Raw genomic sequence first — 57671 nt, 5'->3', positions numbered from 1 at the left:
GGCTTACGCTTGGCTTGCTTTGCTCTGCATCCTTAAAGGAAGGGCTGAGTTCCTCTAATATCTCTTCAATTTCTTTCTGGGTTAATATCTGATAGTTAAACCCAATAGGTATTCCACAGTCACGATCAGTGGTCATTTGGGTAACAAAATTCTCGTAAGCTTCCATCACACTCTGGGTAGAATGAACATTTTGTTTCTCTTTTGAGGAAGTTAATCCGCGATAAGTACTCATCACTGCAACCTGCGCATTTTCCATTTTCATCCGACGCTGTAAGACAGCTATGGCTTTTTCTTTTTCCTTACCAGTAGCCATTATTTCTGCCTCTTCTTCATCTTTTTTGCTCAGTTCAAATTTCGAAGGATTGAGATCCACATGTTTCATAATCTCACGTTCTACAATCTCACCTACAAAAATAGGCATAGCACCTTGCGAAATAATTTCGATAGATACCTTTGTGCCTACTATGCTTCTTAATATATCATTTTCTGCTTGGATTCCATATTGGATGGCATTGGAACTGCCTAGCGATACTCCCCAATCTACGAAATTTCCTCCACCTTTTGCTGCAGTATTGATGCTATGCTCATGGATATTTTCACCCAATTTTCTATTCATTTTTGATTCATTTGAGAAAGTCACAAGAGCGGTGAATGAGCCACCTAATACCGCTTCTGTTAATAAATAAATTTCCTTTGTACCATCCGTTCTCTGTGAAATTCCATATTTCTTAAGCTCATCATTATTGTTTTTATTCATAGCATTCAGAAGAGCTTGCAACTTTCTTTTACTATACTGGAGATCAGTAAAACAGCGGACATGGCGACTGGTAGCCACAGCGTTGATCACTAATACCCCTTCAGCTATACCTTCCTTTTTGATTTGAGCCAAGCGTTCTGAAGTTGCACTAGCCCCAGAAAGGGAAGCGCTACCACCCAACATCAACCATCCTCCATTTGCTGAGATGCTGCTAGCAATAGAGCTATGAGCAATTCTATCATGAATCTCAGAAAGTTCTTGCTCCATATTAATATATTGAGAACTATAGTGAAGGCTGTCAAAGCCTCGCGGTAGAACTTCCATTTGAGATCTAGCCATATCAATAGGTGATAAATCAAGTGTTTGATAAAAATTCTCAAAAGCAGGTATCTCGCCATCTTTTCTCTCTGCCAGCTTTTTACTTAGTGTATCTATAAGATTTTCTGCCGCCGTTATTTGTTCTTCCCAACAGTTATTAAGAGCTTTTGTAACTTCACCTCGGCCTTTTACCTCCTTTCTAGCTTTGATTTTAGCATCTAACATGTCAATTCTTTGTTCAGCAGACTTGATTTGTTCTATAATACTTTCCTCGTTTGCCATTTTTTGCGCATACTCTTCCATTTTTATCAAAGTCTCACCCCTAACGACGCAGCCTAAAGCAAGGCCCGGTTGGAAGGGGATCTTTCCGTTCCCTCCTCCCTTGCCACTAATATGGACTGATACATGCGTATATTTTCCTTCCACACCTTTTTCTGCAATTAAGTGTGTATTTTCAAAAAAGCGCTTAATTTGGCTAACATCCTTCTGAATAATTAATTCTGATGGCATACCTTTTAAAGGAAGCGACAAACTTTTACTTACTACATTGCCTGGAGAATCTAAAAAATGAATAATAGCAGACAGGCCAGTCTGCTTATTGTATAATACCTCAATTTTCTTATCATTAAGCAAAGACTCATACGTGTTAACACATACGCCGTTAGAATCAACTAAAGAAGCCGAGCCAATATTGGTAATGATATTAGCGGTGGAAGGGGTGATATTGTTAGGTCCGTAAAAAATGGGCAGGACAGCCTTGTCAGGTAATGCATTAAAATTAATGATTTGCATACTTAATCCTCCTTAAACTTTTGCATTTTATTTATTGAGCAAGTTTTAGATCTTCGCAGCATTGTTTTTCTAATTCTTTAATATTTTCATCATAAATTTTTATAAACTTTTGACATGCCTCTGCCACTTCGTTTCTCTGGTTGCTTCTCTCTTTTCCAGTAGGCTGGCCGACACCGAGTCCTGAAAAATCTCTTAAAAGTTTAGCGATCTCTTTGTGAGTTTGAATGATGATAGCAAGGTTTCTTTTTCTTTTTTCGGTCTCTTGAAGTTTCTTTTCTTCTTCTTCTTTCTTCCTTTTGATAGCCTCCTTTTTATCTTTTATCTCTTTTAAATTTATTAAATTTTTTAAATTTTGGATCGCATCTTGTAGCTCCTTTTTTCCCTCACAATTTGAATCTTTATTTTCTAAGTCAGATAAATTTTCAGATAAATCTTTTAACTTTTTCATATCCAGGGGCGTATTTATTAGCTCCTTTTTTTCCTGGCAACTTGGAATCTTTTCTATATCCGATGAAACATTGGAAGAGTATCTGCTAATATACTTATCTAGGAGTTGCTCTGGAGAGAGAGCTTGCCATTTAACGAGATAATTTATCATTTGCTTGAGCGCAAACCATGGAACTGTTGTGGTTAGCTGATGTTCTATTTTCCCTTCAAGCTCTTCTAAGCATTTCTCTTTTTCTCTAATTTCATTTTTTGAAGATTGGATGGATTCAGGAAGTATTTGCAAGTAGGGCTTAAAGATGCGGTTAGCCCAAGTATCGATAGACACTTTAATACATTTGCCAAATTTTATCTGCATGTCTCTCCTTTGCATGGCGGGCACATATTGATCTTTAGCAATACATGGAGAGGTTTGCTCATATTTTTCCAAAATTTTTTTTGTCTCATACGCATCATTTATATCGATAAAGTCCACTTGGCTGTTCTCTTGCATGTGATTGATCACTTCCCAGATATTACCTCTCATAGGGGTTTCCTTAAGGAGTTCTTTAATTCGAGTGCCATCTTTAAGTTTATCCACTATTTCTGGAACCACTTGCTCTTGTTTAGTAATCAATAAATAGACGCTAGGATTATCTTGAAGCTTATCTGGGTTAAAAAGACCAGGAAACCTTTCTTTGACTGTATCAATAAGGTCAATAATTGCATTAGCTCGATCTGCTAAAAAAGCATGGATGGACACTACTAACACAATGGCTTTAACCTGCTTGGCTTCTTGCACTGCCAGATCAATGCTTAGATTAGCGAGAATCTCATGGTCTTCTCCTCGCGTATTATTGAATCTGGGACAATCAGCAAGTACAAGGGAAAAAGAATCAGGAACTGCATAAACTTGATTATAAAGAGCTTTAGGCTCACCTAAAGCATGCCCAAGGGTAGGATATTTTTCTTCAGCTTCTTCGTTCTCTTCCTCACGCAACACCTTATCATCAGCATCGTTAGAAAAGGATTTGCTCGCGACACTCAAAAAATAGCTAATCGCCGTACTTTTGCCCGAGCCTGTGTTACCTACGAAGAAGATGACCTCTTTATCTTTTATCTTATCAATGGGCTGATATGCTTCCCGTAATAATTCCAGGGCTTTAGAGACGTTTAAACTTTCCTTTTTGCCTATAAAAGATGCATAATGGGCTTCTTTTACTAATTCCTTCAAAATATCTTCTTTCGGATAGGCTATTTTTAAATGTTGAGAATATTTTTCAGATATATTCGTTAAATGCTCAGCTAAATCTTGTTTTTGGGAAGCCAGCAGCTCCCAATCAACTTCAGTAAGTTGATGTGAGATTAAATTGTCGATCAGTAGCTCTAAAAGATCAGGTTGCTGCACCAGCTTTGTTTGAAGGTCATCGGTTTGTTTTTTTAATTGATTAAGATGAAATAATCTAAGCTTATTTTCATCTTTTTCATCTTTAATACGAACCTGCTTATCAGCGTTCGTTAAATTAATGCCTGAGATAGTTTTTTGTACCCTTCTTCTCACAGCATACATTCCATTTAACTCTGACGGTGTACATGTATAGGTATTCGACTGGATATATTTTTTCTTCCGTCGCTTCAACTCCTGGATTTCAATTTTAGAGACACTATCTTTTTCATAATAAGCACTAAGAACATATTTCTTTTCCTTTGTTTTTCCATCGCTTAGCTCCATCCTGCTAGAGCTACCTGAAGATGAAGCACTGCCATTACTATACTTGGGAAAGCTTATGGAATAAACCCCTGGCTGGAGGTTAATTTTTTCTTGTTGTTCCTGTGTAAGCTCGACTTCAAAAGTTTCTTGGCTTGTTAAAAGGTTATTGTGTATAGCTGACCACAATTTATGATAGTGATTTTCTATTATTGTTACTGCATGAGTATTGGATGCAATGTGAATTTCAGACTGATCGTGCAAATAAAAAATAAGGCTATTGTCACTTTCTTTCCGCAAGCATTTTACAATGCTTCCGGTATAAAGCTCTCCTGTTTCCGGATTAGCCAAATTAAGAGTTTTATTAACAAAGAAGTCAGACCTTTGATCCCAATTGGCTACAATCCCCTCTGGTGGAGGTTTTTTCTCGATTATTTGGCTTAAAAGCATTTTAATGTTCGTGTATATAGTCTCTTTTCCTAATTTATCGTTAATAAAGCTTTCTGTTACACGATTACTCTTCAACATGCTAAGGACACAATTTCGTAACCTTTCCACATTTCTCTGGTTAATACACTTGATAATATTCTTAACGTTATCATTTGGCAGTTTTCTAATTTCGGGAAGTTTAAATAAAACATCTAAAGGCTCCCAAAGAGTATATTCACTCTCTCTTTTTTGATTAGCTAATTGGCTTAGATCATTTCTGACATGTTGAACGATTACCTCAATCTCCTTCTCATCTAGTTTTGAGGCGGACCAATTTATTATTTCTTCATTATATTTTTTCCAGCAAGCCAGCGTATCAGGAGGTAAACACAGTTCGGAAAAATGATTTTCTATGCCTTCATTGGAATCTATGACATCTTGGGAAATTTGCGTCAATTTGTCTATTATATCTTTTAAGAGAAGAGGATTGGCTAAATCTAAAAGGTGCTCGGTGAATTCCCTTAAAGCTTTTTGATAAGAATTTGGAGAGCTTGTCTCTTCAGAATCAACTAACATACCTCCTAATAGTTTACCGCTAACATAAAGCTTATATTCACCTTTGTTTAGCGCAACAATTCTTACGCTTACATTTTTAAAAAAGCTAAAAAATGTTTCGACACTCTGGATAATTATTAGGTCTTTAGGTAAGTTTTTAGGATGAATATAAATAGGCTCACCCCTAACAGGTAAAATGCAAGCCATAACGGTGTTCTTCTTATCACCATAAGTAAATTCAACTATCTGACCATTAGTTGCCGGCAATCTTTGAATATAATTTCCCCCCTTTATCTTATTTTTCCTACCTGCAGTTGGAGTATCTAAACTGCTTTTTGCTAGCTTGCCCACTAAAGCCACTTTTTCGAATTCAAGTGCTGCTTTGCTCCTAGAAGTAGTTTCCTTAGCTAGCATTTTACCTACAGAGGTGGGGTAAAAGCTATTTTGGCTTATTAAATAATTTTGATTAATTGTCATATGCTACCCCTTTTTGTAACTTTTTTTCTCCTAGGCAGTATTATAGTGTCTATTTTTAAACACACATACGCCTTGTATAATTTTTTTATTTTTTGGAGGCCGCAAGATGATAAGGTAAAAGCATGTAGACAAATAAGTACTTTGCCTAATTAACCTTACAGCTCTTCTTTTTAACAACTTTAGCTTAGACATAAACTTTAGAAAAGCATGAAATATGCTCCTAGTTAGGATAAAAACTGTCTGAGCAAATAGAGAAGTTTTAAGAGGAAAATAATAATTTATTACTTTCCAAATAAAATAAAATTTAGAAAAGCAAAAACAATAAGGAAAATGGTAGAAAGCTTTATTTTCGTTCTGGCTATAAGAAAAGCAAGATACTTTGCTATTTTTTTTCTTATCTATAAAAAGAGAGAAATGGTTTATAAGAAATAGTGTAAACAATGCTTTCTTTCTTTTCGCTAGGAAGAAAGCAAGCTTATCAAGTAAATTTTTAGCAAGTGACTCTATAGAATAGCTCACATGATTAAAGTCACTTGCTAGGATAGCCTGAAGTATTTTCATGATCTATCTCTTTGATTTCATAAATTAATATTCAGCTTCCTCCCAACAAATTGTCAACAAAAAATTCGTGTTGATATGGGGATAAAAAAAATTTTCAACTTACTTTTAATCAACTTCTTACGCAATTGATGTAGAAGACAGTTTGTAAGTTATCTATTCTCTTTTCGTTTAACCAAATATTTTTTAATGAGTTACAGCCTGCTTTTCTAACTCAGTGTAACGCTGGTAGGAACGATTAGATTAAAAGTGACTAAGCAAATAAGACCATAAGTTTTTTGAGTGATTAAGCTTAAAGGTTATGGGAAAATAGCGAGAAAGGGTGAATATTAGGTACATTGTTATTCTACTAAGCTTAATGCAACCTTCTACTACCTTTAGATCTTTAGCTTAGAAGATTGATTCTTTAATGCATGGGTGACTTTCGACTTTTTTTAAGTTTTTTTTGTTCCTTAGGATTGGCTTTATAACGCTGAAGGCGACAGGTCAAGGGCGTACAGCTAAAGCGACGTAAAATTCCCCATACACCAGGCAAAGTTAAGTTTTTACCAAACTCTTTTTTTAGGATGAATTGAAGGTCGCTTAAGTGAAATATCTTGAGCAGCTCGCCAGTCCCAGGCCCTTTTTCTACCCGGTCTAAAAAGGCTTTCTCTTGCTCAGGTGTTAACGCTCTTTTTCTTCCAGTTATTATAGGCCTTCTATCTATTAATCCTTCTAAGCTGTGATGATTGTATCTTCTTATCCATTTCTGAATAGCACTTGTACAATAACCTAGAGTTTCTCCTATCTGAGAAGCACTCTCGCCTTCCATCGCCATGGCTACTGCTCTTAATTTAAAGCTATAACTAGCATAGGCTTTCTTTTTTGACAGAGCATTTAATTCCTTAATTGTATGATAAGAAGCTACAAACATGGTTTCCTCCTTTCCAAACCTTTTCTTGTCTTCAATTATTCTTCTTATTTGAATTTAATAAAAGGCTCTTTATATCTTTAACCACTATTACGTACGAAATTTCTTTAAAAATGAAAACAATATAAGCAAAAAAAAGCTTATTATAAGGCATATCTTTATAAACTTATGTAAAGCAATTAAAGGAATAGGTTGCTTGGTACAAGCGGCATGGATAGCATCTGCTAGGAAATCTAGAATAGATTTTCCTTGTCAATAAAGGGCTTAGATACAGCTATGCAGCACCTCCCTCCATCTTTTGCCCTAGATAGACTGGCTGCCTAGGCATAACTTACGAGAAATGACTAGATTTCTTAAAGATTCTTCGGCAGCATTATTGATCATAAAAATAGCAGGATCTCAAGTAAGCACGGAAATGTTTGATCTGCTTTAAAAGCTTGTGGCAAAACTTCCGCAGCTTTTTAGTACTACTCCAGCACTGCAATGCTTGTAATTCTTCTTGTATATAACGCCAATTAAGATAGCCATTCTGCTGCCAAGTAGATTGGCTAATTGTCCTTTTTCTAAACGATGTCTATCTTTAAAAAAGCTCTTGCAAAGCATCATATAGGTTTCCTAAACGCTGCACATCATCTAAAGATATGTTGAATTGTTCTGCTTGCCCTTATATGTTACAGAGCAGATGAGCTAAGCAATATTGTTTGATCTTTACCTTAATTTGATGAATAGCTTTAGCCTTGATCACTCACTAAGCATGAATTCCCTGGCCGACTAATATTTTTAGAGTAGCGCCATTTTGATAAGGTCTTAATGCATAAGCAATCACATTTCCTATACGTAGTAGTAGCAAATGTTTATGAGTGGCGGTGTGACGCCAGCTCGTTGCCTTTAGATGCAAAGGCTACTTTGTAGTAATAGCTGCTTTAACGAGTGTTTCATAAAACGAAAAAAGTAAGGCAGTGGTGCGAGCTTTAACTTTAGAAATAAGGCCTTAGCTTAAAGCTATGTTAGGCAACAAGGCACTAATCATGGTGCGTGCCGCATGATGACCTTGGGCGTTGGCCCATCAGCAGATTAATAAAGGCTTCCAGCCTAGGGCCGAGCAAGAATTGCTCATTTTCTTTAAGTTCAGGCCATGTTTCTAGATGGCAGCAAAGGCATCTGCTCGTTACTAAATCTATTTGATGCACCAAAGGTTTAATTTCAGGAAGTTCGATCTGCTGCCATGAAAAAACCTTATCAATTGCATACCTAGCAAAGCGGCAACATCGACAAAGTTTACACTACGAACTTCATGCGATGTAATCGCATTAGTAGGTAGCAGTTGACGTCTAGCGCCCGCCAGGACGATAAGATCGATTTTATGCTGTAGGTAATGATGAACGATTAGCTTTTTAAGGCGTCGATGGTGGCTTGGAACTATTTTTAGAACTTTGATTAACCTGTTCTTCCAACTGAGCAACGCGCGCTTCAAGCTTGGTGATTACCTTTTCTAATCTATTCATCATGGTTTTTAGCTGAGTATTTTCAGCTCGAAGCTGCGCATTCTCTGTAAATAGCTACTCGTATGATGGCTGCATACTATTCAATATATGATTAAGTAAACATAAACTCTAGAAATTGTTCTACTTATCAGAAAATAATTGATATCCCCCCCCCTTGACTGCTTACAAATTGCTAAAGTAAGCCTTCATCTTAACAATAATTTAGTAATCTTGTGGGATGGCAACTCATGGAGCCAATATCTCCATTAGCCTTCAGTAAGATTTACAAAAAAAAGAAGCTTATAAATGTGGAAGACTTGCAAAACTTTCCTCCTTTTGTATTAAAAGCTAAAATTTGGGTTTATTACTTCCATGCTTCGTTGCTCCCAATCTCCAGATAGCTTTCACGCATTCTAACTCTCTTTTTAAAATTTCTAAAAATTCTTGACACTTCAATTTGATACAAACTTCTTTTACCCAACTAAAATATTACATTGACAATTTCTTTCTTAAAATTTAGGTTGGCAAAAAAAAGCCAAGGATAAGAAAAATGCAGCTTCAAGAATTACCATCTCAACAAAAACTTAGCAGCCCGGAAATAGCGGATTACGTCACACGTTGGGGAGGCTCCCCTTCTATCGCTTTACTTGATCCGCGCTGCCAAATCTTTACCTCTCGCTATGCTGAAGGACTTATTGGTTATCGCCTTGCCGCAGGTGCCGCTTTTGTGTTCGGTGAGCCTGTATGCGATCCTGCTTTAAAAATTTCATTAGCTCTAGAATTTGAAGAGCATTGCAAAAACCATAAAAAAAATATCGTTTATACTCAAGTTTCCCAAGAATTTGGAGATTGGGGGGTACGGCATTATAATGGCGCACTGATTGAAGTGGGACATGACTTTTTTGTAGATCCTCATCTTGATCCTACAGCAGGACGAGATGCAAGGATGTTACGCAAAAAAGTTAAGCATGCCTTAACTGAAGGAACGTCTATTCATGAATACACCTCACCACAAGCAGAACTAGAACAAGCCATGGAACAAGCTAAGCAAACTTGGCTAAAGGGCAGGAAAGGGCCTCAAATCTATCTTTCAAATATTCATCTATTTAATAATCGCTCAGGAAAAAGATGGTTTTATGCTATTAAAGGAAACCGTTTAGTGGGGCAATGCATGTTAAATCAATTAGAAGCAAGAGGTGGCTGGGTCATCAATCTCTTAATGGCCACGCCAGAGGCTTCAGGAGGAACCACTGAGCTCCTTGTCATCTCCATACTAGAACAGTTACGTAAGGAAAATTGTCACTATCTTACCTTTGGTATGGTTCCCTTAGATAAAATTGATCGAATAACCGGCTTAAGTGCTTTTTCTAATTGGTTTACCAAAACGGCTTTTAAAGGTGCTAATTGGATGTTCAAGCTCGATGGCAAAAGAAAATATTGGCAAAAATATAAGCCCTATTACGAAAGCAGCCATCTTCTTTTTACCAATAAAAAATTTATGGCGCGCGATATGTTTGGGCTCATGCGCGCCATGAATGCCAGATTTTAATTAAAGAAAAAGAATTTTTTTAAGAATTGATTCATTAAAAGAGGAGTAGCTAAAGAATTTTCTTTAGCTACTTATAAAAAAGTGCAGATAGCCTATTTTACTTTAGGAATGTTAGGTATAAAGGCAGGCAAGCCAGCTTGCGGGAACAGCTCCCTTAGCTCATCTTCATTAAGAGACAACCATATTTGATTTCTACCAAAACATAGCAATTTTCCCCGCACCACTAGCTTATCGTTTTGACGCCATAGTTCAGCTCCATACACTCTGCCCTTTTCAGGATCTAAAATTTTTCCATTGGTATATCTGTTACCTTTTTGTTGCAGATTCCAAATGATATCTAAGCCTGCATAATAAGGATTACCCAAGACCCCTGGGGCTCTGTCATGAGGATGATCTATAGTATCGGCGATTTCACCTTGCTCATCAAAGGTGGCCACAATACGTCCATAATATTTCCCTTGATATTCATAGATAGCTATGGTGCTTTCTGCCCGGCCGGTTTTCTCATTGATGGTTTTCCAAAAACCTGTAATTTCCTCGCTCGCGAACCCTTGGCAAAGTATCAGTAAAAAAAGCGAGGTAAACAAAAGAAAATTTTTCATATATTCAACTCCAATAGTTTTTTATAATAATTTCAGCAAGCATCTAAAAATATTTGTATGGTTGAGAGCCTAGACTAAGCGCAGGCTAGGAAACAGCATGGATTTGACCATTAACTTTCAACCCGCCTAAATGTTATGGAGGATTCCATCTCAGCAATTACTCGTCTAAGCTAATCCTAATCTATAGGCTATCAAAAGGCTTAATTTGTCATTTTTGATGGGATTTAACATGAAAACTTAATTTAGATAAAAAAATTTTATGTTTTTGGGTAAGGAGAATAGAGCTTCCTCTAGTACCCGCACCTCTTTTTATTTTATAGATAAAACAAAAAGAGAAGAAAAGCAACTTTTTCTACTTTTACTTGGATATTCTAAAAAAATATGGTATGCCTAGATTAGCAAAGCCTCTTTTTTAGAAAGCGAGGAGAAAGAAATTTAGCGTGAAAAGAAGAACGGCTTTAAGGAGCTATAGAAAGGAAAATTTTACAACGAGCAAAAAGAATAGAAATCTTGCCAATCAATTAAAATTAAAGATGGCTTTTGATTTTTACTTGCTTAAGGACCTTAAATGATCGGTTTTATACTTTTTGGAATGGCACTAGTCTTTACCCTTATCCATAAGAGATTAATTAAACAAGCTGAGCTTCGGGAGATTTTACTTTCTTATCTCCTCTTTTTTAATATTGGAATAATGGAACTTATTGCTTTTAGTGGGCATATTTTCAAGTCTGACCAGATTGCAGCTTTAATTGGATGGCCGCCTGGCAGTCCTTTTCAATTGGAAGTAGGTGTAGCTGATCTAGCTTTTGGGTTCTTAGGGATCCTATCCCTCTATTTTCGTGGTTTATTTTGGGTGGCCACAGTGTTAAGCTCTACTATTTTTTTGATGGGTAATTTTTGCATACACATGGCTTCCTATCTCGATCATAATAAAGCTCCTTATAACAGTGGTATTTTAGTATGGTTCGGTAACTTGGTGATACCCATCTGTCTATTAATTCTGCTGAGAAGCTATCTCAAAAACTTTTCTTCCTTGCCTAAATTTTAAAGATCTAAACAGTTAGATAGATGCGTAGGTGCTTAGTCATTATTATCCCTCACACCTTCATGTTTGGAAAAAAGAGTCATAGAGTTTAAGTAAAAAATCTAACTTTCAAGAGAAAAAGAATAAGTTTTCTTTTGGCTGCTGCTTTCTAGAACGGTAGGCAGCTTTGCTTTTATCGGAAAATCATTATAACTATAAAGCTTACCTAAGCTTTCTTTTTTGCCCTCATCCTTGCTTAAAATTGATATAGGACCTTTTTAAAGAGTAAAAAATTGAGTAAGTGGAGCAAAGTCATTAAATGAAAAAGAAACAGTATAAAAAAACTTCTATTCCAGCCTCGATTTAACTAAAATCCACTATTTTTTATCGTTTAAAAGGCTTAGCAAAGACGATATTTTGCTCTTAAAAAGATCCCTATTCTCTATTTGAAAAAGTTATGAGGGTAACCACGCCCCCCAATCGATTATTAGAAAGAAAAGTTAAAATTCATCTCTCTGGTTAAGATCTCCATTATTTTGGCAATATTTCTTTTCCCCTCATCGCCCCACCGATGTAAAATTACTACATCAGAAGAAAATTTTTGATCCGCTGTCCAATTATAGATAGCAGGAAGCGTGGTAAAGGAACCCTGGTGCGAATTTAAAATATGGGCCATTAATTGCTGATCTGAACAAAACAAATGGTTTTGCTTTACGGCAAGGGTTGCCCAATCTTTAATTATCTTAGAATGCCTAGCAAATGCTAGAACTCCCGCGTTGTACATGATTTGACCAGGCGTAATTATTTTTCTATGTAGATTTAATTCTTGAGAAAGTGCATGTTCAGCCACTGCAGCAAAGCCAGCTTCATTTTCACACCCTTCAAATAGAGGCTGCAAAGATCCCCGCACCTGGCAATCTAGATCTAGCCATAGGCTTCTTTTAAAAGGTGACAATAACAAAGCAAAAGGTTTTTTATACCAGGTAAAACGCAAGTCCCATACTTGAGGCTGCATTTTTTCCCATAGGCAAGCTTGTATAGGGTCTATCTGATCCTTTTTGGCCATAAATGTATCGGTTAACTCTAGCTTTATCAACTCCCCACGCTGTTGGCACCAGTTTTTTGCTTGTAAAGACATATCCCCGTAATCTACGAATAATACTGGATGCTCATTATGCTGACGAAAATGTGCCCACCACCAGGGCAGCATCCACTCTAAACGATGGGAAGTACCCACAATCACACCATCTCCTGGCTTCGTAATAAGCATATTTGACCCTCAAAAAATTTTGATATAGCTTTTATAGCTCATAAACTAGAGCCTATTTAAAGAAAACATCAAATAACCTTATCAAGATACAAGCCTACATCCCTCTTTCATAGAGGGAAAGAAGCTATAACTTGGTAGGAGGTAAGCCTTACTCTCTCTAAAGTCAATATTTGCGCAACTAACAAGGATTTTTTCAAAGCTTTCTTAACCCATGGACAAAAATGGATCTACCTACTAAGAAAATTTTTAAGGATGATAGAAGGATAAGGTTAAGAGCAAAATTAATAAATTATCTTAAAATGCATGATGGCAGGACAAAAGCTTAAGCTACCTTAAAAAAACATGCTTCCAATGCTCTTCCTGAAAGCCTACTAAGCCTATGCCATCCCCTAATAAGAAAGGCCGCTTAACAAGCATTCCTTGTGCATGCAATAAGGATAAAGCTTCATTTTGAGGCATATAAGGTAATTTTTGACTCAATTGGAGTTCTTTATAAAGCCTACCAGAAGAATTAAAAAGCTTCTTTGTATCTCCCTTATAATAAGCGAGCATTTTATTTAATTCCTCTAGAGAAGGAGGAGATTGCACGATATCCACTGTTGTATAAGAAAGATCGGCTTTATCTAAAAAGTGTAAAGCTTTCTGGCAGGTAGAACATTTTGTATGCAGATAAACAAGAACAGACATTTTAGGACCCCCTTAAAAAAATCAAAAATTTTATGGTACATTATTTTTATGATCTTTTAAAGTTAGAATTACGTTTTACGCATAAAAAAATCACCTTTGGAGCTAATGAATAAATTAACAAAAATTCCCGCGGAAGAATGGGTAAATGAGTATTTGTCTCATCAAGAATATAAAACCTCGACGACCTTATGTGCCATCATGACTTCATATGGCAGTGATAAAGGGGATAAAAGGCACAACTACACCACTCTGTATGCTAAATTATTCGGCCCTTGGAGGCATAATAACATTAATCTTTTTGAGCTAGGAATTGGGACTAACTATGCAGATATTCCCTACAATATGGGAAAAGAAGGCATCCCGGGAGCTTCGCTCCATGGATGGGCTCTTTTTTTTCCCCAAGCACACATTTTCGGTGCCGATATAGATCAAAGAATTCTATTTCAGACTCCAACAATTAAAACCTATTATTGTGACCAACGTCAGAAAAGCTCTATTCACAATTTGTTTAGCAATGAGGATTTACATGGCCTTCAATTTGATATTATGATCGAGGATGGTTTGCATGAATTTGACGCTAATCTCAATTTTTTGCAACACAGTATTCATAAACTTAAAAAAGGAGGAATATATATTATTGAAGATCTTACCGCTCATTCAAGAGTAGCTTTTATAAAGCTTATCCCTTACCTGAGAAAAGAGTATCAATTAAAATATATAGAAGTAATCCTCATTCCTTCAAAATTAAATCATTTCGATAATGCTTTATTGGTTATCCAAAAATAAGTTTTTTCCCCATCTCCTTATTTCCCCACTTTTACTTTCCTACCCCACCTGAAGTTTATCCGGATAAAAGCTTACTCAGTAAGCGGTCACGGGATATAAAAGGTTTTTTAGATAATAGAAGGTATGGGTTGCTTGGTACGAGCTGCATGGATAGCGTCTGCTAGAAAATCTAGAATAGACTTTCCTTGTCGATAAAGAGTTTCGATACAGCTATGCAGCACTTCCCTCCACCTTTTGCCATAGATAGACTGGCTACCTAGACATAACTTACGTACAATGACTAGATTTCTTAAAGATTCTTCGGCAGCATTATTGGTCATAGGAATAGTAGGATCTGTTAAGTAAGCACGGAAATATTTGATCTGCTTTAAAAGCTTGTGGCAAAACTTCCGCAATTTCTTGGTGCTACTCCAGCACTGCAATTCTTGCAATTCTTCTTGTATATAACGCCAGTTAAGATATCCATACTGCTGCCAGGTAGACTGGCTAATTTGTCCTTTTTCTAGGCGATGCTTATCTTTAAAAAGCTCTTGCAGGGCATCATATAGGTTTCCTAAACATTGTGTGTCCTCTAAAGATATGTTGGGCTGTTCTGCTTGCCCTTGTATATTACGGAGTAGATGAGCTAAACAATACTGTTTGATCTTTACCTTAATTTGATGGATAGCTAAACCTCGATCACTTACTAAGCAATGAATCTGCTGGCCGACTAGCGCCTTTAGAGTAGCGCCATTTTGATAGGGTCTTAATGCATAAGCAATCACATTTCCTACACGTAGTACTAGCAAATGTTCGTTAGTAGCGGCATGACGCCAGCTCGTTGCATCTAAATGCAAAGGCTGCTGTGTAGTAATAGCTGCTTTAACGAGTGTTTCATAAGACGAAACAAGTAAGGCAGCGGTGCGAGCTTTAACTTTAGAAATAAGACCTTGGCTTAAAGCCACGTTAGGCAATAAAGCACTAATCATGGTGCGCACGGCCCGGTGCCCTTGACGATATTGTCCCATCAGCAGATTAATGAAGCCTTCAAGCCTAGGACCAAGCAAGAATTGCTCATTCTCTTCAAGTCCAGGCCGTGTTTCTAGATGGCAGCAAGGGCATCTGCTCGTCACTAAATCGATTTGATGCACCAATGGTTTAATTTCAGGAAGCTCGATCTGCTGCCATGAAAAAACCTTATCAGTCGCCTGCATAGCTGAGCGACAATGTGGGCAAACTTTTATACTACGAACTTCATGCGAGGTAACTGCACTAGCAGGTAGCAGTTGACGACTAGCACCAGGATGATAAGGTCGATTTCCTGCTTTTGGTGTAATTGAACGATTAGCTTTCTGATCAGTCGATGGTGGCTTAGAACTGTTCTTAGAATTCTGATTAAGCTGTGCTTCCAGCTGGGCAATGCGTGCTTCAAGTTTGGTGATTATCTTTTCTAGTCTATTCACTAAAGCTTTTAGCTGCGCATTTTCAGCTCTTAGCTGAATAATCTCAGCCCTTAGCTCTGCATTCTCTTTAAATAGTTGCTCGTATGAGGGTTGCATACTACTCAATATATGATTAAGTAAATATAAACTCTAGAAATTATTTTATTTATCAGAAAATTATTGGCAACCCCCGTGACCGCTTACCTTACTCATTACTTTTTGATATCCTGTACAAACCTATAAATTCAAAAAGGCTTCGCTACCTCCTACTTTTCTTAACTTCATGCCCTTAACCCTATTTCAAATCCAGCTAAAGCACAAATGTATTTATATAAAATAAAGGGAGAAATGGCTACCTCCTAGCTATTGTACGAAGAACCTGCTCAAAAAAGTAAAACATTATTCATGATATAAGGCCGCCTTCTTTAAAGATGTAAATGATTTTTTTATTTTTTTCTTATTCTCCCCATCTTTTATCACTAGCTAGGCCTTATACGTAAGATAAAATAAGCATGAGTAAAAAGCAGGGGCTCTAACACTTATGAATTTCTTTTATCCCATCACTTAAGAAAAACTTTAAATTAAAATTTAATTTTGTCATATTCAACTTAACTTTACAATCTAGGCTGCACCCAGGATTTTCATCATGAGCATCCCTTCCGATCCCTTTATCACCTATTCTAGTGCTGAACCACCTTTAAAAATAATCGAAAAGCTTATCAGCCTTTTTAAGGTTAAAAATGTTGCGTTATTTGCAACTATCGATCATGCAGGAGAAGCTTTAAAAAAAGGATTAAAGTTACCCTATGAACAGCTGCTCATTTTTGGAGACCCTAAAACAGGCACTTTACTCATGCAAGAAAATCCTGCGATTGGGATAGAACTGCCTCTAAAAATTCTTGTATGGCAAGACGATAACGGCCTTACTCAAATTGGTTATAAAGATCCTACTTATTTAGCAGCCAACTATGGGATAAAAGAAAACCTTCAAATTCTACAAAAAATGAACGAAGCCCTTAACAGCTGGGTAAAAATAGCAATTCAACAAGATAAGGAAATTGTATGACCACAAATAAAATTAATAAGCCTGAAATAGACAAGGCATTGAAAGGAAATTGGAAAGTGATAGGCTGCCAGCTTAATGGTCTTTGGTTACCCTCCGCTATATTTGAGAACTTTATCTATAGCTTCCCTGATGTGGAACATTTTAAATTAGCCTGGGGTGACTTAACTTTTCCCAACTATGTAGGAGGCTTTCCTAAAAGTGATAAGGGAAAAATATCCATTAATGTTAATTTTCAACCCTACCAGATAGATTTAATTCCTCATTCGGGGCCTTTTGCCGAAAAAGCTTTTAAAGGTATATTCGAACTCGACCATGATATCCTAAAGGCAAATTTTGCTTTTCCAGAGATAGACAGACCTCACTTTTTCTCTGCTAAGCAAGGACATGTTTATGAAATCTGGCAAAGAATGTAAATAGAAGGGCTCTTTTTGCCTCAATAAAAACGTTTTCAAAAGTTAAAAAATGTTTTTTTACCCCTAGTAAATTAAAAATTAGGACTACTTTTTGTCGAGAAAATTACAGTAAAAAGATGGATCAAAAAATATGCGTTTATTTACGGAGAGAAAGGAGTAATTTTCCAGCAACGATGAATTTTAGGATCATGAAAATCTAAAGGCAAAGTTTTAGCAGAGATGTCGATAATCGAACAAGTGCTAAAAAGGCTTTTATCAAAAACAAAGTTGCGCGAATTAGTGCTGAAAAATATTACTCCTTTTTTGCAAAGAAGTTTAATAGCTTTAGACAATAGGTCCACATAATCGATTTGGATATCAAACATTTCCAGCATTTTTTTCGAGCGCGAGATAGTGGGAGGATCGATAATAATAACGTCGTATTTATTGCCGGTACGGCTTTCGTGGCTTAGAAATTTTAAGCAATCCTCACGAATAATAGGATTCTTTTTCAATGAAAGAGCATTAAGTTCGAAGTTGTCAGCTCCCCAGGCAGTGTAAGTGTTCGACATATCCACGCTTTTTGTAAGAGTTGCTCCAGCTATCGCCGCATGGACACTGAAAGCGCAAGTATAGGCAAAGAGATTTAAAACCCTTTTGCCTGGACAGGCTGCCGCCACTATTTGGCGAGTCTCCCGATGATCTAGAAAAAGCCCTGTATCCAGGTAATCGCGAAGATTAATTTTAAACTTCACCCCATATTCATGCCCGATAAAATACTCTTTAGTGCTCCCCTTCTTTTCATATTGCTCCAATTTTTGTCGCCGCACGCGTGTGCGCCAATAGATCAAATCAGGGGTCATACCAAAAAGAGAGCTTAAGGTTTGTTCGACTTCTTCCTTTAATTCAGCCGAAGGTTCAGGAGCTTCTCTCGTGCGAGAAAAATAATGTACACAAAACCTTCCTGCATAAAAATCGATCGCTAAAGGATAATGTCTTATTTCACAATCATAAATGCGAAAGCAATCCGTAGTCGTGCGTTTTGCCCATTTGCGAATATGACGGTAATTCTTTCTAAGGCGATTTTTAAAAGGGGAAGTTTTATCCTCTCCATCTGCTATGGAGAGAAGATATAAGGCGACTTCATTCATTACCATTATCCTATTCATATTTTTTAGAGAAAATTGCTTTAGAAGGGCTATTAAAAAATCGATAGATTTTGTAAAAATATCTGATGATACTAGAATTTTTTAAAGTTTAAGGAAAGCTTTTTAATAGAGATCTCTTTTTAAACCATTAATTTTTGGGGCGAAAAAAACCTTCTCTAAAATCTTACTTGCTGCCGTAAGAGCTTAGAAGAGTCTAGTTACTTGCCTGCCAATAATTACAAGGAAACAACGTAAGAAATGATCAGTATTTAGAGATAGAGTACCATGAAGAGAACGGTAGAAAAGAGAATAGAGGCACAATAATCTGCCTTTTAATAAGGTCTTTAGTAACTTTTACTTTGCTATCCTAATTTTTAAGAAAAAAACTACTCAGGGGTGTATTAAAGCACCCCTGAAGATCGATTTTTAAAGTTTGCTTTCCGATGTCTCGTTTGTGGTAGAGATATCTTTAGCTCCTTCATTTTTCATGATCTCGTAAGCACGATTCAATTCTTCGCGGGTATCAGTCTGAGCACTGATTAAAATATTGCCAGCCTTTAAGCCAGCTTCATATCTTTTTGCTTCATTTTCTGGAATTCCTGCACCCACAATAGCTCCTACCAAAAGGCCTAAGCCTCCTCCTACAGCCGAACCACTTAAAGCAGCCATAATCGGGCCAGCAGCAATAAGAGCGCCTAGTCCGGGGATAGCTAGAGTGCCGATTCCAGCCAGCAATCCTAAAGAACCACCAAGCACACCACCTGCCGCAGCTCCTACTGCTCCCATTTCAGAAGCTTTGGAACCCGTGCTGCTAGAAGGGATATCTTTATCAGCCGTTCTTGCCAAGTCTCCCTCCCTACCTTCACCATACCTATTGGATGTAGCTGTCGGCTGATTTTGATCAGGAGAAAGGATAGAAATATCCTTATTATGAAATCCGGCAGATAAAAGTTGTGATACAATTTGTTGAGCCTGAGCTTCATTGCTAGCTAAGCCAAAAACTACTTTTTTCATAACAGCCTCCATAAATTAATATTTTTTTCCGGTTATTTCTAGTTGATTTTCTATTTTTTTTATTCCAGGAATCTCTTTGGTTTTTCCAATAATAATTTCCCTTTCTTCTAAAGTGGCAATAGGGCCTCGTAAAGTTACCACTCCATCAATTGTGATAATTCTAATATTCTTTGCATTCATAGACAAAGAATCATCTTTCACTATAGCCTGACGAATTTTTTGGGTAATGGTACGATCTGCTTCACTTTCCGATTGATCTAATGGAGTTTTTTCTACTGCATGGCGATCAGCTTTTTCTCTTAAATAATCTGACTGCTCCCCTTTGGAGGAAGAAGGGACAGATTTATCTTTGCCACCACAAGAAATAAAAGCTAAAGATAACAGCATCATTAAAAAAATCTTTTTCATAGAGACCTCCTAAAAGTTAACCATAAATTTATGAATAGAAACTTATATACAAATCTTAATTTCAATCTAACGTGGTGGCATTATCTAAAAACACACCCAGTAGAATAAAAATTTTCCTCGCAAGATCAAATTAACAACAGGGCACACTGTTACCTATCGAACGCCATTTTTAGCCCTAACTTTAGTATCAGGAAATGGCAGGATAGGGAACGCTTCAATAAAAAAATAAACTAACAAAAACTCTTTAGAGTAAAGCCTCAAGCTATATTACTTCAGCTTTTAGCACTTTACTCACTTATTCTTTTAAATTTATAAAAGTATAGTTGTGTCGGCACAGCTCTTTTGTTATTAAAGTCCTTATTTAATTAAGGTTTTTTCCCGTGCTTTAACCTTTAAAATATTTTCTCTTAATTTTTAAGTTTATCAATTAGGCTGTATGAGATATACAATCTATCTTAAAGTAATTTTTGTCTACAGTAAATGTTGCTTCCTTGGTTAAACAAATGCTTTTTCAAAAAACAAATTAACAGATTAGAAAATCAGAAAAAACGCTCTAAAAGAGGCTTAAACTCATTCTCTTTAAAATTATTCATAATAATGAGCCTTTAAGTATTACCATCGCCAAGGTAAAATAGATGATAATTCCTACTACATCTACAATGGTAGCCACTAAGGGAGCTGAAGAGGTAGCGGGATCAAATCCTAGACGGCGTAAAACAAAAGGCAACATAGCTCCTGAAAGGGATCCCCACAAAACAACGCCTATTAAAGAAAAAAAGATAGTCACAGCCATTAAAAACCAATGTTCACCATATACATGCCCTAAAGTTCCCCATAGCGAAACCCGAATAAAGCCTACCACTCCTAATACTAAGCCTAGGGAGGCGCCTAAAAGAAATTCTCCCCGCATAATATTCCACCAATCTTTAAGCTTTACTTCACCTAAAGCCATTGCGCGAATAATAAGGGTAGAAGATTGCGAGCCAGCATTTCCCCCGCTGGAAATTATCAAAGGAAGAAATAAAGCTAAAACGACGGCTCTTGAAATTTGATTTTCGAAGAAACTCATGGCTGTAGCTGTAAACATTTCGCCTACAAATAATATGACCAACCAGCGCGCTCTTTTTTTTATCAATTCAAAAAAAGGCGTCTCCAGGTAAGGCTCATCGAGAGCATCGCTTCCTCCAATTTTATGGACTTCGTTAGTATTCTCTTCAGAAGCTAATCGCAAAATATCATCAATGGTGACAATGCCTAGTAAAGCTCCTTCATCATTTACAACGGGTAAAGCCACGCGATTATATTCTTTAAATATATTAATGGCCTCTTCAGCCGCCTCATGAACGGATAAAGCTAAAAACTTTTGATCCGTGATTTGAGCAATTTTATACTCTTTAGGGTGGAAAAGTATCTCTTTAAGCCTTAAATCGTCAATCAAGATGCCTGCATCATCCACCACATAGATAACATCAATCGTTTCACTATCTCTTCCATACTCGCGAATATAATCAAAAACCTGCTCTATACTCCAATTCATCTTGACTGCTATATAATCCGTAGTGATCAGCCGTCCTACGCTATCTTCTGGATAGCCTAACAAGGTTAAAGTTTCAAGGCGTTGCTCGGCGGGCAAAAGTTTTAAATAATCTTCCACTACCTGCTGAGGTAGTTCTTCTAAAAGAGCGGTACGATCGTCAGATCGCATTGCTGTTAGCATGCTCGCAACTTGCGTGGAAGATAAGGAGCGCAAAATTTGCTTTTTATGCTTATCGGAAAGGTAATCAAACGTTTCAGCTGCTTGTTGAGGAGATAGCAAAGTAAACACAAATAACCGATCGGACATAGTTTTTTTTTCTATCAGATCGGCTATTTCAAACCCTGAAAGAGATTTTAAACTTTCCTGCAATTCTTGGTTTTTTTTATCTTTAATTAAATGATTAAGACAAGTTAAAGGTAAGACTTTCATAAAAAAACCTTTTTCTACTCTTTGCTAGGCTTTCATTCATAGCCTATGAATGATTATCTTCACAATTTATTTCTCGGCCTTACCCACCTTAAGATCCCCAAATAAAAAGCCTTTTAGTTGCTATAATCTTCATATAAAAGAGTTACAAGTTTGCTCTCGTTTATCTATAAGGGCTTGATAAAAATAATTAAATTTCCAATCAATCTGACATGCAACAAAAAAAAACGAATAAAAAAACTTCTTACAGCTTATTTTTCAAAGTTAACTTAAAGGATAAAACTTAAAGAAGAGCTTGCTGGGTAAGCTTTCTTAAAGGCAACTTAAGGAAGATAAATAAAAAGAATAATTTTTATTTTCCAGCAAGCCAATAAAAAAGGATTCTTGGATGAAAAAGCATCCTATCCGCGAGCCTCTCCTATTCTTTCTATTGTATGCAGGTTTAAGAGGTTGCATAAAAAATTTAAATGGGCCTAAAAAGCTGCTAATGATATTTATGTGTAGATAAAATAAATTTTAAGTTATTTTGAGGTTAACACTCATAATTTTTTTAAAGAGGTCTTATGAATATAAGCTTTAATCGTTGCTGGGGTTTTTATCTTTTCATTTTATGGGGAATTTTATTACCTCTTCAGGCTGATCCTAGTGATCAAGGCAAGCCTACTCCTTCGCAATATCCTCCACCCACTTCTAAGAAATCGCAAGCTTATATACCTCCATCTGCCGATCAAAATTATAATAACACGGCAGACCCTTCTGCTAATCCCAGCAATGCTCCCTCTTCTAATCCTCCTGGCTTTTATGGTGGGTTTTATGGGTCACCCCCACCCCCTACAGCTAAACAGTCATTTCCAGATAAAGCGGCAGCAGACGAGCTTTATAAGTATATTCGGAGCAGGTGAGCTTTAATTAATGTTCGCTTGCCATTTTAAGCTTGAAGTGGATGAAAACCAGCAAGAAGTAAGAATCAGGTATAAAGATTTTTATCTTACTTGAGATAAAAGTAGATTTTAGCTGAATCTGACAGCCAATTCACAGATTTTTCTTCCTATCGCGCCATCTTTTTTACAGAAAAGGGACTTAAAATGCTTTTTCATGAAGAAAAAAGCCAATTGGAGAAATGAAATCATTCTAGGAGAAGCTGAGTATGCTTAAAATTACTCAGCCTGCTCCATTAGCTTTATTTTAAGATTTCGGTGGGGTAGAAGGTAATATGTTTTTACCTCCCCCCTCATTGTTATTTATTTTTCGCTTTTAATAGAGATTCGCTTAGCTTCCGAAGACTTCGCTTTTTGAAAGCTAACCTGCAAAACACCATTTCTATAAGAGGCTTGAGGTTCTTCACGATCATTAACTTGGTCGGGAAGAGCTACGCTATAAGAAAATGAACGCATGGACCTTCTATAAAATTTTTTATCCCTATCACTTTCTTCTTCTTTTTTTTCGCCTTTAATCCACAGAACACCTTTATTCAAATTAATTTCAATGTCTTCCGGATTTAAACCAGGCATAGCGGCTTCTACGACAATGTTGTTATTTTTGTCCTCATAAATGGTAAGGTCTTGATCTCTTTCCTCACCATAAAATTGCTCAAGCTCTCGCGTAAGATTTTTTGGAAAACGGAATAAGGGGTCACGATTGAAAATGGAAGGGAATAGATTAAAAGACATTTTATACCTCCTTAAAATCAGTTATAGGATTAAACGAACGATATAAATCAATACCTTTTTAACACATCTATTGATTAACTGTCAAAAGCATATGTCTCGTTAATAATTTAAAAATTTGCTCGACAGGTTGTTCGCAATTTTTCCAAGCTTGCTGTGTAAGCAACCTAGTCACTTGTCTTTTATGGCCTCTCTCATGCTAGGCCTCATTCCCTCTATTAGTCCCTCTTAGACTTTGAATATTTAATCGATTTCATTTTTTACTTATAGTTAAAGGCTAAGGGGATCCTGCTCGCTGATAGGTCGGCTTTATAAGATGAAGATTTCCTCTGGGGCCTCATTTAAAGCAATCGGGGCGGTGCCAGCAAGAAAACTTCTTGGGTGCCCCTTAGTAAATCCCTAGGGTCATTATCTTCCCTTAGCTCCTAGTAAATTTTGGGGTATCTTTTTCATTTTGCACTGTTAACAAGCCTGGCCTGCAACTAAGCGCTTATGCAAAAGGATGACGTGAGAGCCTCTTCCCCTACATTTTTATTATAACATGATAGCTTGATTCCTAATTCCTAGGATTATGTAGCTAAAGACAATTTTAAGAAAAAATCGGTCGAAGAAAAAAAAGCTCAACATGGAGTAAATTTTGAAAGCTTTAAGATAAACTGATAGATTCTTTTTCTTATTGTAAATTTTTACTCATCACCTTCTCGATAAATCCAGCTGTTGGGCCTTATAAAGAAATTATATTTACATAGTTGGGTCTTTGCTGAAATCATGCTTTGAGGCCTTTTCTACTCGGCTGCAATCAAGCTAAAGCAGCAAGTAGAAAATATAATTACTATCTTTTTTTATGAACTTGGATGACATAAAAAAGGCAAAAATGTAAAAGGAGTAAGCCAAGCGTTTGACATAAACCAAGCACTTATTTAGCATAGGTGTCATTTTTATTGTACTCTCTCAAATACTAGGCTGCAATATTAGGACATTACTTAAAAGGTCCACTTCTATTTCAGAAGCTGACCCTTTAAGCGAAAAGCTAAAAAAACGCAATCTACAAGCCTTAAGGAAACATTATCATGCAAATTCACAACTTTTTTCTCCAGCTTGTCATTATTTTATTTATGGCTAGAGTATTAGGAGAATTTTTCGCTAGGTTTAATATTCCCTCTGTTATTGGTGAACTTTTTGCCGGCGTCCTCATTGGCCCTAGCCTCTTTAACTTAATAGAGCCTAACGAGATGATCAAGTTATTGGCAGAAATTGGAATCATTCTCCTTCTTTTTGAAGTAGGACTTGAAACGGATATGGGAAGGTTAGCAAAGACGGGTAGCAAGCCTTTTATTGTGGCAGTAGGAGGCGTTGTCATACCTTTTACGCTCGGCTTTCTTGTCAGCTACCAGCTATTTGACTTAAGCCTGCTCGTATCTTTATTTATTGCAAGCACATTGACAGCAACTAGCATTGGAATAACAATTCGAGTACTTACTGATCTTAAAAGACAAGCCAGCGATGAAGCTCAAATTGTGCTTGGCGCAGCTGTCATCGACGATATCATCGGGATTATTTTGTTATCTGTTCTTTATGAATTTTCTCAAGGAGGGGGGATCAGTTTTATAAATATTGGCAAGGTACTCGTATTCATCTGTTTATTTCTTATATTGGCACCTATAGCTGCTAAATTTATTTCTAATGTCATCAAACATTATGAAAAGAAAAGTGAAATTCCTGGACTCCTTCCCACTACTATCGTTTCTCTCATATTATTGTTTGCTTGGCTAGCTCATAAGATGGGCGCTCCTGCACTTTTAGGAGGATTTGCAGCAGGTCTTGCTCTTTCTCGGCAATTTGTTCTACCTTGGGGAACTTATTCTCCTTTTAATGAAGAGTTTTCTCATAAAGTAGAAACCCAAATGAAGCCAATCGTGCATCTATTTACTCCTCTATTTTTTGTCACGATAGGTTTATCTTTAAACCTTAGCGAAATCAATTGGGGATCAACTTTCATTTGGCTACTCTCTATTTCTATACTTATCGCCGCCATAGTGGGTAAGCTATCCTCAGGCTTTCTTCTTTTTAAAGAAAATAAATGGATCAAATGGGCGGTGGGTATTGCGATGGTGCCTCGAGGAGAAGTAGGACTAATTTTTGCAGAGGTGGGGAAAAATAGCAAAGTTTTTGATAACGATTTATACGCTTCGATGATCATTGTGATTGCCATTACTACAGTCTTTACCCCCTTCTTTATGCGATTCTTCTACAATCTTCAAGCTCGGGCAGAAAATGAAGTAAAAAGCTAATCGACAGAAAAGGATAAATGATAATGAAAAAAGCTTTAAATTCTGCTATTTAAAGCAAATTTTTTTAGATCACTTACTTTGCCTGTCTTAAGCCCCTCTACCCCAAGCTTTGCTAAGAGTCTAAAGTACCAAATGGCATAAGGGAAGTTAATAAGAAGATATGAAAAACTTCTCTCGGATGGCCTTTAAGCTTTTATTTGTAAGAAAGGCCTTCTTAAGGCCTTTCTTACAAAAAATTATAAGGGATCTAAGAGATATTAGTATTGCTTGGTATATAAAATAATTTCTAGATTTTTTATTTTCGATTCCCTGATGGCTTATGAGGTTTTTCTTGTATAAAACCCTTAAGTATTAGGGGATTTATGAAAACTCCAGAGATTGATGCCTTAGAAACCATTTTTATTTTAGATATACACGCACTTGATAGTCTGAATTTTAGGAGCAAAGAAGTATGAAAGATATAGGTGAACTTCTGGTTAAGCGTTTGTAAGGCTAGAGATGTCTTTTTCTCGAGAGTGGATACCTTGATTCCTAGTAGGAAAATATGTTTAGCAGCCCTAGAATTTTACTTAGATAAAGAAGACCAGTTTTGGATCATTGCTCATATGGGAAGTAAAAGTAACGATAGGGAGCCCTTCTTTATGAAGAGATTTTCACGCTCCTCGCGCCCTTATGAGCTTTTAAAATTAATGCTGAATACGGACTCCTATACCTGCATCGACTTTCCTGCTCTTTCACATTCTCTTGGGGAGCTAGGGATCAAAAATGAATTAAAAAAAGTATTCTTCTCTAAAGGTAAGTTTTTTGATTCTATAGCTAAACTGGGTGCAATTGACTATCCAATTGACGCCAGACGAATAATATAGCACCTTTCCTTTGTCAAAAATTCAAAAAAACAACTTCTTTCCTCTTTTAACCACTACAAATACCTTAACTACTCTGTTAATCGGATTGAATTTCTCCAGTTTTTGCGACACTTTTCCGACAAACAGCTAGGCTTTTTCTATCCCTTCACGCGGAGTTCTTTTCAAGAATTCTGACGTTGTCCGGTTTCGGTACCTCTTTTCTAAATTTTTTAAAATAGACCTCTTTCGAAACTCACGTATTTAATTCCCAGTTATAGATTGCTGCAATTAAGTTGAAGCGAAGAGCAAATCTTTTACGTCTATTTCTGTAGCGATCTGCTATAATTTTAAATCGCTTAAGGAGGCCAATGACGTTTTCATTGGCAACTCTTTCTCTGGATAAACTTTGATTTGTTCTTTTATCCTCTTGAGTCAAAGGATTCTTCTTACTTTTTTTCTTAGGCATTTGAGTTTGGGCATGCAGCTTTCTTAATCCTTGATACCCTGAATCGGTTAGCACTCTTATTTGTGGATTGATTTTAACCTGGGATTCTTTGAATAGCCTAAAATCATGCTTTTTGCCATTACCATATGAGGTACAAATTACTTTTTTACTTTTCTTATCGACTACAACTTGGGTCTTTAGGGTATGTTTTTTCTTTTTCCCGGAATAATAGCGCTTTTGTTTTTTTTAGGGCGCTCAATAGGCGTTTCTGTAGCATCAATCAAAATAACCTCATATTCCGTATCGCTTTTCAAAAGCTCTTTACGCCCCGGTAAAGCAAAATCTGGATGCTTGATTAACGTATTTTCAATCCATTTCACCGCTTTATAAGCTGAGCTTTCACTAATTCCATAGCTTTGGCTAATATGGAAATAGGTCCTATATTCGCGCATATATTCCAAGGCCATTAACAGCATATCTTCTAAACGTAGTTTATATTTACGCCCGCCTTTAATCTTCTTGGCCGTATCGGCTTCCTGTAAAATTTGCACCATCTTATCAAAAGTACTACGCTTTACCCCTGTCAATCTGCGAAACCGTTCATCATCTAATTTCTCTATCCTATCAAATTTCATGGAGCCTCCTTTAAATGTTGAGTCCCCATTTTACTAAAATTTACATTTTATTCCAGTTTCGAAAGAGGTCTAATGGAGACATGAAACAAAACAAATTCAAAGCTCACAAGCCACCAAAAAAGAAGGCTACCGTTAAACCTTTAGCAGTGACTGAATCTTGCCGCCTTGGAGCTTTTTTTGATTTGCTTCTCCAAATAGACAAACGTAATCCATCCGGAGCCTTATGAGCCTCACCAAAGCGGAGCTTCTCTCAATCAAGCCCCCAAACGGCTTGATCGCATTTGCATACGTAGAGATTGATCATCAGTTCTACATCAGCTCTATTGGTGTCCTCAAAAGGCGCGATGAAACTGACTATAGAATCACTTATCCTACTCGGAAAGTTGGCGAACAAAATCTCACGCTTTCCCATCCAACTGAGCCTTGTTTAAGCAAGGCAATTGAGCAGGCCATTTGCAATAAAGCTGAAGAGATGTTCGGAGATCACTCAATCGCATAATTTAAAGAGGTAAAAAATAAGTATGAATCAAATTGCCTTCGACATATGAGTGAAAATAATATTCCTTTCCAAGATCCCCTGATTTGCGACGGAAATATCTATCGCTTTTCTCGAGACACTAAAAAAAAATTAATCCGATGAATGGTATGTAGCTCAATTTAGCTTTTCTTTCTTCTGGAAAGCCTTATCTTCGCTGCTCTTATGATTCTTGGAGTGATGGCAGCAAGTTTGAATACAAATCTTGAGAAGATTCTTTGAATAGAGCTTATTCTGCAATTGATTGCAAAGAATTCCAATCAAGATTTGAAGAAAATAAATTGAGAAGATGGCTAGCCATGAGCAAGCAGATTAAAACTTTTATATAACCGCCAACAGGGTGATGAATTTAACCGCTTGTGCTAAGGAGATTTTCAAGAGCGCTGAAGTCAATGAAAAAGGCCAACGGTTAGATTCTGTGTTCCAGAACGTAAAATTGGATAGGAAAACCTGTCTATAAAGGCGTGTGAAGTATTTACAAAACTAGTGGACGGTAAGAAACGTCCAAAAGAATGGGGGCGGTTGGACTCGAACCAACGCAGACCGAAGTCGAGAGATTTACAGTCTCTTGCCATTGCCACTAGGCGACACCCCCAGAGGGATGCTGACAGTAGGAATTGAACCCACAACCGTCCGATTACAAGTCGGGTGCTCTACCAATTGAGCTATGTCAGCTTACAGAATACTCGCTTAAAAGATAGCGTTTAATTATGCGTAACTTATAGCAAAAATGCATGATTAGCAGCAAGTCATTTTATAAAAAAACAATGGAATATTCTAATTTTTTTGCGCTCAACAAGTTAGTGTATTTTTTTCACGAATCGTTTAACTTAACAATTCTAAGCAGGCTATAGGCAAGCTTAAGGAAAGCCTTAAACTTACGCTATAAAAAGCTCTTGATAGATCATTCCGTCTTCTCTAAAGAAGGGGCTTCTGCAGAAGAGACTTCCTTTTCTACATGGAGTAGGGGCGGCTGCTGCTTAAAAGTTTTAGCAATAGAATCTCCGAAAGTGCGTTCCATAAGATTAGGCATAGCAGGCTGATTTAACCATTTCGCGGTAAGTTTCTTTTTAGTATACTTTTTTCCCCAGCAACAATTTTTATATTTCTTTCCTGATCCGCAGGGGCAGGGATCATTACGGCTCACTTTTTCTGTCATATCCATATCCTTTAGACTTATTGGTAAGATTTAGAGTAAATTTTAGAAATGCCTTGACTCCGCCTCTAAGGGTACTATAAAGTATTTGATAATTATTTTTAAATAAAAGTTAATTTTTTATGACTATCTCTATACCTATAGCTCAACCGCCCTGGTCCCGCTTAGGTAAAAAATTAGAAAGCACTTTTCGCCGAGCTCTTTATGACTATCAAATGCTAGAAAGCGATAATAAGATAGCGGTAGCCCTATCGGGGGGAAAAGACAGCTTAACGCTATTATTTTTATTAAAAGCTATAGCAGGTAGGGGCTTTCCTGAATTAGATATATATGCCATCCTTGTTAATGGTGAATTTTCTTGCGGTGCAGGCGTAAATGTCACCTATTTAAAAGCTATTTGCGATCAGCTAGGCGTCCATTTTATTGTTAAAGAATCTAAGCAAAAACTCGAAACCCTTGAGTGCTACAGCTGTTCTCGCGAAAGGAGATCTCTTCTTTTTGAAGCTGCCAAAAGTGTAGGAGCCACTACCATTGCTTTTGGTCATCATCGGGATGATAACATTCAGACCTTTTTAATGAATTTGTTGCATAAAGGTGAATTTGCAGGAAATTTACCCAAAATTTATATGCAAAAATATGGGATAACGATTATACGCCCTCTTATTTACATTTCAGAAGAAGAGATTCGTGCTTTTGCAGAACAGTATGGATTCATCAGAATTATGTGCCGCTGTCCTGTAGGACAAAATTCCATGCGCAAGAAGGTAAAGGAACTAGTTAAAGAAATGGAGATTCTTTACCCTTATGCTAGCGAAAATATTGCCCGAGCATCTCTTTTATACGGCTCGCATAAAGCTGCTAAGCCCTAGTGCATAGTTTCGAAAGATCGATAAAAACTTTTAGAGTGTTTTTTATAAAATGTTCAGCTAGTTAGAAACATAAGATTAACTTCATCTATAGAAAAGCCATCGTTTTTTATCAATTTTTAAAATTTTCTTTAAAAATTTATTTTGATTTTTTTAGTTCTTTCAAAAAGCTAATCACTTTTATTTTTACTATTTACATTTGTTCTGCATATTCATACACTTTTTATCAAAAAGGAGATCCATATGGCTTATTCCAGGCCCAATGAGAACGAAAATCATATCACTATTCAAGGAGTCGAAATTGCTTTAGGATTTCCTGACCAATTCAGCTTTCAATGGATAGGTCAAACTGATGTATTGGATCAACTTCTAGCAGCTTGGTTGGTAATTGATGAAAAAGATATCCCTTTAAACCCTCGCTTAATTGGCAAGCCGGGAGTCGGCAAAACTACCCTTGCCTATGCGGCAGCAAAAAAGCTAGATAAGGAGGTTTATATTTTTCAATGCACGATGGATACACGTCCAGAAGATTTACTTATTAGCCCTGTGATAGATAAAGCAGGCGGAATCCGCTATGTAGCTTCCGCTTTAGTTACCGCCATGCTACGAGGGGGTGTCTGTATTCTTGATGAAGCTAATCGCATGAGTGAAAAGTCATGGGCATCACTTGCTCCCCTTCTCGACACAAGACGCTATATTGAATCCATTGTAGCTGGCCTTAAAGTAACGGCAGACCCTGGCTTCCGCATCTGTATTACGATGAACGATGATGCTTCGACTTTTGAAATTCCGGAATATATTCACAGCCGTTTACAACCTCAGATCTATCTAGATTTTCCCGAAGCTGAGGAAGAAAAACGCATTCTTAAAGAAAATCTACCTTTTATTGATGAGTATATTGTTGATTATGTTATTAATTTTTTACAAAAAGCCCATACTAACGCTGAAAATTATACTATTAGGGATGGCATCAATATTGCCCGTTATGCTGCGAAAAGGCTAAAAACTTTAGAAAACAGTAAAATCAATATTGATAATTTGCTACGTCAAGCCGTTCTTATGACGCTTGGCGATGAAGCACTTACTCACCTCATGTAAAATTTATGAACAATCTACAAGCCTTTTATATTCAGAAAGGAGCTGTCTTTGCAGTCCCCATTCTTCATTATAAGATGGAAATGGCAGCTCAGGTACGTATAGCGTTTGAGGCTATTCAACCTGATTGCGTTGCAGTGGAACTTGCAGAAACTATGCAGCTACAATTATTGCATGCCGCCTCTCGTCTACCCGATATTAGTGTAGTGATGTGCTACAATAAAGATCATGCGCCTATCTATTATATGTGTGAACCTTGCGATCCTGCTTTTGAAGGTTTGCGCAGTGCCCTGGAGGCTCAAATTCCTGCCTATTGTATCGACCTTGATGTCGATGATTATCCTGATAATATAGAATATATGCCTGATACTTATGCCATACACAAAATAGGGTTAGAAAATTATTACAAAGCATATAAGGATTTCTTCTTAGAAAAATCAATCAAAAGTACTGTTGATCAACAGCGGGAGTTGTTCATGGCAAGACGCCTAAAAGAACTCTCTTTTAGCTATGAAAGAATACTTTTTATAGCAGGCATGTCGCACATAGAAAATATCCTTTCATTGATGGATAGAGTTTCTTTTGCTCCCCTAAAGCATGCACCAAGAGAGCATATTGAGCTACTTACCCTGTCGGAATTATCTACCCAAGAAGTTATGGCAGAATATGGATGGATCACTAAAAATTATGAACAAGCCAGGTATGCTTTTCCTTTAAAAAATAGAGAAGAGCTTGCTTTTTCTTCTTTTCCCCCTGACCGTCAAAAGCTCATTTATAATCTTTTTAAAGGTGCCGCTATAAATTATACTAAGAATACAGGAAACAGTTTTCCAGGCTATAATTTGCGCAATATCATGAAATTTTCTCGCAACTATGCCTTACTCCATCAGCAACTTTTACCCGATTTATATCAGCTAATCAGTGCTGCCAAAGGATGTGTAGATCACAATTATGCCTATGAAGTATGGGCTTTGGCAACAGAGTATCCCTATAGACGTAACGTAGATCAGCTTCCTGAAATTGATTTATCTATTGAAGATATCTGGGGAGCTAGTAAAAGCATTCGTTTTCATAGGAAAGAAAAAAGCAGGAAAGATTTAACCTTTCATAAGCAACGCAAAAATCGCGCACAGCTTCATTTTAGACCCCCTCCCATGTTTAGTATTTGTTCGTATCCTCCAGAAGACCTAGTGATTGAAAAATTTGGGGATTTCTTAAAGAAGAAGGGCACTCAGCTGATGCGCGAAGAAGCTGCTCGCATCATTCCTTTTTCTTCAAGCCTAGAAGATGGGATCGATACTAGAGAAACGATTCGCCATTGGCATGAAAAGAAGCTGTATGTCAAAGTTTCAGGGAAGCCTCCAGGCGGAGTAGGGTCAATAGTAGTAATATTTGATGAAGATTCCCCTAAAGAAAATGAACTTTACTTAGAAAAATTTCCCTGGCGCACGACTTGGCTAGGAGAACATAGTCAGGAATCCGATATGGCTTTTTATGCTACTGATCTCCATGCCAATGTGGTCGGACCTGGCATCTCGCGTTGCCAGTATGGGGGTTTTATGATGTCATATCCTCCCCGTAGAATGTTTGATATATGGTCCGACGCTGATTATCAAAATTGTACTTCTAAAGCTGAAGTGCTTCTTATGGCGGCTATTGACTATGCTGTCCAATCGCTAGTAGTTTATGTTGCCAATCAGCCACCCCGCTCCCTATTAAAAAGCTTTGCACGCCGCTATGGCAAAAAGATAGTTTACATCCCTTCAGGGCAACTATCCCCCCTTACCCTTAATAAGCTACGCATATTTCATGTATTAGATGGGCAAAGCAAGCGAGAAATTGCTGGCGACTATATTTTTTAAAATTTTACCAGCCAACAACTCTTAGAAGCTTAAAGATAAAAAGATTGATTAGCTGAACGAGTATTTCTTTTTAAGGCATCAGCTTATGCTGAGCATAATGAATGATTTCATTAAGAGTTTTAAGGCGCTCAATTAGCTCAGGGGTTAAACGTAGATCTAAATTTAAACGATGGATTTTTTGTTCCCATAATTCAAGTTGAGATTTAAAAGCAGCTTTCTGATTAAAAGTTAGCGTTTCGGCTAGGTTAATTTCATCATACCAAGGAGGAATATGTTTCTCTAAGTAGGCAATCTGGATAAGCACATCTTTCAACTCTTCATTTTCTTCATCACCATGTAAGTCATCAGGTAATGACTGGTTCACAATTTTATCAATTGCATGAAGAGCTGCATCGAAATATTTTTCGCGGCGCTTGTCAACTTGAGCTTTCCATACAGCAATCTCTTTTAAGGGAAGATTTTCTGGTTTTATCTTTAGGGCGTTAAGAGCATGAAGATAAGATTGCAAACGAACATCAAGACGTTGGGCTAAATTTATCTTTTCCTCTTCATCTATCGAAAGAGCCTCTAGCATATGCTCTTGATAATCAGTGATGACTTGTACATCTCTGTCTATCACTTCAAGAAATTCATCGATCGTATAGCGGATAACAGCCTTAAAAAGAGCTTCTTTATCGGTAGTCTTCGAACAAATTTGAATCCATAACTTAGCTTTTTCTACCCATTGGTTATAACGCTGATAAGTTTTTGCTTGATGCAAAACCGAGCGTGGCTGCTCTATAGATTTATGTAGACGAGAAACCTCCTTAATCAGCGGATCTATTACCTCTTCAATGTAAACAAAAGCTTCTGCATCAATTTCTTTATAAAGTTCATTCTTAATAGCTTGTAATTGAATTAGCACCGCGCTAGCTTTAGATTGCAGATCCTGTATTCTCCCCACCAGAGGATGCTCCTGTGGGGGTTTACTTTGAAATCTTTGAAAAGTTGAACGTATTCTATCTACAAAGCGAGCCAAAATGGTCAAACGTTTTTTTGTAGGCTCTTTTATAAAGGAATCTCGAGCAGTCGAAGGATTAGGTTTCTTGGGTGCCATAAAATTATATCAATATCCGGTAAAAACGCACTTTACCGCATAGTTTTATTTTTGTCAGGCGATAATTCTTAAAGAAGTTAATATGATTATTATGATTGACTTATCATTAAAAAACATTTATATTTGCTGTTCAACTGAGATGGTTTTAACATGTCTAAACGGCCTCATTTACTTATAACCAATGATGATGGCATTTATGCCCCTGGTATTCGACATCTTTGGAATGCTTTAAAAGATTTTGCAGATATAACGATCGTGGCGCCTGCAACCGAACAATCAGCAGTCGGTGTTAGCATTACCGTTCGTAACCCTCTTCGTTTGCATCAGGTTGAATGGGAGGGCCAAACCCAAGCCTGGAGTCTTACAGGCACTCCTGCTGATTGCATAAAGATGGGACTTAAAGTAATTCTTGATAAGAAACCAGATTTAATTGTCTCGGGGATTAATCGTGGATCCAACGCTGGCCGCAACTTAATGTATAGTGGCACCGTAGGAGGTACTATTGAAGGTATTATTCAAGGTGTGCCTGGCATTGCCTTTTCTTGCGTAGATTACTTCAATACTGACTATCAAAAGGTAGAACACTATGTACCTCTTTTAGTGGATTATGTGGTAAAGCATCCACTACCCTCGGGTAGCTTGCTAAATGTTAACTTTCCCACTTATCAACAAGAGATTAAAGGCTTCAAGCTGACTCGCCAAGGGAAAGAATTTTGGGCTGAAGATCCGTTAGAGCGTAATCATCCTGCGGAAGGACATTCTTATTATTGGTTAGGTGCTAAACTGCAGCAATTCGAAGAACATGAGGATAGCGATATTTCTTGGCTTGCCCGTGGATATATTGCGGCAGTACCTGTGCATGTAGGAGAATTAACAGATTTAGCTCATCTTAATGATGCAAAAAGCCATTTTGAAAATCATCTAAATTTACAAGCTAGACCTTAAGAAAAACAATAAGAGAAGTTAAAAATAAAGCTTTTTTATTTAATGAATTATATCAACTCTAGTAAAAACTTTCCTACTTGGCTATCAATTCCAGCAGCTCTTGCTTTTACTCTCAATTTTTAAGACTTTATAATGTCCGGTAAAAAATCTTGGGCTCGCATCTTGTCTTCTTTATTTTTAAAGGCTTACTGAATAGGCAGTAATAATAGTGATAATCTTTGAAAAAACTTAGCCTGCATAACCAACCCTCTGAAACATGTCTCTCTACTTAGTTCGAGGGGTTTGTATAAAGCTGCATAAAAAGTATCTCAAAATTGCATTCATAACTTTTTAGAGCTCTCCTTCTCGCCAGCTTGGAAAAGCTTTGAGGAAAATCACTCAATTAATAAAGGGGGATGGTTAGTGATACTAAGATTTAAGGTAAATTAACTTTTTTAAGAAAAATAAGTGAAAGGATTAAAAGAAACGCGGGAGACGGGACTCGAACCCGCAACTTCCGGCGTGACAAGCCGGTGCTCTAACCAATTGAACTACTCCCGCGTATGCATAGTTGGGCGCAACAGGACTCGAACCTATGACCACCTGTGTGTAAGACAGGAGCTCTACCAACTGAGCTATACGCCCTCAAAAGGAAGCATTCAATATACATTTTAGGGTTATTTAATCTCAAGCATTTTCGTAATTTCTTAGGAAAATTAGTGCTCTGCGCTAATAACCAACTCATTATAAAAAATTTATCCTTTTTAATGAGCTAAGCAAAGAGCCTAAAAAAAAATCCTTAAGGGTAGTCAATAATCTTCAAAATAGCCTCATCTTTTTCTTTACATTTAGTTAGATTTTATTTATAATGTTTTCTTTGACAAACCCTTAACTATTTTTAGATTATGCACCATCCTACCTCAGCTAGCGCTAAATCCATCGGTTCAGAGCTTATTATTTATATCTTTTTGATTGCAGGTGCTTTTTTAGCTGCTTTTGCGATTCAAGTTTTTCTGATTCCCAACCGTTTAATCGATGGAGGAATTGTAGGAATAGCCATGGTATGCGCTAATATTTTTGGCACTCAATATTTAGGATATTTTACTTTTGCTTTAAACTTGCCCTTTGTTTTTCTGGCTTACAGATACATAGGCAAAGTTTTTGTCCTTCATATGTTTTTTGCTCTTCTTTTCTTTACCGGCTTTATTTTTTTTATTGAGCATTATATGCCATGGGCAGAATTTAAAGGAGAAACGCTTGAGGTAGTAGTGATTGGGGGGGCGCTTTTGGGAATAGGCATAGGCTTAATCATTCGCTACGGTGGCTGTCTTGATGGTACAGAAATTTTAGGAATTATTAGTAATCGCCTCACTGGCTTTACCGTTGGACAGGTGGTCTTGGTTATTAATATTTTTGTATTTAGTGCTGCTGGAATTGCCTTTAAAGATTGGCATCCTCCTCTTCTCTCTTTAATTACCTACATGGTAGTTAGCAAAATTATGGATACTGTCATTGTAGGTTTAGATGAAACTAAATCGGTCATTATTATTTCTTCCAAATCAGAAATTATTGCCAATGCTATCGTACATGAACTAGGTTTAGGGCTAACCATCATGTATGGACGGGGCGGCTTTTCAGGAGATGAGCGAGAGATTCTTTATGTAATCGCCGAACGCCTTCAGCTTGCTGATCTGAAAGAGCTTATTTATAGAGAGGATCCCGCAGCTTTTATTGCTATTGAAAATCTTCATGAAGTAGCCAATGGCAATCAAACCGGAAAATACAAAAAAACAAGTATGAAAGAGCTATTTTCGCGGATGTTAAGTATAAAAAAATGACTTTATCCTTTGATGAGATCAAAGTAAAAGCATTAGAATTAGGTTGGGATGATGTAGGAATTACGCCTGCAAATATTCGCCAAGAAGATATTCAAGCCTACAAAGAATGGCTAGCCGAAGGAAAGCATGCAGATCTGGCCTACATGGAAAAAGAAATACGCTGTTATCCTCAGCAATATTTCCCCCAAGCAAAGACGGCACTTATTTTTCTTAGCTACTATAAGCAACCTAAAGAAGATCTCCTTACGGGTCAAGGCTTGATAGCTTCCTATGCAAGAGGAAGAGACTATCATCATCTGCATCGTAAACGGTTAAAAAAATTCATTCAATGGCTAGAAGAACGCGCAGGTGCACAAGGAATAGCTAAAGGATTTAGCGATTCTAGCCCCCTTTTAGAAAAAGCTTTGGCCGTACAGGCTGGATTGGGTTGGTTTGGTAAAAACACTTTACTTATCCACCGACGTTTTGGCACTTACACCCTGCTTTCAGGCATATTGACCTCATTAGAGATCCCCGGAGCGGTAATTTCTCTACGACTACCGCGTTGTGGAAGTTGTACACGTTGTATAGATGCTTGTCCTACTCAGGCCTTAACTTCCCCTTATAAGCTAGATGCTGCTAGATGCTTATCTTATCACCTCATCGAATCTAAAAAACCAATTCCTCTAGAAATACAACAAAAAAATCCAGGTTATATTTTTGGCTGTGACATTTGTCAAGAGGCTTGTCCTCATAACCAAAGAACTTTACCCTCTCTCACGGCAGCTTTTTCTCCCGCGAGCGGCAATGGAGTTTATTTAGATTTGAAAAAAATAGAAGAATGTGAGAAAAATCCTGAGAAGTTATTTGGCACACCTTTACAACGCCGAGGGATTACAGGATTAAAATATACCGCCGAAACCTTAAAACTAAAGTAAATAAATAGCCCTTTTGCTTTCATTTTCTCTAATCACTAAGTCATGCCTTCTAAAGTAAACGCGTCTGTATAGTCCAAAGAGGAATCAACCCTTTTTAAGCTAACGCTTTTCCTAAACACGAGCCTTCTATTGAATATATAATTACATCAAGAGCTGCTCCAAGAGCGTATTTTTTTGCTACCCATAAAATTTAATCTTTATTTCTGTGAATAATAATGGCTGCACATTTTTTAAGCGACTTTTTATGAGATAAAGGCCTATTGTAAATTTTTTAGTTGAAAATTATCTCTATATACATACACTCACGAACAGCTAAACTTATGCCTAATTTCATTGAGGAGCTACATGCTATATAATAATGTCGAAGATGAAGCTCATTTGTTTAAAACCGATTCATGGCGCTTATTTAGAATTATTTCCGAATTTGTAGAAGGCTTTGAAAATATGACCACCCTCGGGCCTTCGGTATCTATCTTTGGATCCGCTAGATTACAAGCTAACCATCCTTATTACAAGTTAGGCATTGATGTGGCAGGACATATTGCCAAAAAAGGTTTTGCTATTATTACCGGTGGTGGGCCAGGCCTTATGGAAGCCGCTAATAAGGGAGCTCAAATGACGCAGGGTAAATCTTGTGGATTAGGAGTAGACCTGCCTTTTGAAGCCGAGCTAAATCCTTTTATTGATAGAAAGTATCGCCTAAATTTTCGCTACTTTTTTATACGTAAGGTCATGTTTATTCGTTATGCTCAAGGATTTGTCTTTTTGCCCGGTGGTTACGGCACCTTGGACGAATTATTTGAAGCTCTTACACTTATTCAAACTCATAAGATTCACCCCTTCCCTATCTATCTAATGGGTAAGGATTACTGGAAGGGAATAATAGATTGGATTAAATCTACCATGCTTGCGCAACAATGTATCTCGGAAAATGATTTAAAGTTAATTTCTTTGACAGATGATCCAGAAGAAGTAGCTAATGGTATTGAACGCCATTACCAGCGTAATCATGTTCTAAAAAATTTTTAAAATTTAAGTTAAAATTACTGGCTGCTTTGTTCATTGAATAGACTAAGCAGTTTATCTTAAAGCTGTTCACTCATTTCCATTAATTTCTTCGCTTAATAAAAATGGTTAGCTCTAGAAGCCCAAATAGCGTTTGTAAATCGCCTTTTAAAACGAGCAATTATCAATCTCCTTTTCCCGAATTGACTAAGTTATCCTCTTTCTTCTATCTGTAAACGCATCTTAACTCTCTACTTTTAAATAAGTTGATGTGCTAATAGACTTCTTATCAAGTGCATCGCTAAGAAGGAAGTAGGTAAAAGTAAAGCTAATCCTAGAAGCACTCTTACAAAATGAAAGAAGATCTGAACGAAGGAAGAGTTTTTATCTTTCTTACCCTATCCTCACTAGAGGGTCAACAGCCCAGCTTCTAAATGCCTAAAGAGAGCAGCTAATACGCTTTAAAAAACTTAGTCTGCATACATACCCAACCCTCTAAAAGATGCCTCTCTGCTTAACGAAAGGGATTTTATGAAGTATGGGAGCACATAAGGAGTAGCTCAAAAGCGTATAATTCTTTTCTAAAGGAAGGGAATTTAATTTTAACTAAGCCTTTAATCTTCTGAGCATCCTGGCATGCTCTATTTCGTCTATTTAATTCTTTGCAGAACAAAAATTAAAAAACCTATCTAAAAAGTTATACTGTTTTTTCTTGCCAGGAGAAAGTAAATGCAAGAAATAAGTGAGCTAAAAGAATTTTTAAGTTAAAAGTAAGAGTGAAATCGAGCTTAAAGCTGAAGTAGGACTTTAGACAAAAAACATCTTTAGCAAAGTATAGGCAAGAAAAAGAATCAGGCTAAAGCTCCTTTAGTAGATAGGGCATAAAACTTTATAGCTGCGATGGTTGATCTTAAGGGTTAAGAGCGCTAAAAGGAATCGCTTTTCGTAGCTTTATCCCTACAAGTGAAAATGGGATCTATCTAATGATTAAGCTGATGTGAGGACGAATTGATAAAGCAAAAACGAAGAAGGCTTAAGACATCCTTTAAGCAGGCCCAATGATAGAGCTTTTAAACGAATAGCAAACGTATAAGAATGTGAATGTCTATTCTCTGCCTTATCAATCTAAATTACCTGCACTCGCTGCATTGTTTTTTAAGCAATTTTTACTCTTCTAGGCTAAAAGAGCACCCTTCTGCAATCAAGCCATCAATGTAGCTTAGATGAAAATCGGAATGAAGGAATTTTTTGTCATGAAGCATATAGAGATGGAAAGGAATGGTTGAGTCTACGCCGCCAATATGAAACTCTCGTAAGGCTCGTTTGCCTATAGCTATCGCTTCTAAACGATCTTTGCCATGGACAATTAATTTGGCAATCATGGAGTCGTAATTAGGAGGAATTTGATAGCCTGAATAACAAGCACTATCCACGCGAACATGGGGACCACCAGGAGGTAAATAATATTCAAGCCGTCCAGGGGAAGGCGAAAAATTTGCGGCAGGGTTTTCTGCATTGATGCGAAACTGGATGACATGCCCCTTAAAGTTAACCTCTTCTTGGGCATACCTCAGTTTATTACCCATGGCTACACTTAGTTGCTCTCCAAGAAGATCCACTCCTGTTAGCTCCTCAGTCACTGTATGTTCTACCTGAATCCTTGTATTTACTTCCATAAAATAGAAACGATGATTAGCATCCAATAGAAATTCAACAGTCGCTACCGAATGATAATTAGCCTCTTTAACAACACTAATCGCTGCTTGGCCAATTTTTTGTCTCAGTTTGCTATTTAATAGTGGGCTAGGGGCCTCTTCAATAAGTTTTTGACGACGCCTTTGGATAGAACAATCTCTCTCTCCAAGGTGAATGTAGTTGCCATATTTATCCCCAATAACTTGGACTTCAATATGCCGAGGATCAACGATCATCTTCTCCAGGTAGACATCAGGATTACTAAAGCTTGCATCTGCCTCAGCACGTGCAGCAGGAAAAAGGCGTATGAATTCTTCTTCACTATAAGCAATGCGTATTCCTTTCCCCCCTCCTCCTGATACAGCTTTAATGAAGATCGGGTAGCCAATCTCCTTGGCTACTTCTAGGCCCTCTTTTAGATCGCTTACAACTCCCTCGGAGCCAGGAATAACAGGACAGCCCGCCTTTTTTGCCGTGGCCTTAGCCTTAGCTTTATCTCCTAACAACGTAATCGAAGCAGGAGCAGGCCCGATGAAATTTAAGCCGCAACTTTCGCAAATGGAAGCAAAATTAGCATTTTCGCTTAAAAAACCATAGCCTGGATGTATGGCATCTGCTCCTGTTATTTCACAAGCAGAGAGGATATTGGAGATCTTAAGATAAGATTTAGCAGCAGGAGCTTCGCCGATACAAATGGCTTCATCGGCATGCAACACATGCAGAGCCTCGGCGTCTGCTTGCGAATAAACTGCTACTGTTTGTAAGCCTAAATCGTGACAAGCACGGATAATCCTAACGGCAATTTCGCCTCGGTTAGCAATAAGAACTTTTTGCATATTTCAATACTACGTAATTCGAAAGAGTTTTGTTCCAAATTCTACAGGATGTCCGTTTTCTACTAGCACTTCCGCCACCGTTCCTGTTGCTCCAGCTTTGATTTCATTCATTACTTTCATAGCTTCTATAATGCAGACTACGCTATTTTTATCAATTTTACTACCCACTTTAACAAAAGGAGGTTCTTCAGGAGAAGGTGTATTATAAAATGTTCCTACCATGGGCGAAGTGACAAAAAATGTATTTGCATCTTCCTTATGTTCTACCTCTTGACCCGGAGGCACTGCCAAAGAAGCCACACTAATATTTGCCCGCCGCAAGGCTTCGTCTGTTTTATTAAAAGTTTCTTCTGGCGACTCAAACATTGACTCGGGAACCTTCATTGTTCCCCCATCATATCTTTCAATCTCAATTTCAAAGCCTTCTTTTTTGATAGTTACGCGTTTGGTTCCCGTACGTCCCATCGCCCCCATCAATTCCTTTATCTGCTTTAGCTCCACGCAACAATCCTCCCTATACCCTCTGTATGTATTCGTATGAACGCGTGTCTATTTTTATGATATCACCTGCTTCGATAAATGGTGGAACTTCAATTTTAGCTCCAGTCTCTAATAGAGCAGCCTTAGAAGCATTTGCTAATATAGATTTATTTTCTCCTCCTTCCACTTTTGCAACCATCAATTCTAAAAACTGAGGTAGCTCTACAGCAAAAATAGTTTCACCAAAAAAAGAAGCTTTAACTTCTACGCCTTCTTTCAAGTAGTTGATGCTATTGCCTATAATATGTTGAGGAATTAAAATTTGATTAAGGTTTTCAATATCTAAAAAAAGATAATCTTTTCCTTCTAAATAAAGAAATTCTAGACGTCGTTCTGCAAGATTAACATCTTTAATTGATTGATTTAATTTAAAATTCTTTTCAATAAGCTCATTAGATGATAAATCGCGTATTTTTGTTTTTATAAAAGGTGCACCTTTAGGTACCATCACTTTTACCGTAGTTTCCACGCGATAAAGTTTATTATTGATAGAAATTGTCATTCCAGGAGTTAGCTGGTTACTCATAACCATAGACGTTTCTGTCCTTCAGTAAAAAATTTAAGCTATCCTTGACATATTAAGAAACTAGGGCTCAAATGTCAAAGAGAAAAATAGAGACAAAACTTTAAAAAAAATTTATTTTTCCAAGCCTATAAAGCCTTAAGAGCGCCTTTATAGAAACTTTCAAAGGCAAACTGCTTATTTTTCACAATGCGATAAAAAAGAGGGAGTAAAACTTTTTATATCTACTAAAAACAAACTTGCGAATACCCGAAAATAAAAAAATTTATTAGATCTCTCAAAGGCCGCGTAAGCTATTTACTCCCTCATGCATATTAGGGCTCTTAAATAAAAATGTTCCTGCCACTAAGATGTTAGCTCCTGCTTTTACGCATAACTTAGCAGTTTCTGGAGCAATTCCTCCATCGACTTGAATATCGAAAGGAGGTAGCTTTTCAGGAGAATCTTTCTTAGCAGTCATCCCCCCTTGGCAAATATCAACTTTAGTCAAGCATTCACGCGTAAAGCTTATTTTTTCTAGAACTTCAGGCATAAATTCTTGCCCCCCAAAACCTGGATGAACAGTCATAAGCAAGATAAGGTCACACTTATTCAAATATTTAGGAATCATAGAGGCCGACGTCTCAGGACAAAAAGCTAGGCCTGCTTTAATATTGCACTTACGAATATATTCCAAAGTTTCATCTACATCTTCGGTAGCCTCGAAGTGGATAGTAATGTTGTCTGCACCTGCTTCCACAAAACGTTCGATATAATCAAAGGGATGATAAACCATTAAATGGACATCTAAGAACATATTCGTAGCACGATTAATAGCAGCAACAGCTTGTGGCCCCATCGTTAAATTGGGCACAAAATTTCCATCCATAATATCGATATGCAAAGAGTCTGCCCCCGAGTCCTCAATTTTCTTAGCCGTATCTGCCAAGTAGCCAAAGTCACCTGCTAAAATAGAGGCAGCCACTTTTATTGGGTTTGTTTTTGTCATTGTTAATGCCTGGTCAAAATTATGTGTAGAGAGGTTAGCTTAAGCAACACGAGCTTGTCAAGTAATACAATCCCTAGGTGATCACTGGCTGTTAAAAGTGCGGGTAGCTAAAGAGCTCTACTTAAATCCCTTCTCGCTATCCCTTTAATGCTTAAGTTAAATAATGCTAACAAAGTATATAAATTTTCTTCTTGGTCGCTTGCCTTATTGCCAGTTTCATCTCTTAAGGCCACCCAGAAAACCTCTTAAGCCTTTATACAAACTTTATTCAAAAATTTTAAAGCCAAAACTCACTATGTCCCCGTTTGAAACTCAAAATAAGGGATTAAACTTAAAGCTTAGGAGACTTTATTATCAAACATGTTGACGACTGCCTTTTGAATAATTGAGCCAAATAATTTTTGCCGCTTTCCATCCAAGCAGCGGTAAAGATAACAATTATAATTGATCTCATGCACCTGCATGTAAGCAGTGGCAATTTCTGAGGATTTAGCTTGTAAAACATTTAAAGCTTGAGCTAAATCTTCCCGGTTTAAACGCTCTTCAGATTTCACTATTACATATATATAAGGCGTCTTGGCCAATGTTTTCACATGATAAGAGAGAGGTGGCACTATTTCTTCCTCGATTGTTTCTCTTAGCAAGCTAAAAAACATTTTTAAAGTTTCTGCCTCTAAAACGGTACGCATGACTATAGGAGTAATAGAAAAGAAGAAATTTTCTAATAACAATTCATTCAAATCCGTCTCTTCTTCAAGGAGCGCTTTTAGCTCGGCTAGAAGTTCATTCTGTTTTGAGATCATTCCTCCATTAAAATCTCTAAATTCCCCTAAAATTCTTAGCAATTCAAAAACTACACTTTGGCGGGCTTTATTTAGATCAATAGAATTATCTCGTCTAATGAAATCATCTTTTGAAATCTTTACAGTAAATACTGTGGCTTCTTTACTATGCTTTCCTCGCAAGTATCCTAAAGTTTTACAACGATCATGGGTATAATCTAGAAAAGTTTCACTTTTATCAAAGAGTTCTTTTATGGAAGCGCCACTAGGCTCAACCACTCTGACCACAATGATAGTAAACACCAATTTGGAGTAGGTTTGCTCGTCAAAATTAATGATGACTTGAGGTAAGTCTCGTACAAATTTAACTTGGCTACTTAAGCTAAAGATGTTACGCATAATCTCTTCTTCGTTGCGTGGCATGAAGATAGGATGCACTATATGTTCAATGCTATCTAGCAAATCTATAGGCAGAGTTTTACGTAGTTGAGAGACTTCCTGGTGGGTAAATTTCTCTCCCATACTTTTTTCTATTTCTATGTAGACAGTACAAAAATTTTCTGGAGAGCGCCGATTATCGATAAAAGAATTTTCTACCATAAGGGCGTTGGGAATATGATTTTGGATCGCTCGAATTAAATGCCGTTTATCAAAAATTTCTTTTTCTCTTAAAAAATTAAAGCCAACGATAATCCCTAAAACCTGCTTATTTTGCTCTTGGTCGCGCAAATAGGTTTTAAATATTTTCAAGAAGAAATGCCTTTTATTTTGAATTTGAAGTCGATCGAAAAGATATCTTCTAAAAAGATATTGAATGCAGATAATGCGACTAAGATGGCGGCTACTTCGTTGAGATTTAAAATCATCGTGACATATTACCAACACATGTTGCATCTCTGTCAGCAAATCAAAATCAAAAAACTGAGGTTTACGCTCAATCAAATAGGCAATATTTTCTTGGATAAGAGCTGTTTTAGCATCAATGCTTAAGCCTTTAATTTCTAAAATTCTTTTAGCATAATAAGAAGAATCCATTCCTAAGCGGATTTCTGCTTCGATAATAGGTAAATTAGCTTGGATCTGCTCTACATCGGAAACTAAATCAAGATGGATGACCACTTTGAATAATCGGTAAACTAAGGGGCTTAGAGAAGGAATGCTAAACTCAGAAGAAAATATCATCGATTGATTTAAACGTCGCCCTGGCACTAGCCAATTCGAAAGCATTTCGATAAAGAACTTTAGAGTATGTTCCTGAGATTTGCCAAAATAATAAAAGGTTAGATAGCCAGGGGCCTGATTTGAAACTAAAGTCTTAACAATGGGAAATTCACTTTCATAACTCTTATTTTTGAAAAAATTTAGAGGAATAATTTTCTTCAATATGCTATGAATAGCTTCTTTGAATAGATGTATACCTATGTCATTATCTTGATCCTCAACATGAATCTTTATTTCGGGAAAACACTCATTATCTTGCATGATTTAAGCTACTTATAGGCATGTATTGTTAAGTTTCATCTTCAAACAAATGCTTATCCGGCTGGCAAGAATCTTCAAAAATTATTGTGCACCTTTCATTCTCTTCCAAACCATATGTCTTAAAAGATCTTATCTTTAAGGGCAAATAATTCTTATAGGCTAATTCTATACAACGGGGATGTAATATCTTTCCACCTTTACCAACTACATCTAAAGCTTGCTTATAAGTAAGCTTTGAATGAAAAATTGCGTGAGGGTTTTTTTTAGGATCTTCTGCATAAACTCCTGAGACATCTTTAAAGAACTCTACGATGGAGGCTTTTAAAATCACTCCTAAAGCTACTGCTGTAGTATCTGAGCCACCTCGTCCTAAAGTAGTAATCTCTCCTAATCTACTTACCCCTTGGAATCCTGCTACAATAACGATTTTACCAGAATCTAGCAAGGGCAAAACACGCGTAGGCCGCACATCGATAATTCTTGCTTCCGTATGCCTTGAACAAGTAATAATTCCTGATTGGCTACCTGTGAAGCTTAAAGCCTCGCATCCTTTGGCGGCCAAGGCCATTGCAAGCAAAGAACAGCTTATCCTTTCGCCTACGGTCACTAGCATGTCGTATTCTCGGCGAGGAGGGTCAGGGTTAACTTGCTTAGCTAATGCAATCAAATGATCGGTGGTTTTTCCCATCGCACTTACTACGACTACAAGACGTTGAAAATCTTTTTTTCGCGAAATGATAAGATCGGCTATATAGGAAAAATGCTCAGCAGTAGCTACTGCTGCCCCCCCAAATTTCATTACAAGTGTCTGCATAGGAGTAGTTTTTTACTTTTTTATTATTTTTTTTCTGATAAGCTTGAATTACTTATAAAAAAAAGCCTTCCCATCTGTCAATTTAAATCCTTATATTCCAAAGGCAAATGAAGCAAGATGCATGAATTAGAAAAAATTTTTTATTTTGAAGCGGCTCATTTTTTAAGCCATCATGATGGTAAATGCAAAAGTATGCATGGCCACTCCTATAGTCTCCATGTCATTATTCGAAAGGAGTTTTTACAAAAAGAGGGGCCCAAGAAAAATATGGTAATAGATTTTCAGGATCTTACTGATCTTGTCCAGCCTATGATAAAAAAATATTTAGATCATCAGTGCTTGAATGAGACCCTACAGTCAGATTCTACGACTGTAGAATTTGTGTGCAAATGGATTTATGATTATCTTAAGCCTATACTACCCGAGCTGTATGCTATCACCCTTTATGAAACGGCCTCTTCAAAAGCGACTTACTGGATATAAACGTTTTTTTTCCAAGTGATCTAGATAGCTACGCGTTAATTTCATTCTGAAGCATCTTTAATGAAGAGCATATTTGATGAAAAAAAATTTATTAAATTAAATAAGCATTCTATATATTCTCTCAATTCGGTTTTATCCTTATTTCCTTTCCTGCCCTCTCCTGTTTTCACTTCAGTTTTATATATTGCTATTTTTCTTTCACATCTGATATCTTTACTCCATTAGTATGAAAAATAGGAGTAACCTTTAAATGTCTAAAAACCCCCAACACACCTGGAATGAGAGCAAGATCGTCGATGATGTCTCTTACCAGCAAACAGATGCAGAACTTTTTAAAGCTTTATTGGAGGGTCAGTCATCCAATAATAACGTTGAAGACAGCACTGCATTGATCCCAGGAACTATCCTCAAAGGAAGGATTGTCGAAATTACAAAAGATCATGTTGTCGTAGATGTAGGCTTAAAATCAGAGGGTCTAGTCCCTATTGAGGAATTTTCTGATCCTTCAAATGTGGTATTAGATGGGGAAGTCGAAGTGCTTCTTGACCAAGCTGAAGATGATAATGGGCAGATTGTTCTCTCTCGTGAAAAAGCCGAAAGAATGCGTCAATGGGAATATATTCTGGAACATTGCGAAGAAGGTTCGATTGTCAAGGGCCGCGTCCTCCGTAAAGTTAAAGGTGGCTTAATGGTTGATATTGGGATGGAAGCATTCTTACCTGGCTCTCAGATCGATAACAAGCGCATTAAAAACCTCGATGAATATCTCGGCAAGACATATGAATTTAAGATCCTTAAGATTAATATTGAACGTAAGAACGTAGTCGTCTCCAGACGTGAGCTTTTAGAAGCTGAAAGAATTTCTAAAAAGGCTGAGCTTTTGGAAAATATTAAAGAAGGTGATGTGCGCGATGGGATTGTTAAAAACATTACCGATTTCGGGGTTTTCCTTGACCTCGATGGCATTGATGGACTATTGCATATTACGGATATGACTTGGAAACGTATTAAGCATCCTTCTGAAATGGTCCAACTGGGGCAAAAACTAGAAGTGATGATTTTAAGCGTCGATCGCGAAAAAGGTCGTGTAGCTTTAGGCTTAAAGCAAAAAGAATCTAATCCTTGGGATCAAATCGAGCAAAAATACCCACCTGGAACGCGTGTGAAAGGTAAGATTGTTAACTTGCTCCCTTATGGTGCCTTTATTGAAATTGAGCCAGGTATTGAAGGCCTTATTCATGTGTCAGAAATGTCATGGGTAAAAAACGTCACCGATCCTAGCGAAGTGGTCAAAAAAGGTGATGATGTGGAAGCTGTAGTTCTTTCGGTACAAAAAGAAGAAGGGAAAATTTCTTTAGGAATTAAACAAGCTGAACATAACCCTTGGGACGATGTGGAGAGAAGATATCCAGTGGGTACTAACGTGAAAGCAGAAATCCGCAGCTTAACTAACTATGGCGCTTTTGTCGAATTAGAACCAGGAGTAGAGGGCTTAATACATATTTCAGATCTAAGCTGGATTAAAAAAGTCTCCCACCCTTCCGAGGTTCTCCGTAAAGGCGATGTCGTAGATGCCTGCATCTTATCCGTTGATCGAGATAGCAAGAAAATTACTTTAGGTGTTAAGCAATTAAGTAATAACCCTTGGGAAAGTATTGAGAAAACGATGCCAGTGGGATCTTTAGTTAAAGGAAAAGTAACTAAAATTACTGCCTTTGGAGCTTTTGTAGAACTCGATAGCGGTATAGAAGGACTCATCCATGTCACTGAATTATCTGATCAGGCCTTCGGCAAAGTTGAAGATGTTGTTTCTAAAGGCGATGATGTAACAGCTAAGGTGATTAAATTAGATCCTGAGCATAAAAAGATTGCTCTTTCTATCAAGGAATATTTAATTGATCAAAATCACACCAGTCATGACGACATCATTTTAACTTCCAATAAGCGCAAAAAGAAATCTTCTGAAAAAGATAGAGAAGATAGCGAAGATTAGAATACCTTCTGACTCGCATTCAATCGGTAGAAAAGCTAGCTTTTCTACCGATTAACACACCTTACATAGATAAAATACCCTCTTGTAAGTTGCTTTACAAATCTTCTTTAATATATAATTCCTATCTTAAGAATTTGAGGCAAAAAAAACGATGAATAAAGATCTCATAGCTATTTTTGAGTACCTAGAAAGAGAAAAAGGCATTAAGCGAGAAATCGTAATCAGCGCCATAGAAGAATCTCTTCGTGCCGCCGCCCGTAAAAGTATTAGCGGAGCCTCAAATGTTACTGTGACTATTCATCCCAAAACAGGTAATATTGACGTTTACTGCGAAAAAGAGATTGTAGACGAAGTGGAAGTGCCTGCTCAAGAAATCTCATTAGAAGAAGCTCGCGAAATTGATCCTGAGAGCCAAGTGGGCCAATTTATTGATGTGATAGCCACTCCTAGAGATTTTGGTCGTATTGCAGCCCAAAAAGCACGCCAAATTATTACTCAAAAGTTGCGAGGGGCGGAGCGCGATGTTATTTATGAAGAGTACCGCCATCGGGTAAATGAATTAATTTCTGGTACTGTCAAACGCTTTGTCCGAGGAGCTAATTTAATTATCGATTTAGGTAAAGTAGAAGCTTTAATGCCCATGAAGCACTATCCTAAAACTGAGAAATATAATCTTGGAGATAAAGTTTTGGCCTTACTGCTAGAAGTGAATGATACGGAAAATGGCGGCGCAGAAGTTATTCTCTCACGTAGCCATCCAGAATTCGTTCGTCAATTGCTCATCCAAGAAGTACCTGAGATTAATGATAATATTGTTGTTATCGACAAAATTGCTCGTGATCCCGGCTACCGAACTAAATTAACTGTTCGTTCTACAGATCCTAAAGTTGATCCAGTAGGTGCTTGTGTAGGGATGCGTGGGGTACGTGTTAAAAATGTAGTCAGAGAATTACATAATGAGAAAATCGATATTGTTCCTTTTTCCGCCGACCCTATTGAACTTCTGCAGAATGCTCTATCGCCGATTGAGATTCGTAAAATCAATATTAGCGAAGATGATCACACCATCTCTATCGTCGTGGATGAGGAAGATTTTGCCGCTGTGATTGGTAAAAAAGGAATGAATGCAAGGCTTAACAGCGAATTGATTGGTTATGAGCTAGAAGTGCAGCGGATGACGGATTATAACCGTACCATGGCTTTGCAACGCACAGAGCTAGCCGAGTCCGATGATCCTTCTCTCAACGAACCCTTAGAAGAGATCGATGGTCTTAACAATCTGATTTTCCAGCATCTGATTGCCGAAGGCTACACTACTCTCAAATCTCTTTTGATTGCAACCCCAGAAGAATTGGCAAAAATTCCGGGCATAAGCCTAGATACCGCCGACAAGATTATAGAACAAATTAGAAAACAAAGGATAGAAAGCCTTGGCAAAAAACCTGAAGCTAACCATTAAAAACACTCAAATTGCTGAAGCCATCAATTTAGGTAAAATTAAAAGCAAAATAGCAGCAAATAAGGCTTTAGAAGATAAAGAAGAAAAGCCTGTTAAAAAAAGTACGCTGACTAAAGCACCTAAAGCAGAGCTAAATGAATCTACGAAAAACGCTTCAGTTCATTCTCCAACTAAGGAAGAAACTACACCTCGAATTCGCGCGCGTTCTAAATCTGCTTTTGCTGAAGGTGCTGTCCCTGAAGCTAAGCCTAAGGTAGAATTTGCAGAGACTTCAAGCGCAGGTGCAGCTGAAGAGGTCGAGGAAGAAGGCATTAAGATTAAAAAATCTAGTGAAGAGCTACGTAAAGAAATTTTTGCTGAAGAACTGGTAGAGCTATCTGAGAAAAAAGTTTTTGAAGAAAAGCCAGCGGCGGAAGAAATTTTTGCTGATGCAGTTAAAAATGAAAAAACTCCTGCTCCTGCTGAAGAAACCCCTCTTATAGCAAAAGAATTTATTCCTTCTCGAGGCGAAAAACCTGTAGCAGTAGCCCGTCAAGAAGCCCCTATACCTGCAATTAAGCCTATGCCAGAATATGTCAAGCTGGGGCCTACAGGTCGGCATGTTAAGGATCTTTTACCTCGAAAACCGGCTCCGCGGCCTGCTTATGTTCCTCCTCAGCCACCTCAAAAACATAAAGCAGAGGCAGCTTCCACTCCTGATAAAGAAGCAGCAGCTAAAGCTACGAAAGACAAATTTAAGCCCAAAGAGGGTGAAGAAACCGCTGTTAGTGATGAAAATCTTCCTAAGAAAACCTTTCCAGGTAAAGCTAAAGAATTTCGTGATCTGAAACCTACCCGGCGTCTTGAACCCACGCGAGCATTTGATGCACGCGATAGACAAGGCTTGCGAGCAGAGGATGATACTTCTCAATGGAGGAAAAAGCGCAACAGACAAATCAAGCAGGTTCAGGAAGATACTACTATTCGACCTACTGCGCTCAAAATCAGAACGCCTATTAGCATTAAAGATTTGGCTGCTGAAATGAAATTAAAGTCTTCCCAGCTAATCTCTAAATTGTTCATGCAAGGGCTTGTCGTTACCCTTAATGATTTGTTAGAAGATGAGACGACTATTCAACTGCTAGGACATGAATTTGGATGCGAGATTAGCATTGATACCTCAGAAGAAAAAAGGATCCGCATTACTGATCAAAGTGCTAACGAAGAGATCAAACAAACCTCTCCAGAAAAGCTTCACATTCGGGCACCTGTAGTTGCCTTCATGGGACATGTAGACCATGGTAAGACCAGCTTAATTGATGCTATAAGAAGCAGCAACCGTGCAGCTGGCGAGGCAGGAGCTATTACTCAGCATATTGGAGCGTTTAAATGTAAAACAGCGGTAGGAGAAATTTGCATCCTTGATACTCCAGGACACGAAGCCTTTTCTGCTATGCGTGCCCGTGGTGCGGATGTCACCGATATCGTGGTGTTAGTTGTAGCCGGTGATGAAGGCCTTCGCCAACAAACAGTGGAAGCCATCCAGCATGCTCGTGAAGCAAAAGTTACCATCGTAGTAGCTATTAACAAATGTGATAAGCCTAATTTCAACGTTGAAAATGTTTACCGTCAGCTAGCAGAGCAAGAACTTCTTCCAGAAGCATGGGGTGGGCAAACTATTACTGTTAATTGTTCTGCAGTCACTAAAGAAGGCATTAGCACACTGCTAGAAATGCTAGCTTTGCAAGCAGAAGTGTTGGAATTGCGCGCAGATCCTACTAACCGGGCTCGAGGGCGTGTTTTAGAATCTGAAATGCATAAAGGCATGGGCGCTGTGGCTACTATGCTTATTCAGAATGGAACTTTAAAAATAGGCGACTCTCTTGTATTTGATCAATATTGGGGACGTGTTAAAACTATGCAAGATGAATATGGGCATAATATTCAGCAAGCAGGACCTTCCACACCCGTATCCATTACAGGCCTTTCGGGCCTCCCAGAAGCAGGGCAAGAGTTTATTGTAGTTAAAAATGAAAAAGAGGCTCGTGAGATTGCTGAAGCTCGTATGGTAGGTATGCGCCAAAACAACTTGCTTAAAAAGAAGCTCTCCATGGAAAACTTGATGATGCAAGCTTCGGAGCCTTCTAAGAAAATTCTTAATATTATCTTGCGTGCTGACGTACAAGGCTCTCTTGAAGCCCTTAAAGTAGGGTTACTGAAAATTTATTCGAAAAAAGCCGAAGTTAATATTATTTCTGCAGGAGTAGGAGAAGTTTCGGAATCAGACGTGCAAATGGCTTCGACCTCCAAAGCGGTCATTATAGGCTTCCACACCCAGATTGAAAGCCATGCTGATGCCCTTATTAGACAACATGGAGTACAGGTTAAAATGCATGACATCATTTATCATGCTATTGATGATGTTAAAGCCATGCTCGTAGATCTTTTGGATAAGATTGCTATTGAAACAGAAAAAGGAAAATTCCAAGTGAAAGCGCTCTTTAAGTCCTCCCACTATGGACAAATAGCAGGAGGAATTGTTACTGAAGGCGCGATTAATCGTAATAACCAGATGCGCATTATACGCAATGGCCAGCTGATTGGAAAATCATCGATTTCCTCAATAAAACGCGTAAAAGACGATGTAAGAGAGGTTCAAAAAGGCCTTGAATGTGGTATAGTTCTTTCCAATTTTGATACTGCACAAGAAGGCGATGTATTTGAAGCGTACGAAGTTACTTACATTACCCAAGAATTATAAGATTCTTTATAGAGGCAGATGAATCATGGCAAAACAACGCACGGATAGACTTAATTCCCTCCTTAAAGAAGTTATCTCAGATGTTATTCGTAAAGATGTGCGCAACCCGCACGTCAATGAGCTTATGACGGTCACAAGGGTAGAGATTACTAAAGACTTGCACCATGCCAAAGTATTTATCAGCGTGATTGGCAATCAAGAGCAAAAAGATCAGACTATCCAAGCTCTTGAAACGGCAGCGGGGTTTGTCGCGGTTACAGCCTCAAAAAAAGTGGTCATGCGTTATTTTCCCGAGCTTCACTTTAAGCTTGATGATAGCGTAGATAAGCATATGCGTATCGAGCAGCTCCTCGAAGAAATTAGCAGTGAGCGTGAGTCGCGAGGCAATGATTAATCGTTCAGCAGGCTCCATAGCTCCTAGCCCTCAAGGTATTTTGCTTATAGATAAACCTATAGGCAAAACATCTTTTAGCCTTGTAGCTGCATTAAGGCGTATTTTAGGAGTAGATAAAATCGGTCATGCCGGCACACTCGATCCTTTTGCCACAGGCGTCATGGTTCTACTCATCGGGCGCAACATGACCAAGCTCTCCGATCGATTTCTATGCGAGGATAAGGAATACATTGCTCAAGTGCATTTGGGAGAAGCTACCGACACCTACGATTGTGAAGGAACTATCACTTTCCAATCCCCTCTTATTCCTACTCCCTCTGAAATTAAGGCTATCATCCAAGAATTTCAAGGGGAAGTCCAACAAATTCCCCCTATGCATTCTGCTAAAAAAGTTAATGGAAAAAAACTTTACGAACTGGCTAGAAAAGGAAAAGTGATAGAACGTCAACCTGTCAAGGTCACTCTGCAAATAGAGATATTAGATTATCACTATCCCTATCTAAATCTTCGGGTAAAATGTTCTAAGGGTACTTACATACGTAGCTTAGCTGATGATATAGGTAAAAAGCTAGGATGTGGAGCTCATCTTTCCAATCTTAAAAGGACGCGTAGCGGGCCCTTTAACCTTGAAGATTGTTTAGATGGCAGCCAATTATTTATTGCCTCCCCTGATGTTCAGCAAATCAGCAAAGCTCTTTTTTATCCTGCTCTATAAGTATATTTCCTACTCAATTTTTTGGTGCTAACCTGTTAAAGATGTCCAAAAAAGTTTTTAATGCATAGCTTACGAGTGGTTTATATTAAAAGCCCTCCCATTTTTTATTAGCTTATCATTCTCTTTAATAGCACTACCAAAATTTATATTTATTTGCGTGAAAATGTTTTATATGTATGTTGTAGGCAAAGCTCTCCTAAAGGAAAAAATGGGCTGTTTTTAAACCTAGTTACCAACCTAACGATTAATAAATTTTTTACTATTTTTTGAATCATGAAACTCCTTCGCGAACTTCCAGCTACGCCGCTTTTTTCTACCTCTTCTGTGCTTACCTTAGGCAATTTTGATGGCATGCACATTGGGCACCAAGCGATCATCAAAAAAGTAGTAGAAACCGCCAAAAGCCAACAAAAAGCCAGTGTAGTTTTATCCTTTGAAAATCACCCCTCCGAGGTCCTTTATCCTGATAGGCCGGTAAATAAAATCTGCACGAATGAACATAAAATTCAGCTGATCAAAAATATGGGTGTAGATTTATTAATCTTGCTTAAATTTACTAAAGAATTTTCTGAACAGAGTGCTGAACAGTTTATCCATCATTTGCAGACTCTCCTCCCCTTTTCTCATCTTATCCTTGGATGGGACGCTACGTTAGGTAAAGATAGAAAAGGCAATAAGGAAACCATTAAAGGTATAGCAGAAAGAGAACATTTTGGTGTGGAATACATCGAACAGCAAACAGTCGACGAGGTTGCTGTTTCTAGCTCCCTGATTCGTAAATTCATTCAAGAAGGACAATTAGAGACCGCCCAAAAGCTCCTAGGACGTCCTTATAGTGTCTTATCTGCCGTTGATAGAGGTCTAGGAAAAGGAAAGCAGCTAAGCTGCCCTACAGCTAATTTAGATGTCAAAAATTTGTGTATTCCTCCTTTAGGAGTCTATGCTGTTAACATCTTTGTTGATCAGCAGCTGTTTAAAGGCGTAGCGAATCTAGGGATAGCACCCACCGTCCGTGAAGATAAAGTTCCTCTCTTAGAAGCTCATATTTTTGATTATGAGGCTAATCTGTATGGTAAAACCATCGAAGTTATTCTTACTTCTTATTTAAGGCCTGAAAAAAAGTTTGCTAACCTTGAAGAATTAAAGCTACATATCCAACAAGACATTTTAAAAGCTAGATCTCTTGGTTAAATTTAAATAGAGAGATTACTTTATTTTTTTCCTTTTAACTTACTATAAGCTTAAAGAGAGAGAGAAAAAATATTAAAACTTAGTAAAACATCTTATGCGCTTTAAAAAACTCAGTCTACATATCCAACTTTCTGAAATCTGCTTTTCAACTTAACGAGAGGGACTTTATAAAGTATGGGGCTGCATAAGAAGTAGCTCAAAAGCATATTATATTTTCTCTTCTTAGTCACACACACCCTTCCATGATGCTAACAATAGTGAAAAAATATTTTTTAGATTTAGATTGACAAATTATAACATTTTTTCAAAAAATTGAGGATAAAGCAGATAGAGCTTTGAAGTGCAGGTGAAAATAAAGTTAGATAAAAGGAGGATAAGCTTATGAACCTAGAAAGTTCCTCTATTAACCCTTTTATATTTACTACATTTAAGGAACTAGCAGAAGAAAAGCCTTATCTAGGGCTAGGTCCGTATGCAGAAATTAGCTTAAAGATTTTCAAGGAGCTGAGCCAGCAAGATCTCTCTAACGCACGAGGCGTTTGCAAAGAGTGGAAGCAATTAATTGAACAAATGGATGAATGGAAAAGACTTCATTCAAAGAAAATTAAAATTAATTTACCCACCCATAATCAGCTTGCTGCTAATGAAGCAAATTCCTTGGATCCTTCTCCGCCTCACTGGAGCCCCTTTCAAATAGCTAAGTCTTTATGGTATGATTCTTCAACTTTTATTAGCGACTTGTATGAAGCAAAAGTAAATGCTGTAGCTGCCTATCTACATAAAGAAGGCTTTGAATTAAAAGGGGTTGCAAGCGACGGTGATTGCTTTTTTAATGCTTTTTTAGAAAGCTATGAAGGGCTTCCTAGAAAGATTCCATTGCTTGATATGTCCAGCGATAAAATTTCTTATTTAAGACAAGTGCTTTCAGACATTATTAAGCACACTAACAGTAAAAGAGCAGAAGAAATAATAGGAAAAGGAGCTTGGGTAAGTGGCTTAGGCGAAGGAGATTTATTAGCCCAGGCTTTATCTATTCCTATCAGATTAGTCACAGTGAATGAAGACCCTTCGGGGTGTGGTGTTAATGATAGGCTTATTTTTTCAAAAGTAGGCTTAACATCTAAAAAAGTTAGATCCAGGGAATGGGAAACTATTCCTCCAGAAGAAAGGCCTCAAAAATATATCTTTATTGTAGATTTAGGTGGTCATTTTATTTATGCTCAAAAGCCCTTAAAGCAAGATAAAACTCTTCTTTCAAAGTCGAAAACCTCTTCTGATATTCTTTTTTCTAATTCTCTATCGATGAATGCATCGAAAAACACCTTGCAAACATGGGAAAGCCAGGAGCTTTTATCAGACGAGAAGATAAAAGAATTAGAACAGACCTATACTTTAGCTTTACAAATTGCTGTCCAAGAGAAAGATCCTATTCAAGAAAGCTTTTGCATAGAAGAATTAGGTGACATTTATCTAAGAAAACAAACGTCTGAAACGCTTCTGCAAGCGGCAGGTCTTTATAATTATGCCTTACGCCTAGCTCCTCCACAACGGCAAAAAGTTCTTAAAGATAAGCTCTGCCATGTACAAAATTTACTTGCTAAACAATGCAAAGGCAAACCTTTTGATTCCGCAGTGGTGGAGAAACAATTTGAACGCAATCGCCACAACTTAAAAAAATTTAGAGAAGAGATAGAGAAGAAAATTCAAACTTTGCCAGAAACCCCTTCTTCCCAAGAGGTGAAAGAGCTTTATGGTGAGATAGCTCACCAGATAAAAGTTTTCTTTGGGCAGCTTGTAATGCAGGCCGTGCATCAATTAGACACTGAGCCTTGTGAGTATGCCATGATAGGCTTTGGCTCTCTAGCTAGGGAAGAAATGACCCCTTATTCCGACTTAGAATTTGGTATCCTTGTACAAGATGACAATCCTATAAATAAGAAATATTTTAGAAATCTTACATATTTAATTCACTTGCAGGTTATCAACTTGGGAGAAACTATTCTTCCTGCTTTAAATATTCCTTGCTTAAAAGCAATAAGCTTTTTCGATAGCATGACGCCACGGGGCTTTGCCTTTGATGGAGCAGGAGTAGAAGGAAAAGGCTGCAAAACTCCCTTG

The 57671-nt window shown here is 37.5% G+C and carries 47 protein-coding genes, 4 tRNA genes and 2 pseudogenes (1 of these 53 running past the window's edge); 25 read left to right on the top strand and 28 right to left on the bottom strand.

The window, feature by feature from the left end; all coding sequences use genetic code 11:
• The 6 genes and pseudogenes from NEOC65_RS05080 to NEOC65_RS09585 form a co-directional block, all read right to left on the bottom strand.
• On the bottom strand, positions 1 to 1867 hold the 5' portion of the coding sequence (locus NEOC65_RS05080) for a hypothetical protein (RefSeq protein ID WP_213155971.1). It extends 83 nt beyond the left edge of the window; 1867 of the gene's 1950 nt are visible here — the first part of the coding sequence; its start codon is at positions 1865 to 1867; its stop codon lies off the left edge, out of view.
• A gap of 31 nt (positions 1868 to 1898) precedes the next feature.
• The gene (locus tag NEOC65_RS05075) at positions 1899 to 5459 is read right to left on the bottom strand and encodes a hypothetical protein (RefSeq protein ID WP_213155970.1); all 3561 of its coding nucleotides are present in this window, start codon (positions 5457 to 5459) and stop codon (positions 1899 to 1901) included.
• 964 nt (positions 5460 to 6423) lie between these two features.
• A complete protein-coding gene (locus NEOC65_RS05070) occupies positions 6424 to 6930 on the bottom strand; it encodes a helix-turn-helix domain-containing protein (protein WP_213151764.1) in 507 nt (168 codons plus the stop codon).
• A gap of 426 nt (positions 6931 to 7356) precedes the next feature.
• Complete coding sequence (locus tag NEOC65_RS05065) at positions 7357 to 7533, bottom strand: hypothetical protein (RefSeq protein ID WP_213151761.1); 177 nt, start codon at positions 7531 to 7533, stop codon at positions 7357 to 7359.
• Between the two features lie 142 nt (positions 7534 to 7675).
• The gene (locus NEOC65_RS05060; protein WP_213151759.1) at positions 7676 to 7825 is read right to left on the bottom strand and encodes a hypothetical protein; all 150 of its coding nucleotides are present in this window, start codon (positions 7823 to 7825) and stop codon (positions 7676 to 7678) included.
• Between the two features lie 496 nt (positions 7826 to 8321).
• Positions 8322 to 8459: pseudogene (locus tag NEOC65_RS09585) on the bottom strand (DUF6444 domain-containing protein); the annotation flags it as partial.
• Positions 8460 to 8961: 502 nt separating this feature from the next.
• Between NEOC65_RS09585 and NEOC65_RS05055 the strand changes: the two are divergent.
• The gene (locus NEOC65_RS05055) at positions 8962 to 9960 is read left to right on the top strand and encodes a phosphatidylglycerol lysyltransferase domain-containing protein (protein WP_213151757.1); all 999 of its coding nucleotides are present in this window, start codon (positions 8962 to 8964) and stop codon (positions 9958 to 9960) included.
• Between the two features lie 92 nt (positions 9961 to 10052).
• On the opposite strand, the gene NEOC65_RS05050 is transcribed toward NEOC65_RS05055, so the two are convergent.
• Entirely contained in the window at positions 10053 to 10562 is a 510-nt protein-coding gene (locus NEOC65_RS05050; RefSeq protein WP_213151755.1) for a DUF2147 domain-containing protein, read from the bottom strand.
• Positions 10563 to 11130: 568 nt separating this feature from the next.
• On the opposite strand from NEOC65_RS05050, the gene NEOC65_RS05045 reads away from it, so the two are divergent.
• Positions 11131 to 11610 (top strand): DUF6790 family protein, encoded by a 480-nt coding sequence (locus NEOC65_RS05045; RefSeq protein ID WP_213155969.1) that lies wholly within the window; start codon positions 11131 to 11133, stop codon positions 11608 to 11610.
• Positions 11611 to 12073: 463 nt separating this feature from the next.
• On the opposite strand, the gene NEOC65_RS05040 is transcribed toward NEOC65_RS05045, so the two are convergent.
• Both NEOC65_RS05040 and NEOC65_RS05035 read right to left on the bottom strand, forming a co-directional pair.
• The gene (locus NEOC65_RS05040; protein ID WP_213155968.1) at positions 12074 to 12856 is read right to left on the bottom strand and encodes a glycosyltransferase family protein; all 783 of its coding nucleotides are present in this window, start codon (positions 12854 to 12856) and stop codon (positions 12074 to 12076) included.
• Between the two features lie 327 nt (positions 12857 to 13183).
• Positions 13184 to 13543, bottom strand: coding sequence for a Spx/MgsR family RNA polymerase-binding regulatory protein (locus NEOC65_RS05035; protein ID WP_213155967.1), 360 nt, complete (start codon positions 13541 to 13543; stop codon positions 13184 to 13186).
• A gap of 105 nt (positions 13544 to 13648) precedes the next feature.
• Between NEOC65_RS05035 and NEOC65_RS05030 the strand changes: the two genes are divergently transcribed.
• Positions 13649 to 14329: a hypothetical protein gene (locus tag NEOC65_RS05030; RefSeq protein ID WP_213155966.1), complete on the top strand. Its 681-nt coding sequence runs from the start codon at positions 13649 to 13651 to the stop codon at positions 14327 to 14329.
• A 107-nt stretch (positions 14330 to 14436) separates the two neighbouring features.
• Here NEOC65_RS05030 and NEOC65_RS05025 read toward each other — a convergent pair whose 3' ends face one another.
• Positions 14437 to 15867, bottom strand: coding sequence for an IS66 family transposase (locus tag NEOC65_RS05025; RefSeq protein WP_213155965.1), 1431 nt, complete (start codon positions 15865 to 15867; stop codon positions 14437 to 14439).
• A 529-nt stretch (positions 15868 to 16396) separates the two neighbouring features.
• Here NEOC65_RS05025 and NEOC65_RS05020 point away from each other — a divergent pair.
• Complete coding sequence (locus NEOC65_RS05020) at positions 16397 to 16816, top strand: DUF302 domain-containing protein (RefSeq protein WP_213155964.1); 420 nt, start codon at positions 16397 to 16399, stop codon at positions 16814 to 16816.
• Positions 16813 to 17229, top strand: a complete 417-nt coding sequence (locus NEOC65_RS05015) for a hypothetical protein (protein ID WP_213155963.1) — start codon at positions 16813 to 16815, stop codon at positions 17227 to 17229. Before NEOC65_RS05020 ends, NEOC65_RS05015 begins: the two co-directional genes overlap by 4 nt.
• Before the next feature lie 140 nt (positions 17230 to 17369).
• Here the strand turns inward: NEOC65_RS05015 and NEOC65_RS05010 are convergent, their stop codons facing one another.
• From NEOC65_RS05010 to mgtE, 4 genes are all read right to left on the bottom strand, one after another.
• Entirely contained in the window at positions 17370 to 18359 is a 990-nt protein-coding gene (locus NEOC65_RS05010) for a class I SAM-dependent methyltransferase (protein ID WP_213155962.1), read from the bottom strand.
• 423 nt (positions 18360 to 18782) lie between these two features.
• Positions 18783 to 19370, bottom strand: coding sequence for a hypothetical protein (locus NEOC65_RS05005; RefSeq protein WP_213155961.1), 588 nt, complete (start codon positions 19368 to 19370; stop codon positions 18783 to 18785).
• Positions 19371 to 19385: 15 nt separating this feature from the next.
• Positions 19386 to 19778, bottom strand: coding sequence for a BON domain-containing protein (locus NEOC65_RS05000; RefSeq protein ID WP_213151740.1), 393 nt, complete (start codon positions 19776 to 19778; stop codon positions 19386 to 19388).
• A 589-nt stretch (positions 19779 to 20367) separates the two neighbouring features.
• Complete coding sequence (gene mgtE, locus NEOC65_RS04995) at positions 20368 to 21744, bottom strand: magnesium transporter (RefSeq protein ID WP_213155960.1); 1377 nt, start codon at positions 21742 to 21744, stop codon at positions 20368 to 20370.
• Between the two features lie 560 nt (positions 21745 to 22304).
• Here mgtE and NEOC65_RS04990 point away from each other — a divergent pair.
• A complete protein-coding gene (locus NEOC65_RS04990) occupies positions 22305 to 22643 on the top strand; it encodes a hypothetical protein (RefSeq protein WP_213155959.1) in 339 nt (112 codons plus the stop codon).
• 339 nt (positions 22644 to 22982) lie between these two features.
• On the opposite strand, the gene NEOC65_RS04985 is transcribed toward NEOC65_RS04990, so the two are convergent.
• Complete coding sequence (locus NEOC65_RS04985) at positions 22983 to 23411, bottom strand: Hsp20/alpha crystallin family protein (protein ID WP_213155958.1); 429 nt, start codon at positions 23409 to 23411, stop codon at positions 22983 to 22985.
• Between the two features lie 1067 nt (positions 23412 to 24478).
• On the opposite strand from NEOC65_RS04985, the gene NEOC65_RS04980 reads away from it, so the two are divergent.
• Together NEOC65_RS04980 and NEOC65_RS04975 are read left to right on the top strand one after the other, a co-directional pair.
• Entirely contained in the window at positions 24479 to 25699 is a 1221-nt protein-coding gene (locus NEOC65_RS04980) for a cation:proton antiporter (RefSeq protein ID WP_213155957.1), read from the top strand.
• A gap of 641 nt (positions 25700 to 26340) precedes the next feature.
• The gene (locus NEOC65_RS04975) at positions 26341 to 26565 is read left to right on the top strand and encodes a hypothetical protein (RefSeq protein ID WP_213155956.1); all 225 of its coding nucleotides are present in this window, start codon (positions 26341 to 26343) and stop codon (positions 26563 to 26565) included.
• A 232-nt stretch (positions 26566 to 26797) separates the two neighbouring features.
• Here NEOC65_RS04975 and NEOC65_RS04970 read toward each other — a convergent pair.
• Positions 26798 to 27624, bottom strand: a protein-coding gene (locus NEOC65_RS04970) for an IS5 family transposase (RefSeq protein WP_249299070.1) whose coding sequence is annotated in 2 segments (ribosomal slippage) — positions 26798 to 27237 and positions 27237 to 27624 — 828 coding nt in all. Because the reading frame shifts where the segments join, the coding sequence is not laid out codon by codon here.
• An 80-nt stretch (positions 27625 to 27704) separates the two neighbouring features.
• Here NEOC65_RS04970 and NEOC65_RS04965 point away from each other — a divergent pair.
• Both NEOC65_RS04965 and NEOC65_RS04960 read left to right on the top strand, forming a co-directional pair.
• Positions 27705 to 27851, top strand: a complete 147-nt coding sequence (locus NEOC65_RS04965) for a hypothetical protein (RefSeq protein WP_166154690.1) — start codon at positions 27705 to 27707, stop codon at positions 27849 to 27851.
• Positions 27848 to 28123 (top strand): septation protein SpoVG family protein, encoded by a 276-nt coding sequence (locus NEOC65_RS04960; RefSeq protein ID WP_213155955.1) that lies wholly within the window; start codon positions 27848 to 27850, stop codon positions 28121 to 28123. Before NEOC65_RS04965 ends, NEOC65_RS04960 begins: the two co-directional genes overlap by 4 nt.
• 549 nt (positions 28124 to 28672) lie before the next feature.
• On the opposite strand, the gene NEOC65_RS04955 is transcribed toward NEOC65_RS04960, so the two are convergent.
• The 3 genes and pseudogenes from NEOC65_RS04955 to NEOC65_RS09965 all read right to left on the bottom strand — a co-directional run.
• A tRNA-Tyr gene (locus NEOC65_RS04955) sits at positions 28673 to 28754 on the bottom strand.
• Between the two features lie 7 nt (positions 28755 to 28761).
• Positions 28762 to 28834, bottom strand: a tRNA-Thr gene (locus tag NEOC65_RS04950).
• Between the two features lie 379 nt (positions 28835 to 29213).
• Positions 29214 to 29333 (bottom strand): annotated as a pseudogene (locus tag NEOC65_RS09965) (SEC-C metal-binding domain-containing protein); the annotation flags it as partial.
• Between the two features lie 104 nt (positions 29334 to 29437).
• On the opposite strand from NEOC65_RS09965, the gene NEOC65_RS04940 reads away from it, so the two are divergent.
• From NEOC65_RS04940 to NEOC65_RS04930, 3 genes are all read left to right on the top strand, one after another.
• Positions 29438 to 30184: a tRNA lysidine(34) synthetase gene (locus NEOC65_RS04940; protein WP_249270161.1), complete on the top strand. Its 747-nt coding sequence runs from the start codon at positions 29438 to 29440 to the stop codon at positions 30182 to 30184.
• 240 nt (positions 30185 to 30424) lie between these two features.
• Positions 30425 to 31279, top strand: a complete 855-nt coding sequence (locus NEOC65_RS04935) for an AAA family ATPase (RefSeq protein WP_213155954.1) — start codon at positions 30425 to 30427, stop codon at positions 31277 to 31279.
• A 5-nt stretch (positions 31280 to 31284) separates the two neighbouring features.
• On the top strand, positions 31285 to 33138 hold the full coding sequence (locus tag NEOC65_RS04930; RefSeq protein WP_213155953.1) for a hypothetical protein: 1854 nt from the start codon (positions 31285 to 31287) through the stop codon (positions 33136 to 33138).
• 70 nt (positions 33139 to 33208) lie between these two features.
• Here NEOC65_RS04930 and NEOC65_RS04925 read toward each other — a convergent pair whose 3' ends face one another.
• Positions 33209 to 34234, bottom strand: coding sequence for a hypothetical protein (locus tag NEOC65_RS04925; RefSeq protein ID WP_213155952.1), 1026 nt, complete (start codon positions 34232 to 34234; stop codon positions 33209 to 33211).
• 150 nt (positions 34235 to 34384) lie between these two features.
• On the opposite strand from NEOC65_RS04925, the gene surE reads away from it, so the two are divergent.
• The gene (gene surE, locus NEOC65_RS04920) at positions 34385 to 35179 is read left to right on the top strand and encodes a 5'/3'-nucleotidase SurE (RefSeq protein ID WP_213155951.1); all 795 of its coding nucleotides are present in this window, start codon (positions 34385 to 34387) and stop codon (positions 35177 to 35179) included.
• A gap of 466 nt (positions 35180 to 35645) precedes the next feature.
• On the opposite strand, the gene NEOC65_RS04915 is transcribed toward surE, so the two are convergent.
• Together NEOC65_RS04915 and NEOC65_RS04910 are read right to left on the bottom strand one after the other, a co-directional pair.
• Positions 35646 to 35719, bottom strand: a tRNA-Asp gene (locus tag NEOC65_RS04915).
• 11 nt (positions 35720 to 35730) lie between these two features.
• Positions 35731 to 35803: transfer RNA gene (locus NEOC65_RS04910), tRNA-Val, on the bottom strand.
• 260 nt (positions 35804 to 36063) lie between these two features.
• Between NEOC65_RS04910 and NEOC65_RS04905 the strand changes: the two genes are divergently transcribed.
• The 3 genes from NEOC65_RS04905 to NEOC65_RS04895 all read left to right on the top strand — a co-directional run bounded on the left by NEOC65_RS04905 (position 36064) and on the right by NEOC65_RS04895 (position 38942).
• Positions 36064 to 36996, top strand: coding sequence for a YitT family protein (locus NEOC65_RS04905; RefSeq protein WP_166154674.1), 933 nt, complete (start codon positions 36064 to 36066; stop codon positions 36994 to 36996).
• The gene (gene queG, locus NEOC65_RS04900; RefSeq protein ID WP_213151726.1) at positions 36993 to 37913 is read left to right on the top strand and encodes a tRNA epoxyqueuosine(34) reductase QueG; all 921 of its coding nucleotides are present in this window, start codon (positions 36993 to 36995) and stop codon (positions 37911 to 37913) included. The genes NEOC65_RS04905 and queG overlap by 4 nt, the downstream gene beginning before the upstream one ends.
• Positions 37914 to 38258: 345 nt before the next feature.
• Positions 38259 to 38942 carry an LOG family protein gene (locus tag NEOC65_RS04895; RefSeq protein ID WP_213155950.1) on the top strand — a complete coding sequence of 228 codons (684 nt, stop codon included), beginning with the start codon at positions 38259 to 38261 and terminating at the stop codon, positions 38940 to 38942.
• A gap of 1142 nt (positions 38943 to 40084) precedes the next feature.
• Here NEOC65_RS04895 and accC read toward each other — a convergent pair.
• The 6 genes from accC to NEOC65_RS04865 all read right to left on the bottom strand — a co-directional run bounded on the left by accC (position 40085) and on the right by NEOC65_RS04865 (position 46578).
• Entirely contained in the window at positions 40085 to 41449 is a 1365-nt protein-coding gene (accC, locus tag NEOC65_RS04890; RefSeq protein ID WP_166154668.1) for an acetyl-CoA carboxylase biotin carboxylase subunit, read from the bottom strand.
• A gap of 9 nt (positions 41450 to 41458) precedes the next feature.
• Complete coding sequence (gene accB, locus NEOC65_RS04885) at positions 41459 to 41950, bottom strand: acetyl-CoA carboxylase biotin carboxyl carrier protein (protein ID WP_213155949.1); 492 nt, start codon at positions 41948 to 41950, stop codon at positions 41459 to 41461.
• A gap of 13 nt (positions 41951 to 41963) precedes the next feature.
• The gene (locus NEOC65_RS04880) at positions 41964 to 42521 is read right to left on the bottom strand and encodes an elongation factor P (RefSeq protein ID WP_166154664.1); all 558 of its coding nucleotides are present in this window, start codon (positions 42519 to 42521) and stop codon (positions 41964 to 41966) included.
• Positions 42522 to 42789: 268 nt separating this feature from the next.
• On the bottom strand, positions 42790 to 43500 hold the full coding sequence (gene rpe, locus NEOC65_RS04875; RefSeq protein ID WP_213155948.1) for a ribulose-phosphate 3-epimerase: 711 nt from the start codon (positions 43498 to 43500) through the stop codon (positions 42790 to 42792).
• A 338-nt stretch (positions 43501 to 43838) separates the two neighbouring features.
• Positions 43839 to 45764: a hypothetical protein gene (locus tag NEOC65_RS04870; RefSeq protein ID WP_166154660.1), complete on the bottom strand. Its 1926-nt coding sequence runs from the start codon at positions 45762 to 45764 to the stop codon at positions 43839 to 43841.
• Between the two features lie 28 nt (positions 45765 to 45792).
• Positions 45793 to 46578 carry an amino acid kinase family protein gene (locus NEOC65_RS04865; RefSeq protein ID WP_242678159.1) on the bottom strand — a complete coding sequence of 262 codons (786 nt, stop codon included), beginning with the start codon at positions 46576 to 46578 and terminating at the stop codon, positions 45793 to 45795.
• Positions 46579 to 46695: 117 nt separating this feature from the next.
• Here NEOC65_RS04865 and queD point away from each other — a divergent pair, with 117 nt between their 5' ends.
• The 8 genes from queD to NEOC65_RS04825 form a co-directional block, all read left to right on the top strand.
• Positions 46696 to 47061 carry a 6-carboxytetrahydropterin synthase QueD gene (queD, locus tag NEOC65_RS04860; protein ID WP_166154658.1) on the top strand — a complete coding sequence of 122 codons (366 nt, stop codon included), beginning with the start codon at positions 46696 to 46698 and terminating at the stop codon, positions 47059 to 47061.
• 250 nt (positions 47062 to 47311) lie between these two features.
• Positions 47312 to 49054, top strand: a complete 1743-nt coding sequence (gene rpsA / locus NEOC65_RS04855) for a 30S ribosomal protein S1 (RefSeq protein ID WP_166154656.1) — start codon at positions 47312 to 47314, stop codon at positions 49052 to 49054.
• 151 nt (positions 49055 to 49205) lie between these two features.
• Positions 49206 to 50513 carry a transcription termination factor NusA gene (gene nusA / locus NEOC65_RS04850; RefSeq protein WP_213155947.1) on the top strand — a complete coding sequence of 436 codons (1308 nt, stop codon included), beginning with the start codon at positions 49206 to 49208 and terminating at the stop codon, positions 50511 to 50513.
• Positions 50485 to 53253 (top strand): translation initiation factor IF-2, encoded by a 2769-nt coding sequence (gene infB / locus NEOC65_RS04845; RefSeq protein ID WP_213155946.1) that lies wholly within the window; start codon positions 50485 to 50487, stop codon positions 53251 to 53253. The genes nusA and infB overlap by 29 nt, the downstream gene beginning before the upstream one ends.
• Before the next feature lie 25 nt (positions 53254 to 53278).
• Positions 53279 to 53647: a 30S ribosome-binding factor RbfA gene (rbfA, locus tag NEOC65_RS04840; protein WP_166154650.1), complete on the top strand. Its 369-nt coding sequence runs from the start codon at positions 53279 to 53281 to the stop codon at positions 53645 to 53647.
• Positions 53640 to 54362 (top strand): tRNA pseudouridine(55) synthase TruB, encoded by a 723-nt coding sequence (truB, locus tag NEOC65_RS04835; protein WP_166154817.1) that lies wholly within the window; start codon positions 53640 to 53642, stop codon positions 54360 to 54362. The genes rbfA and truB overlap by 8 nt, the downstream gene beginning before the upstream one ends.
• Positions 54363 to 54635: 273 nt before the next feature.
• On the top strand, positions 54636 to 55553 hold the full coding sequence (locus tag NEOC65_RS04830) for a bifunctional riboflavin kinase/FAD synthetase (RefSeq protein ID WP_166154648.1): 918 nt from the start codon (positions 54636 to 54638) through the stop codon (positions 55551 to 55553).
• A gap of 381 nt (positions 55554 to 55934) precedes the next feature.
• A partial coding sequence (locus tag NEOC65_RS04825) for a DUF294 nucleotidyltransferase-like domain-containing protein (protein ID WP_213155945.1) occupies positions 55935 to 57671 on the top strand: 1737 nt, incomplete at its 3' end.

Source organism: Neochlamydia sp. AcF65 (assembly GCF_018342435.1).
Taxonomy (GTDB): Bacteria; Chlamydiota; Chlamydiia; order Chlamydiales; family Parachlamydiaceae; genus Neochlamydia.
This window is presented reverse-complemented; position numbering and strand designations above follow the sequence as displayed.

What these genes read in the sequence shown, in the direction of transcription:
- NEOC65_RS05075 (WP_213155970.1), bottom strand. Translation starts at nt 5,459, where the DNA reads ATGACAATTAATCAAAATTATTTAATAAGCCAAAATAGCTTTTACCCC.
- NEOC65_RS05070 (WP_213151764.1), bottom strand. Translation starts at nt 6,930, where the DNA reads ATGTTTGTAGCTTCTTATCATACAATTAAGGAATTAAATGCTCTGTCA.
- NEOC65_RS05065 (WP_213151761.1), bottom strand. Translation starts at nt 7,533, where the DNA reads ATGATGCTTTGCAAGAGCTTTTTTAAAGATAGACATCGTTTAGAAAAA.
- NEOC65_RS05055 (WP_213151757.1), top strand. Translation starts at nt 8,962, where the DNA reads ATGCAGCTTCAAGAATTACCATCTCAACAAAAACTTAGCAGCCCGGAA.
- NEOC65_RS05050 (WP_213151755.1), bottom strand. Translation starts at nt 10,562, where the DNA reads ATGAAAAATTTTCTTTTGTTTACCTCGCTTTTTTTACTGATACTTTGC.
- NEOC65_RS05045 (WP_213155969.1), top strand. Translation starts at nt 11,131, where the DNA reads ATGATCGGTTTTATACTTTTTGGAATGGCACTAGTCTTTACCCTTATC.
- NEOC65_RS05040 (WP_213155968.1), bottom strand. Translation starts at nt 12,856, where the DNA reads ATGCTTATTACGAAGCCAGGAGATGGTGTGATTGTGGGTACTTCCCAT.
- NEOC65_RS05035 (WP_213155967.1), bottom strand. Translation starts at nt 13,543, where the DNA reads ATGTCTGTTCTTGTTTATCTGCATACAAAATGTTCTACCTGCCAGAAA.
- NEOC65_RS05030 (WP_213155966.1), top strand. Translation starts at nt 13,649, where the DNA reads ATGAATAAATTAACAAAAATTCCCGCGGAAGAATGGGTAAATGAGTAT.
- NEOC65_RS05025 (WP_213155965.1), bottom strand. Translation starts at nt 15,867, where the DNA reads ATGCAACCCTCATACGAGCAACTATTTAAAGAGAATGCAGAGCTAAGG.
- NEOC65_RS05020 (WP_213155964.1), top strand. Translation starts at nt 16,397, where the DNA reads ATGAGCATCCCTTCCGATCCCTTTATCACCTATTCTAGTGCTGAACCA.
- NEOC65_RS05015 (WP_213155963.1), top strand. Translation starts at nt 16,813, where the DNA reads ATGACCACAAATAAAATTAATAAGCCTGAAATAGACAAGGCATTGAAA.
- NEOC65_RS05010 (WP_213155962.1), bottom strand. Translation starts at nt 18,359, where the DNA reads ATGAATGAAGTCGCCTTATATCTTCTCTCCATAGCAGATGGAGAGGAT.
- NEOC65_RS05005 (WP_213155961.1), bottom strand. Translation starts at nt 19,370, where the DNA reads ATGAAAAAAGTAGTTTTTGGCTTAGCTAGCAATGAAGCTCAGGCTCAA.
- NEOC65_RS05000 (WP_213151740.1), bottom strand. Translation starts at nt 19,778, where the DNA reads ATGAAAAAGATTTTTTTAATGATGCTGTTATCTTTAGCTTTTATTTCT.
- mgtE (WP_213155960.1), bottom strand. Translation starts at nt 21,744, where the DNA reads ATGAAAGTCTTACCTTTAACTTGTCTTAATCATTTAATTAAAGATAAA.
- NEOC65_RS04990 (WP_213155959.1), top strand. Translation starts at nt 22,305, where the DNA reads ATGAATATAAGCTTTAATCGTTGCTGGGGTTTTTATCTTTTCATTTTA.
- NEOC65_RS04985 (WP_213155958.1), bottom strand. Translation starts at nt 23,411, where the DNA reads ATGTCTTTTAATCTATTCCCTTCCATTTTCAATCGTGACCCCTTATTC.
- NEOC65_RS04980 (WP_213155957.1), top strand. Translation starts at nt 24,479, where the DNA reads ATGCAAATTCACAACTTTTTTCTCCAGCTTGTCATTATTTTATTTATG.
- NEOC65_RS04975 (WP_213155956.1), top strand. Translation starts at nt 26,341, where the DNA reads ATGAAGAGATTTTCACGCTCCTCGCGCCCTTATGAGCTTTTAAAATTA.
- NEOC65_RS04965 (WP_166154690.1), top strand. Translation starts at nt 27,705, where the DNA reads ATGAAACAAAACAAATTCAAAGCTCACAAGCCACCAAAAAAGAAGGCT.
- NEOC65_RS04960 (WP_213155955.1), top strand. Translation starts at nt 27,848, where the DNA reads ATGAGCCTCACCAAAGCGGAGCTTCTCTCAATCAAGCCCCCAAACGGC.
- NEOC65_RS04940 (WP_249270161.1), top strand. Translation starts at nt 29,438, where the DNA reads ATGACTATCTCTATACCTATAGCTCAACCGCCCTGGTCCCGCTTAGGT.
- NEOC65_RS04935 (WP_213155954.1), top strand. Translation starts at nt 30,425, where the DNA reads ATGGCTTATTCCAGGCCCAATGAGAACGAAAATCATATCACTATTCAA.
- NEOC65_RS04930 (WP_213155953.1), top strand. Translation starts at nt 31,285, where the DNA reads ATGAACAATCTACAAGCCTTTTATATTCAGAAAGGAGCTGTCTTTGCA.
- NEOC65_RS04925 (WP_213155952.1), bottom strand. Translation starts at nt 34,234, where the DNA reads ATGGCACCCAAGAAACCTAATCCTTCGACTGCTCGAGATTCCTTTATA.
- surE (WP_213155951.1), top strand. Translation starts at nt 34,385, where the DNA reads ATGTCTAAACGGCCTCATTTACTTATAACCAATGATGATGGCATTTAT.
- NEOC65_RS04905 (WP_166154674.1), top strand. Translation starts at nt 36,064, where the DNA reads ATGCACCATCCTACCTCAGCTAGCGCTAAATCCATCGGTTCAGAGCTT.
- queG (WP_213151726.1), top strand. Translation starts at nt 36,993, where the DNA reads ATGACTTTATCCTTTGATGAGATCAAAGTAAAAGCATTAGAATTAGGT.
- NEOC65_RS04895 (WP_213155950.1), top strand. Translation starts at nt 38,259, where the DNA reads ATGCTATATAATAATGTCGAAGATGAAGCTCATTTGTTTAAAACCGAT.
- accC (WP_166154668.1), bottom strand. Translation starts at nt 41,449, where the DNA reads ATGCAAAAAGTTCTTATTGCTAACCGAGGCGAAATTGCCGTTAGGATT.
- NEOC65_RS04880 (WP_166154664.1), bottom strand. Translation starts at nt 42,521, where the DNA reads ATGGTTATGAGTAACCAGCTAACTCCTGGAATGACAATTTCTATCAAT.
- rpe (WP_213155948.1), bottom strand. Translation starts at nt 43,500, where the DNA reads ATGACAAAAACAAACCCAATAAAAGTGGCTGCCTCTATTTTAGCAGGT.
- NEOC65_RS04870 (WP_166154660.1), bottom strand. Translation starts at nt 45,764, where the DNA reads ATGCAAGATAATGAGTGTTTTCCCGAAATAAAGATTCATGTTGAGGAT.
- NEOC65_RS04865 (WP_242678159.1), bottom strand. Translation starts at nt 46,578, where the DNA reads ATGCAGACACTTGTAATGAAATTTGGGGGGGCAGCAGTAGCTACTGCT.
- queD (WP_166154658.1), top strand. Translation starts at nt 46,696, where the DNA reads ATGCATGAATTAGAAAAAATTTTTTATTTTGAAGCGGCTCATTTTTTA.
- rpsA (WP_166154656.1), top strand. Translation starts at nt 47,312, where the DNA reads ATGTCTAAAAACCCCCAACACACCTGGAATGAGAGCAAGATCGTCGAT.
- nusA (WP_213155947.1), top strand. Translation starts at nt 49,206, where the DNA reads ATGAATAAAGATCTCATAGCTATTTTTGAGTACCTAGAAAGAGAAAAA.
- rbfA (WP_166154650.1), top strand. Translation starts at nt 53,279, where the DNA reads ATGGCAAAACAACGCACGGATAGACTTAATTCCCTCCTTAAAGAAGTT.
- truB (WP_166154817.1), top strand. Translation starts at nt 53,640, where the DNA reads ATGATTAATCGTTCAGCAGGCTCCATAGCTCCTAGCCCTCAAGGTATT.
- NEOC65_RS04830 (WP_166154648.1), top strand. Translation starts at nt 54,636, where the DNA reads ATGAAACTCCTTCGCGAACTTCCAGCTACGCCGCTTTTTTCTACCTCT.